Origin of the sequence: Kitasatospora sp. NPDC048715 (assembly GCF_043198905.1) — a bacterium.
Taxonomy (GTDB): domain Bacteria; phylum Actinomycetota; class Actinomycetes; order Streptomycetales; family Streptomycetaceae; genus Kitasatospora; species Kitasatospora lactacystinica.
This window is the reverse complement of record NZ_JBICVH010000026.1, coordinates 115,344-157,066: the sequence shown is the minus strand read 5'-3', so window position 1 is coordinate 157,066 and position 41,723 is coordinate 115,344. Positions and strand designations below refer to the sequence as shown.

Annotated in this window: 32 protein-coding genes and 1 pseudogene (1 of these 33 only partly in view); 24 read left to right on the top strand and 9 right to left on the bottom strand. The window is 74.6% G+C overall.

Features of this window, described 5'->3' with window-relative positions:
* A pseudogene (locus tag ACGFSC_RS38615) lies at window positions 1-785 on the top strand (hypothetical protein); the annotation flags it as partial.
* A 39-nt stretch (window positions 786-824) separates the two neighbouring features.
* Complete coding sequence (locus ACGFSC_RS38610) at window positions 825-1,781, top strand: hypothetical protein (RefSeq protein WP_392864910.1); 957 nt, start codon at window positions 825-827, stop codon at window positions 1,779-1,781.
* 103 nt (window positions 1,782-1,884) lie between these two features.
* Here the strand turns inward: ACGFSC_RS38610 and ACGFSC_RS38605 are convergent, their stop codons facing one another.
* Window positions 1,885-3,255, bottom strand: coding sequence for a DUF1015 domain-containing protein (locus ACGFSC_RS38605; protein WP_359899175.1), 1,371 nt, complete (start codon window positions 3,253-3,255; stop codon window positions 1,885-1,887).
* A gap of 92 nt (window positions 3,256-3,347) precedes the next feature.
* On the opposite strand from ACGFSC_RS38605, the gene ACGFSC_RS38600 reads away from it, so the two are divergent.
* Together ACGFSC_RS38600 and ACGFSC_RS38595 are read left to right on the top strand one after the other, a co-directional pair.
* Window positions 3,348-4,061, top strand: a complete 714-nt coding sequence (locus ACGFSC_RS38600) for a tetratricopeptide repeat protein (RefSeq protein WP_359899177.1) — start codon at window positions 3,348-3,350, stop codon at window positions 4,059-4,061.
* A gap of 203 nt (window positions 4,062-4,264) precedes the next feature.
* On the top strand, window positions 4,265-5,302 hold the full coding sequence (locus tag ACGFSC_RS38595; protein ID WP_359899179.1) for an HAD-IIA family hydrolase: 1,038 nt from the start codon (window positions 4,265-4,267) through the stop codon (window positions 5,300-5,302).
* A gap of 142 nt (window positions 5,303-5,444) precedes the next feature.
* Here the strand turns inward: ACGFSC_RS38595 and ACGFSC_RS38590 are convergent, their stop codons facing one another.
* A complete protein-coding gene (locus ACGFSC_RS38590; RefSeq protein ID WP_359899181.1) occupies window positions 5,445-5,792 on the bottom strand; it encodes an SCP2 sterol-binding domain-containing protein in 348 nt (115 codons plus the stop codon).
* A 198-nt stretch (window positions 5,793-5,990) separates the two neighbouring features.
* Here ACGFSC_RS38590 and ACGFSC_RS38585 point away from each other — a divergent pair, with 198 nt between their 5' ends.
* The 4 genes from ACGFSC_RS38585 to ACGFSC_RS38570 all read left to right on the top strand — a co-directional run bounded on the left by ACGFSC_RS38585 (window position 5,991) and on the right by ACGFSC_RS38570 (window position 8,975).
* On the top strand, window positions 5,991-6,917 hold the full coding sequence (locus tag ACGFSC_RS38585; protein WP_359899183.1) for a hypothetical protein: 927 nt from the start codon (window positions 5,991-5,993) through the stop codon (window positions 6,915-6,917).
* The gene (locus tag ACGFSC_RS38580) at window positions 6,901-7,134 is read left to right on the top strand and encodes a hypothetical protein (protein ID WP_359899185.1); all 234 of its coding nucleotides are present in this window, start codon (window positions 6,901-6,903) and stop codon (window positions 7,132-7,134) included. The genes ACGFSC_RS38585 and ACGFSC_RS38580 overlap by 17 nt, the downstream gene beginning before the upstream one ends.
* A 35-nt stretch (window positions 7,135-7,169) precedes the next feature.
* Window positions 7,170-7,976, top strand: coding sequence for a TlyA family RNA methyltransferase (locus tag ACGFSC_RS38575; RefSeq protein ID WP_359899304.1), 807 nt, complete (start codon window positions 7,170-7,172; stop codon window positions 7,974-7,976).
* Window positions 7,977-8,069: 93 nt separating this feature from the next.
* On the top strand, window positions 8,070-8,975 hold the full coding sequence (locus ACGFSC_RS38570) for an NAD kinase (protein ID WP_359899187.1): 906 nt from the start codon (window positions 8,070-8,072) through the stop codon (window positions 8,973-8,975).
* Window positions 8,976-9,120: 145 nt separating this feature from the next.
* Here the strand turns inward: ACGFSC_RS38570 and ACGFSC_RS38565 are convergent, their stop codons facing one another.
* Window positions 9,121-10,620, bottom strand: coding sequence for a PLP-dependent aminotransferase family protein (locus tag ACGFSC_RS38565; RefSeq protein ID WP_359899189.1), 1,500 nt, complete (start codon window positions 10,618-10,620; stop codon window positions 9,121-9,123).
* 210 nt (window positions 10,621-10,830) lie between these two features.
* Between ACGFSC_RS38565 and ACGFSC_RS38560 the strand changes: the two genes are divergently transcribed.
* The 3 genes from ACGFSC_RS38560 (at window position 10,831) to ACGFSC_RS38550 (ending at window position 14,619) form a co-directional block, all read left to right on the top strand.
* Entirely contained in the window at window positions 10,831-11,451 is a 621-nt protein-coding gene (locus ACGFSC_RS38560) for a hypothetical protein (protein ID WP_359899306.1), read from the top strand.
* A gap of 88 nt (window positions 11,452-11,539) precedes the next feature.
* On the top strand, window positions 11,540-13,273 hold the full coding sequence (recN, locus tag ACGFSC_RS38555; protein ID WP_359899308.1) for a DNA repair protein RecN: 1,734 nt from the start codon (window positions 11,540-11,542) through the stop codon (window positions 13,271-13,273).
* Between the two features lie 167 nt (window positions 13,274-13,440).
* Window positions 13,441-14,619: a glycosyltransferase family 4 protein gene (locus ACGFSC_RS38550; protein ID WP_359899190.1), complete on the top strand. Its 1,179-nt coding sequence runs from the start codon at window positions 13,441-13,443 to the stop codon at window positions 14,617-14,619.
* Window positions 14,620-14,656: 37 nt separating this feature from the next.
* Here ACGFSC_RS38550 and ACGFSC_RS38545 read toward each other — a convergent pair whose 3' ends face one another.
* Window positions 14,657-16,657 carry a glycoside hydrolase family 15 protein gene (locus tag ACGFSC_RS38545; protein WP_359899192.1) on the bottom strand — a complete coding sequence of 667 codons (2,001 nt, stop codon included), beginning with the start codon at window positions 16,655-16,657 and terminating at the stop codon, window positions 14,657-14,659.
* 718 nt (window positions 16,658-17,375) lie between these two features.
* Between ACGFSC_RS38545 and ACGFSC_RS38540 the strand changes: the two genes are divergently transcribed.
* From ACGFSC_RS38540 to ACGFSC_RS38495, 10 genes are all read left to right on the top strand, one after another.
* Complete coding sequence (locus ACGFSC_RS38540; RefSeq protein ID WP_359899194.1) at window positions 17,376-19,055, top strand: CTP synthase; 1,680 nt, start codon at window positions 17,376-17,378, stop codon at window positions 19,053-19,055.
* A 134-nt stretch (window positions 19,056-19,189) separates the two neighbouring features.
* Window positions 19,190-19,837: an NUDIX hydrolase gene (locus ACGFSC_RS38535; protein WP_359899196.1), complete on the top strand. Its 648-nt coding sequence runs from the start codon at window positions 19,190-19,192 to the stop codon at window positions 19,835-19,837.
* A gap of 329 nt (window positions 19,838-20,166) precedes the next feature.
* Entirely contained in the window at window positions 20,167-22,509 is a 2,343-nt protein-coding gene (locus tag ACGFSC_RS38530; RefSeq protein ID WP_359899197.1) for an AAA family ATPase, read from the top strand.
* 260 nt (window positions 22,510-22,769) lie between these two features.
* Window positions 22,770-23,885 carry an alanine dehydrogenase gene (ald, locus tag ACGFSC_RS38525; RefSeq protein ID WP_359899199.1) on the top strand — a complete coding sequence of 372 codons (1,116 nt, stop codon included), beginning with the start codon at window positions 22,770-22,772 and terminating at the stop codon, window positions 23,883-23,885.
* A 426-nt stretch (window positions 23,886-24,311) separates the two neighbouring features.
* Entirely contained in the window at window positions 24,312-25,379 is a 1,068-nt protein-coding gene (locus ACGFSC_RS38520; protein ID WP_030245868.1) for a ParA family protein, read from the top strand.
* A 41-nt stretch (window positions 25,380-25,420) separates the two neighbouring features.
* Window positions 25,421-26,005: a hypothetical protein gene (locus ACGFSC_RS38515; protein WP_359899201.1), complete on the top strand. Its 585-nt coding sequence runs from the start codon at window positions 25,421-25,423 to the stop codon at window positions 26,003-26,005.
* A 575-nt stretch (window positions 26,006-26,580) separates the two neighbouring features.
* Complete coding sequence (locus tag ACGFSC_RS38510; protein ID WP_359899203.1) at window positions 26,581-27,576, top strand: segregation/condensation protein A; 996 nt, start codon at window positions 26,581-26,583, stop codon at window positions 27,574-27,576.
* Window positions 27,577-27,944: 368 nt separating this feature from the next.
* The gene (locus ACGFSC_RS38505; protein WP_380633423.1) at window positions 27,945-28,538 is read left to right on the top strand and encodes an SMC-Scp complex subunit ScpB; all 594 of its coding nucleotides are present in this window, start codon (window positions 27,945-27,947) and stop codon (window positions 28,536-28,538) included.
* Window positions 28,539-28,600: 62 nt separating this feature from the next.
* On the top strand, window positions 28,601-29,896 hold the full coding sequence (locus tag ACGFSC_RS38500) for a pseudouridine synthase (RefSeq protein WP_359899205.1): 1,296 nt from the start codon (window positions 28,601-28,603) through the stop codon (window positions 29,894-29,896).
* 338 nt (window positions 29,897-30,234) lie between these two features.
* The gene (locus ACGFSC_RS38495) at window positions 30,235-31,242 is read left to right on the top strand and encodes a helix-turn-helix domain-containing protein (protein ID WP_359899207.1); all 1,008 of its coding nucleotides are present in this window, start codon (window positions 30,235-30,237) and stop codon (window positions 31,240-31,242) included.
* Between the two features lie 268 nt (window positions 31,243-31,510).
* Here ACGFSC_RS38495 and ACGFSC_RS38490 read toward each other — a convergent pair whose 3' ends face one another.
* From ACGFSC_RS38490 to ACGFSC_RS38480, 3 genes are all read right to left on the bottom strand, one after another.
* Window positions 31,511-31,873, bottom strand: a complete 363-nt coding sequence (locus tag ACGFSC_RS38490; protein WP_359899209.1) for a DUF952 domain-containing protein — start codon at window positions 31,871-31,873, stop codon at window positions 31,511-31,513.
* Between the two features lie 84 nt (window positions 31,874-31,957).
* Complete coding sequence (locus tag ACGFSC_RS38485; RefSeq protein WP_359899211.1) at window positions 31,958-33,505, bottom strand: mucoidy inhibitor MuiA family protein; 1,548 nt, start codon at window positions 33,503-33,505, stop codon at window positions 31,958-31,960.
* A gap of 3 nt (window positions 33,506-33,508) precedes the next feature.
* Window positions 33,509-35,794, bottom strand: a complete 2,286-nt coding sequence (locus ACGFSC_RS38480; RefSeq protein WP_359899212.1) for a DUF4139 domain-containing protein — start codon at window positions 35,792-35,794, stop codon at window positions 33,509-33,511.
* Between the two features lie 493 nt (window positions 35,795-36,287).
* Here ACGFSC_RS38480 and ACGFSC_RS38475 point away from each other — a divergent pair, with 493 nt between their 5' ends.
* The 3 genes from ACGFSC_RS38475 (at window position 36,288) to der (ending at window position 40,102) form a co-directional block, all read left to right on the top strand.
* Window positions 36,288-37,373, top strand: a complete 1,086-nt coding sequence (locus ACGFSC_RS38475; protein ID WP_359899214.1) for a prephenate dehydrogenase — start codon at window positions 36,288-36,290, stop codon at window positions 37,371-37,373.
* A gap of 380 nt (window positions 37,374-37,753) precedes the next feature.
* Window positions 37,754-38,467 (top strand): (d)CMP kinase, encoded by a 714-nt coding sequence (gene cmk / locus ACGFSC_RS38470; RefSeq protein WP_359899216.1) that lies wholly within the window; start codon window positions 37,754-37,756, stop codon window positions 38,465-38,467.
* Between the two features lie 180 nt (window positions 38,468-38,647).
* Entirely contained in the window at window positions 38,648-40,102 is a 1,455-nt protein-coding gene (gene der / locus ACGFSC_RS38465) for a ribosome biogenesis GTPase Der (protein WP_359899217.1), read from the top strand.
* Window positions 40,103-40,305: 203 nt separating this feature from the next.
* Here der and ACGFSC_RS38460 read toward each other — a convergent pair whose 3' ends face one another.
* Entirely contained in the window at window positions 40,306-41,202 is an 897-nt protein-coding gene (locus tag ACGFSC_RS38460; protein ID WP_359899219.1) for a hypothetical protein, read from the bottom strand.
* Window positions 41,203-41,460: 258 nt separating this feature from the next.
* A protein-coding gene (locus ACGFSC_RS38455) for a hypothetical protein (protein ID WP_359899221.1) crosses the window boundary here: on the bottom strand, window positions 41,461-41,723 show its end. It continues 610 nt past the right edge of the window; 263 of the gene's 873 nt are visible here — the last part of the coding sequence; its start codon lies beyond the right edge, outside the window — the gene reads right to left on this strand; it ends in the stop codon at window positions 41,461-41,463.

The following is a 41,723-nucleotide window of genomic DNA, read 5'->3' as shown; positions in this document are numbered from 1 at the left end:
GTGGCTTCCGTCGTGATGACCGTCCCTCCGGCGGCGGTTTCAACCGTGACCGTGACGACCGTGGTGGCGACCGCGGCGGCTTCCGTCGTGACGACCGCCCGTCCGGCGGTGGCTTCAACCGTGACCGCGGTGACCGCCCCTCCGGTGGTGGCTTCCGTCGTGATGACCGTCCCTCCGGTGGCGGTTTCAACCGTGACCGCGGCGACCGTCCGACCGGTGGTGGCTACGGCCGTGACCGCGACGACCGCGGCGGCTTCCGTCGTGATGACCGTCCCTCCGGCGGCGGTTTCAACCGTGACCGTGACGACCGTGGTGGCGACCGCGGCGGCTTCCGTCGTGACGACCGTCCGTCCGGCGGTGGCTTCAACCGTGACCGCGGCGACCGCCCGACCGGTGGTGGCTTCCGTCGCGACGACCGCCCGGCTGGCGGTGGCTTCCGCCGTGACGACCGCCCGAGTGGTTTCCGTCGTGACGACCGTGACGACCGTCCGCGTCGTGACGACCGCCCGTCCGGTGGTGGCTACGGCCGTGACCGTGACGACCGTGGTGGCGACCGCGGCGGCTTCCGTCGTGACGACCGTCCCTCCGGCGGTGGCTTCAACCGTGACCGCGGCGACCGCCCGACCGGTGGTGGCTTCCGCCGTGACGACCGCCCCTCCGGCGGTGACCGGGGTGGTTTCCGTCGTGACGACCGTGGTGGCGACCGCGGCGGTTTCCGTCGTGACGACCGCCAGGGCGGCGGCTACGGCCGTGACCGTGACGACCGCGGCGGCGACCGCGGTGGCTACGACGACCGCCGGGGCAACTACGAGCCCGTCAAGCGTCTGCCGATCCCGGAGGACATCACCGGCTTCGAGCTGGACGCGGACGTGCGCCAGGAGCTCAAGAGCCTGCCCAAGACCCTTGCGGACGACGTCGCCCGCAACCTGGTGATGGTGGCCCGCATGCTCGACAGCGAGCCGGAGGAGGCCTACCAGTACTCGCGCGTCGCGCTCCGTCTGGCCTCCCGCGTGGCGGCGGTCCGTGAGGCGGCCGGTTTCGCCTCGTACATGACGCAGCGTTACTCCGAGGCGCTGACCGAGTTCCGCGCCGCCCGTCGGATGACCGGCCGGGTGGACCTGTGGCCGGTGATGGCCGACTGCGAGCGCGGTCTGGGCCGCCCGGAGCGGGCGCTGGCGATGGCCGGTGAGCCCGAGGTGAAGCAGCTGGACAAGGCCGGCCAGGTCGAGATGCGTCTCGTGGCGGCCGGTGCCCGCAGCGACATGGAGCAGTTCGACGCTGCCGTGGTGACGCTGCAGAGCCCGGAGCTGGCTTCCAGCGCCGTGCACGCGTGGACCGCGCGCCTGCGGTACGCCTACGCCGAGGCCCTGATCGCGGCAGGCCGGGCCGACGAGGCCCGTGACTGGTTCGCCAAGGCCGCCGAGGCCGACACCGACGGCACCACCAACGCTTCGGAGCGGCTGGCCGAGATCGACGGCGTGGAGTTCATCGACACGCTCGACCCGGAGCTGGCCGAGGACGAGACCGAGTCGACGGATGCGCCGGCGAAGAAGCGCGGTGGCGGCGACAACGCCGACGACCGCGTGATCTTCGAGGACGAGGAGGACGTCGAGGAGTTCTACGACGAGGACGACCTCGAGATCGACGAGGACTTCGACGGCGTCGTCCCCGAGCGCGTCCAGGAGGTCCAGGACACCAAGGCCGACACCAAGGCCGACACCAAGGCCGAGGCCGAGGCCGAGGACACCAAGGCCGCCGAGGCCGCCGCCGACAAGAGCTGAGCAGCTCCCCAGGCAACGCCGTGAGGCCCTGCCGTTCCCCGGAATCCCGGGGAACGGCAGGGCCTCACGGCGTTCCGGCCCGGTGCCCGGGCCGGCGGGGTCGTCAGCCCAGCGCGAGGTTGCGCAGCACCAGCCCGGTGGCCGGCTTCGGCCCGAAGGAGGTGGACTTGCGCGGCATGGTGACGCCCTGTTCGGCCAGCCGTCTCACCACCGACTCCCGGACCGGGTGCAGCAGGACGGCGGTGCCGCCGGTGCGCGCGGCCTCCTGCTCGGCGGCCACCGCGGTGTGCAGGTAGCCGATGTCGTCCGGGCCGTCGGGGACGTGCCAGGTGTGGTCCAGCAGGGTGGCGTGCAGGACGGTGGCGTCCAGGTGGCGCCACTCCTCGGGCCGGCCCTGCGGCACGGTGGCGTCGAGCAGGGACTCCTCGGGCTCGCCGAGCAGCCAGTAGACGCCGTCGCCGCCGGTGAGGACGAAGCCGTTGCCGCCGTGCCGCTTCTGCTCGGCGAGGGCCTGGAGCGCGGCGGACAGCGGCCCGGGGACCTCCTTGACCTTCCACTGGTCGCCGAGCCGCTCCAGTGCCTCGGCCACCGGCAGCCGGTACAGCACGCGGTGGATGGCGCGAACGCGAAGCGGGTAGCGGGCGGTGTCCACCAGGAGCACCAGGCCGCGGTCCCAGGGGCTGCGCGGCAGGTGGCGGTGCTCGCGCTGGAGGCGCAGGTACATCTCCCAGCGGTGGTGGCCGTCGGCGATCAGCGCCCGGCAGGTGGCGAGGTCGCGGCTGATCCCGGCGATCTCGGCGGGGTCGGTGACCGCCCACAGCCGGTGATGGGTGCCGTCGCTGGTGGCGGTGGAGAGCAGCGGCTCGCGCTCGACCGTCCGTTCGATCACGCCGGAGGCGCCGCCGTTGCCCCGGTAGGTGAGCAGCAGCGGTTCCAGGTTGGCCCGGGTGGTGCGCATCAGGCCGACCCGGTCGGCGACGGGCCGCGGCATCACGTCCTCGTGCGGGAGCACCACGCCGCCCTCGCGGCCGCTCACCGCGAGGGCGCCGATCAGGCCGCGCTGGAGCAGTTCGGGGGAGTCGTCGGTGGCCGGCACCCGTTGCTCGTAGACGTAGAGCGCGGGCTCGGGGTCGGCGGCCAGGACGCCCTCGCGCTGCCAGGCGGCCAGGAGCCGGGCGGCGTGCCGGTAGCGGGTGTCGCGGTCGGGGCGGTCGCCGGCGTCCTCGGGCTCGGGCCTGGGAAGGATCAGCCGGACCACGTTGTGCGGGTCGGCGGTCTCCAGGTCGAGCCGGCGGCCCGGATCCACGACGTCGTACGGCGGGGACATCACCGCGGCCAGGGCGCCGACCCGGTCGGGGACGTAGCGCAGGCCGCGGAAGGGGGACAGGGACAGGCCGGCGGTGGCGACGTGCCCGGGATCACCGGGGCCGCCCTCGGGAGTCTCGACTCCGTCTTCTGCACTGGGTGTGCTCATTCTGGGCATCGTAACCGGGTACGCGTTGTTGAGAGATCGGAATGCCCGTGCCGAGTCGTGGGCCGGGTGTGCGACCGAGGGCGAGGTACGGCATGGACGACGGGCAGGAACGGGTGGACGGCGGCGGCCCGGTCGAGTCGGGCGGACCGGTCGGGCCGGTCGGTGCCACCCGCGGGGATGCTCCGGCCGGCGGCGTGCCGGGCCGTGCACCGGGCGACGAAGCACCGGGCGGTGACGCAGGGGTCGGCGGCGCCGGGGGCGGCGGCACCGGAGTCGGAGGGGTGCCGCGGCAGAGCCGTTCCGGGGAGCCCGCCGGGGACGTGTACGACTGGTTCCGCCGGGGTGCCCAGCTGCTCGCCCAGGGGCATCCGGCGGCCGCCGAGCAGCTGCTCGCCCGGGCGGTGGCGGCCGAGCCGCACTCGCGCAGCATCCGGGAGGCGTTGGCGCGCGCCCAGTTCGACGCGGGCTCGTACGCGGCGGCCCTCGGGAACTTCCGCGCCGTGGCGCTCGCCGACCCGGCGGACGACTACGCTCAGTTCGGGTGGGGCGTCGCGGCGGCCCGGCTGGGCGATTTCGAGACCTCCGCCGAGCACCTGGCGCTGGCCGTGGCGATGCGGCCGGAGAGCGACCACTACCGGCAGGCGCTGCGGCAGACCCGCGCGACCCTGGCGGCCCGGGCCGGGGCGTACGGCCCGCTGCTGCCGGGAGCACCCGGGTACGCGGCGCCCCCGGCGGGTGCCGAGGGCCCGGCCGGAGGGTCGGCGGACGACGCAGGCGCGGGCAACGGTGCCGACAGCGGCGCCTGACCGGTCGGTGCGACGACCGGCCGCACGCCGTGACGGAAGCCGTGGCGGACTCCGTGACGGACGAGTGACGGAAACCGTGGCGGACCAGTGACGGACGCCGTGACAGGCTCCGTCACGCACGAGTGACGGAAGCCGCGCCGCACGAGGACGTGCGGCGCGGACGACGCAGTGAACGACGACGCAGTGAATGAGGTAGCGCAGCCATGACCGAGACGGCCACCCCCGTGCGACGGACCGCCCCCGGCGGCAGCGAGCGGCCGCTGACCGACGCGTACGACACCGCGCTGCTGGACCTGGACGGCGTGGTCTACGCGGGCGCGCACGCGATCGAGCACGCGGTGGACGCGCTGGACGCCGCCCGCACGGCCGGGATGCGGCTCGCCTACGTGACCAACAACGCCTCCCGCCCGCCGCGGGTGGTGGCCGAGCACCTGACCGAGCTGGGCGTCCCGGCCGAGCCGGCCGACGTGATCAACTCGGCCCAGGCCGCCGCCCGGCTGGTCGCCGAGAAGGTGCCGGCCGGCTCGAAGGTGCTGGTCGTGGGTGGGCTCGGACTGGAGGAGGCGCTGGCCGAGCTGGGGCTGGTCGCGGTCCGCTCGTTGGCCGACGGCCCGCTCGCGGTGGTCCAGGGCTTCGACCCCTCGGTGGGGTGGACGGACCTGGCGGAGGCCTCGTACGCCGTGCAGAGCGGTCTGCCGTGGGTGGCGTCCAACCTGGACCTGACGGTGCCGAGGGCCCGTGGCATCGCGCCCGGCAACGGCACCCTGGTGGCGGCGGTGCGGGCGGCGACCGGGGTGGAGCCGGAGGTGGCGGGCAAGCCGCTGCCGCCGATGCACCGGGAGACCGTGCTGCGTACCGGTGCGGAGCGTCCGCTGGTGGTCGGGGACCGGCTGGACACCGACATCGAGGGCGCGTTCAACGGCGGGGTGGACAGCCTGCTGGTGTTCACCGGGGTGACCACGCCGGAGCTGCTGCTGGCGGCCCCGGTCGAGCACCGGCCGACCTACCTGGCCGCAGACCTGCGCGGACTGCTCGTCCCCCACCCCGCGGTGGCGGCCGTGGACGGCGGCTTCGGGTGCGGCGGCTGGGTCGCGGGCGTCGAGGCCGGTGTGCTGCGGCTGTCCGGGGCGGGGGACCGCTGGGACGGCCTGCGGGCGCTGTGCGCGGCGGCGTGGACGGTGCTGGACGCGGGCGGCGCGCCGGTGGACGGCCGCAAGGCGCTGGCCGATCTGGGGTTCTGAGAACAGGTCGGCGGTCGACCCGGGGCCGCCCTCGGCAGCGCCGGGTCCGACGGCCGGGTCCGAGGGCCGAATCCGGGCCGAATCCGGGCCGAATCCGGGACGGGCCCGGCGGCCGAACCCGGGACCGGTTCGGCGGCCCGGCTCAGAGCAGGGTGCGCAGTCGCAGCAGGTCGCGGAAGCCCGCCTCCAGCCTGACCCGGCCGCTCGCCCAGGCGGAGGCGAAGCCGAGCCGCCCGCCGACCAGTGCGACCAGGTCGTCGCTGGTCATGGTGAGCCGGATCTCCGCCTTCCCGGCCGGGGCGCCGGGGGAGACCACCACGTCCTGGATCCGGCCGTCGCGCAGTCGCCCGGTGAAGGTCAGGTCGAGGTCGGTGATCCGGCAGCTGAGCGAACGGTCGAGGGCCGCGGCCTTGCGGACGTCGCCGGTGGACTTCGCCATGTTCCGGCTGAGCTGCTCCAGTGCCTCCCGGCACTCCTCGGCGTTCGCCACGGGCGGCTCCCTCCCCCGGTCGCTACGGTGCTGACTGCGGGCCACGGTACCTCAGGCGGGTTTTGGCGGTAGCGTCGTCCGTGGGGTGCCCGGACGTCGTCCGTGGGGTGCCCGGAACGGCCCGGGTAGTGAGGGCGACGGAGCGACGCACGTACGCGATTGGGAGGCACCCGGATGCTGCCGAGGACGGTTCGGGGAGTGGTGGAGACCGCCGCCGGAGTGGTCGAGGAGGTCGGCAAGCTGGTCGTCGGGACGGCGACCTCGATCCTGGAGAAGGCCGGGGTGGACGTCGCCGGGGTCGAGCGCCGGCTGGGCGGCCAGTTCCCGCCGTCGGTGGAGACCTTGCAGACCCTGGCCGGGGAGGCGGTCACCGCCGGGCGCGCCGGGGTGGACCTGGCGGTCGGTGTGGCGCGCAACGAGGCGGAGAAGGTCTTCGAGAAGGTCGGCGACCAGGTGACCAAGGTCGGCGTGGTGCTGGCGTACCTGGAGACCAAGCTGCGCGAGGTCGAGGAGGAGGCCCCGGCGGCCGGGTCCGGGCCGGGGTCGTACGAGGCCGAGGAGCCGGTGCCGGCGCCGCGGGCCGGTGACCTGTTCGGGCGCGGCTGGGAGTTCGAGGAGGAGCGCTCGGCGGTCCCGGCGACGGGGGAGCCGATAGTCGCCGAGCGGGTGGAGGTGGACGAGCCGGTCGAGGTCGATCCACCGGTTCCGCCCGTGTCCCGGGCCGCCCCGGTCCCGCCGGAGGCGCCCGCGGCCGGGGTGAGTTCCGCCGGGGAGGGCCTGGCGAAGAAGGGCCCGGCGAAGAAGGGCCCGGCCGAGGAGAGCCCGGCCAGGGAGAGCGCCGCCGGGGAGAGTCCGGCGAAGAAGAGCGCCGCCAAGAAGAGCACGCCGAGGAAGAGCGCGGCCGAGAAGCCGGCGACGAAGGGGACGGCCGGGAAGGGGACGGCCGGGAAGGCCACCGCGAAGAAGAGGACGACGACCGTCAAGAAGACCGCCACCGCCAAGCAGACCGAGGCCCGGTCCGAGGCCGCCACCCGGTCCGGGACGCCCGCGAAGCGTGCCGCGACCAGGAAGACCACCGTCCGCAAGGCCACCAGCACGAAGAAGCCCGATGCCCGGGACGAGTGAACCGCCCGAGTCCGTCCGGGACGCCGGGGCGTCGGACATGATCGCCCCCGTGGAGCCGCTGGGCGTCGAGCCGGTCCTCACCGGCCACCCCGGAGTGGACGCCGGCCTGGCCCGGCTGGAGGCTCTGGACGGGGTCCCGGCCGAGGCACACGTCGCGGTGTACGAAGATGTTCACCAGCGGCTGGTCGACACACTGGCCGCGCTCGATCAGGAATGACCCGCAGGATCCGTAGGAGCTGAACACCAGTGGCAGTGGCACGACGCCGACTCGACGCGGAACTGGTCCGCCGCAAGCTGGCCCGATCGCGTGAGCACGCGTCCGAGCTGATCGCGGCCGGCCGGGTGACCGTCGGCGGCACCACCGCGACCAAGCCGGCCACCCAGGTGGAGACCTCGGCGGCGGTCGTGGTGGCCAAGGACGACAACGACCCCGACTACGTCTCGCGCGGCGGCCACAAGCTCGCCGGCGCGTTCGCGGCCTTCGTGCCGCAGGGCCTGGTGGTCGAGGGCCGCCGGGCGCTGGACGCGGGCGCCTCCACCGGCGGCTTCACCGACGTGCTGCTGCGGGCCGGGGCCGCGCGGGTGCTGGCGGTGGACGTCGGGTACGGGCAACTGGCCTGGTCGCTGCAGAGCGACGACCGGGTCACCGTGATGGACCGCACCAATGTGCGCGAGCTGACTCCGGACCTGATCGGCGGCACCCCGGTGGACCTGGTGGTGGGCGACCTGTCGTTCATCTCGCTGGGCCTGGTGCTCCCGGCCCTCGCCTCCTGCGCGGCCGGGGACGCCGACCTGGTGCTGATGGTCAAGCCCCAGTTCGAGATCGGCAAGGAGCGTCTGGGCAGCGGTGGTGTGGTGCGCAGCCCGCAGCTGCGCGCCGAGATGGTGCGCCAGGTCGCGGGGCAGGCGTGGGAGCTCGGGCTGGGCGTGCGCGCGGTCACCGCGAGCCCCCTGCCGGGGCCGTCCGGCAACGTCGAGTACTTCCTCTGGCTGCGCCGGGACGCCCCGCAGCTGGACCCCGCGGAGGCGGACCGGGCCGTGGCGGAGGGGCCCCGGTAGGGTGCCTTGCGAGCGTCCGGCCCGTCATGCCGTATGGCGCGGCCGCACCGGGGCCAAGGGCGACCCGGCAGGCGTTAGGGAGAGGGCAGCGGCATGAGCGATGAAGAACGTACGGTCTTCCTGATCGCGCACACCGGCCGGGAGGCGGCGCTGCGCAGCGTCGAGGCCCTGGTGCACGGGCTGCTGAAGGCGGGTCTTCGGATCAGACTGCTGGAGGCCGAGGCGGTCGACCTGGACCTGCCGGAGGGCGTCGAGAAGGTGGCGGAGGGCCCCGGGGCGGCGGACGGCTGCGAGCTGATCCTGGTGGCCGGCGGGGACGGGACGCTGCTGCGCGGGGCGGAGCTGGCGCGCTCGCACGGGCTGCCGATGCTCGGGATCAACCTGGGCCGGGTGGGCTTCCTCGCCGAGGCCGAGCGGGACGACCTGGCCGTGGTGGTGGAGCGGGTGGTGGACGCCGACTACGAGGTCGAGGAGCGGATGACGATCGATGTCATCGTCCGCACCAACGGCGATGTGGTCCACGAGGACTGGGCGCTGAACGAGGCCTCGATCGAGAAGGCGGCGCGGGAGCGGATGCTGGAGGTGGTGACCGAGGTGGACGGCCGTCCGGTCTCCAACTTCGGCTGTGACGGCGTGGTGTGCGCGACGCCGACCGGCTCCACCGCGTACGCGTTCTCCGGCGGCGGGCCGGTGGTGTGGCCGGAGGTGGAGGCGCTGCTGATGGTGCCGATCTCCGCGCACGCGCTGTTCGCCCGCCCGCTGGTGACCTCGCCGGAGTCGGTGCTGGCGGTCGAGGTGCAGCCCAAGACCCCGCACGGTGTGCTCTGGTGCGACGGGCGGCGTTCGGTCGAACTGCCCGCCGGGGCGCGGGTGGAGGTCCGCCGGGGCCGGACTCCGGTGCGGCTGGCGAGGCTGCACCGGGCGCCGTTCACCGACCGGCTGGTGGCCAAGTTCGCGCTGCCGGTGACGGGTTGGCGCGGCCGGGCCGACCACTGCTAGCACCTCCCGGCAGGAGGCCGGCGGACGGGCAGGCCGGCGGGCGGCCGGCCGCGGCTCGTCCGGATGTGCCGAGGCCGGTGCGCGCCAGGGGCTTTCGCCTGTCCCGGGGCCGCGCACCGGCCGATCCCAGGCCGCTGGCGGACCGTCAGACCGCCAGCGGCTGGGCCTCGTCGGCCGGTTCGAGCCGTCCGTCGGCCGCCGCCTGGGCGGCCAGGGCGGCGAGGCGTTCGACGGCGGCGGGGACGGTCGCGGCGGGCACGGTGACCGGGAGGCGGATGTGGTGCTCGAAGGCGCCGTCCGAGCCGAAGCGGTTGCCCGAGGCGATCCGGACCCCGCCGCGCTCCCCGGCCCGGGCCAGCGCGGCGCCGGACAGGCCGCCGGTGGAGACCCACAGCGAGAGACCGCCGGTCGGCACGGTGAAGCTCCAGTCGGGCAGCCGTTCGGGCAGGGCGGCGGCGAAGGCCCGCGCGGTGGCCCGCAGCCGGGTCAGCTGGTGCTCCCGGACGTCGGGCAGCAGTTCGCCCAGCAGTTCGGCGGCGATCAGCTGGTCCAGCACCGGGGTGCCGACGTCGCTGTAGACCCGCTCGGTGGCCAGGCGGCGCACCAGCGCCGGCGCGGCCCGGACCCAGCCGATCCGCAGACCGCCCCAGAGCAGCTTTCCGGCCGAGCCGACGGTGACCACCTGGGCGGAGCGGTCCAGTGCGGCCATGGGTCGCGGCAGCGGGGCGGAGGGCGGGACGCCCCAGCCGAGTTCGGCGGTGGTCTCGTCCGCCAGCACGATGCTTCCGGCGGCCCGGGCGGCGGCCAGCAGTTCGCGGCGCTGCTCCTCGTCGATCAGGGTGCCGGTCGGGTTGTGGAAGTCCGGGATCAGGTAGGCGACCTTGGGGCCGGCGCCGCGCAGCACCCGCCGCCACTCGTCGAGGTCCCAGGCGGGCCGCGGAGTCCAGGCGTACGGCACCGGGACCAGGCGCGCGCCGGCCAGCCGCAGCGCCTGCAGGGTGTTCGCGTAGCTGGGCGCCTCGACGGCGACCCGGTCGCCGCGGCCGATCAGGGCCCGCTGGAGCAGGTGCAGGGCGCCCATGGCGCCGGTGGTGATCAGGATCTGGTCGGGGGTGGTGGGCAGTCCGCGCTCGGTGAAGCGGCGGGCGACGGCCTCGCGCAGCACCGGGACGCCGGTGGGGTAGTGGCCGTGCCCGGCGGCGTAGTGCGGCAGTTGTTCGACGGCCCGGGCGGCGGCCTGGCCGACCCAGGGCTGCGGGGCGGGCGGGGCGGCGACGCCGAGGTCCAGCATGCGGCTCTGCTCGTCCGGCGGGACGGGGTGCAGGGCCTCGCTGGGTGGCGGGGCGCCCTCGGGCAGGGCGGTCCAGCTGCCCGCGCCGCGCCGGCTGCGCAGGTAGCCGTCGCCGCGCAGGGTCTCGTACGCGGTGGCGACGGTGGTGCGGCTCATCGCGAGGGCGGTGGCCAGCTCGCGTTCGGCGGGCAGCCGGGCGCCGACCGGCAGCCGGCCCTCGGTGACCAGCAGCCGGATCTGCCCGGCCAGGGTGCGGTAGGCGGGGCGGCGGGCGGCGGCCGGCTCGGGGAGCCGGGCGGTGGCGAGCAGTCGCGCCAGGGCGGGCGGGGTGACGGTGGTGTGCCAGTCGACCATGGCTGAATAAGTCCACTTGCTAGAGATTGGCCCTGGAGAAGGCCGCTTTGGACTGGCCATCATGGCAGGGCGGCCGTGCCGGCCGCCACCACCGGGTGCCCCGGTGGTGCAGCACCACCGCAGGAGCACGCCTTGGCCACCACGACCACACCGGCATCGGCCGCCACCACCACCCCCGCACCGGCCGCCGGGCGGAGCCTCGCCGTCCGGGTGTTCGGCGACACCCACGCCCTCGGCCGCCGGATACCGCAGCTGTTCGCCGGCCTCGTCCTGTACGGCGTGAGCATGGCGCTGATGCTCCGCTCCGGCCTCGGCCTCGACCCCTGGGACGTCCTGCACCAGGGCCTGCAGCGCACCGTCGGGCTGTCGGTCGGCGCCTGGGTGACGATCTGCGGGGCCCTCGTCCTGCTGCTGTGGATCCCGCTGCGCCAGCGCCCCGGCCTGGGCACCGTCGCCAACGTGCTGCTGATCGGCGCGGCCATGGACCTCACCCTGCGGGTCGTCGGCGGCCCCGGCGCCCTGCCCGTCCGGATCGCGCTGTCGGCCGGGGCGATCGTCCTCAACGGCCTGGCCACCGGCCTCTACATCGGCGCCCGGCTCGGCCCCGGCCCGCGCGACGGCCTGATGACCGGCCTGCACCGGCGCACCGGCCGTTCGCTGCGACTTCTCCGGACCGGCATCGAGGTGACGGTCCTCACCGCCGGTGTGCTGCTCGGCGGCACCGCCGGGGTCGGCACCGTCGCGTACGCGCTGGCCATCGGCCCGATGGCGCAGCTCTTCCTGCGCTGGTGCACCGTGCCGGTGGCCGCCGAGGACTCCCGGAAGGGATGAACTTCCGGGCACGGAGTTGCCGCGCGCCGTTGTCGTTCGTCGCGCGCCGGGGGCGGAACCTCGTAAGGTCGTCTCCGTGTTGGACGAGATGCGGATACGGGATCTTGGGGTCATCGACGACGCGGTGGTCGAACTCGCCCCCGGCTTCACCGCCGTGACCGGTGAGACCGGCGCCGGAAAGACCATGGTCGTGACGAGCCTGGGCCTGCTGCTCGGCGGCCGCGCCGACCCGGGCCTGGTGCGCAACGGCACCGGACGCGCCGTCGTGGAGGGCCGGCTGGAGCTGCCCGCCGACTCCCCGGCGGCGGCCCGCGCGATCGAGGCGGGGGCCGAACTGGACGACGGCGCGCTGCTGATCAGCCGGACCGTCTCCGCCGAGGGCCGCTCCCGGGCGCACGTCGGCGGCCGGTCCGTCCCGGTCGGGCTGCTCGCCGAGCTCGGCGAGGACCTGATCGCCGTGCACGGCCAGACCGACCAGCAGCGCCTGCTGCGCCCGGCCCGCCAGCGCGGCGCGCTGGACCGGTACGCGGGCGCCTCGGTGGCCGGGCCGCTGGCCCGCTACCGGGAGACCTACCGCGTCCTGCGCGAGGTCTCCGCGACCCTGGAGGAGCTGACCACCCGGGCCCGCGAGCGCGCCCAGGAGGCCGATCTGCTGCGCTTCGGCCTGGATGAGATCGCCGCCGCCGAACCGGTGGCCGGCGAGGACGCGGAGCTGGCCGCCGAGGCCGAGCGGCTCGGCCACGCCGACGCGCTGTCCTCCGCCGCGACCCTCGCCCACGCCGCCCTGGCCGGCGACCCGGTCGATCCGGAGGCGCTGGACGCGGGCACCCTGCTCGCCCAGTCCCGCCGGGCCCTGGACGCCGTGCGCCACCACGACGAGCGGCTGGCCGCCCTGGCCGACCGCCTCAACGAGGTCGGCTACCTGCTCGCCGACGTGGCCGGCGACCTGGCCGGCTACGCGGACGACCTGGACGCCGACCCGGTGCGCCTGTCCGCCGTCGAGGACCGCCGGGCCGTACTGGCCCAGCTGCTGCGCAAGTACGGCGGCGAGGAGAACTCGCTCGCCGAGGTGATCGCCTGGGCCGAGGCCGGGGCGGTGCGGCTCGCCGAACTCGACGGCGACGACGACCGGATCGACGAGCTGGGCGCCCGGGAGACCGAGCTGCGGGCCGAGCTGGCCGAGCTGGCCGCCGAGGTCTCGCGGGCCCGGCACGCCGCGGCCGGACGGTTCGCCGACGCGGTCTCCGCGGAACTCGCCGAGCTGGCCATGCCGCACGCCCGGGTGACCTTCTCGATCGGCCAGGTCGACGACCTGGCCGGGATCGAGGTCGGCGGGCGCACCGTCGCCTACGGTCCGCACGGCGTGGACGAGGTGGAGGTGCTGCTGGCCCCGCACCCGGGCGCCCAGCCGCGCCCGATCGCCAAGGGCGCCTCCGGCGGTGAGCTGTCCCGCGTGATGCTCGCCGTCGAGGTGGTCTTCGCGGGCGCCGACCCCGTCCCCACCTACCTGTTCGACGAGGTGGACGCGGGCGTCGGCGGCAAGGCCGCGGTCGAGATCGGCCGCCGGCTGGCCAAGCTGGCCGAGTCCGCCCAGGTCGTGGTGGTCACCCACCTCCCGCAGGTCGCCGCGTTCGCCGACCGGCACCTGGTGGTGGTGAAGACCAACGACGGCACCGTGACCCGCAGCGGCGTCAAGGTGCTGAACGACGAGGAGCGGGTGCGCGAACTCTCCCGGATGCTGGCCGGCCTGGAGGACTCGGAGCTGGGCCGCGCCCACGCCGAGGAGCTGTTGGCCGCCGCGCGGGCCCCGCGCCGCCGGTAGCCGGCGCCGGCGGCCCCCTCGGACACCGGCGACGCGCCCCGGTGGCGCCGACTGTCCAAGAGGGCCGCCGACCTGGCATGGTGGCGCCTGGACAACTGGCTTTCCAGCCCCGAGCGCCGCCGGGCGGGCAATCCTCGCGAGGCGGCGCGCGAACCTGATCGAGTCGGATGCGAGACGACGTGGACCATTCCGCCGCCCGGGCCACCGCGGCCGTCCCCGAACCGGGGCAGCTGCACGTGGTACTCGTCCTGGCCGCCAGCACCGGCGGCATCGGTGCGCACGTGCGCTCCCTGGCCCAGGGCCTGGTCGCGCACGGAGTGAACGTCACGGTCTGCGCGCCGGCCGGCGCGGACGCGCTGTTCGGCTTCTCCCGCACGGGTGCCCGGTTCCACACCGTCGACATCACCCCCACCGCGGGCGCCCGCAGCGACGCCACCGCGATCGGCGAGCTGCGCCGGGCCTTCACCGGCGCCGACGTGGTGCACGCCCACGGGCTGCGCGCCGGGCTGCTGTCCGACCTGGCGCTGCGCACCGCCGGCCGCTTCCCGGGCCTGCGCCCGGAGACCCCGCTGGTGGTCACCTCGCACCACGCGCTGCTGGCCACCGGGATGGAACGCCGGCTGCAGCGGCTGATGGAGCGCCGGGTGGCGCGCGCCGCCGACCTGGTTCTCGGCGCCTCCTCCGACCTGGTCGCCCGGGCCCGCGAACTGGGCGCCACCGACGCCCGGCTGGGCCCGGTGGCGGCCCCGCCGATGCCCGACGGGCAGCTCGCCCGCACCGAGGCCCGTACCGCGCTGCTCGGTGCGGACCCGGACCGCCCGCTGGTGCTGGCGGTCGGCCGGCTCGTCCCGCAGAAGGCCTTCGGAGTGCTGCTGGACGCCACCCGGGAGCTGTCCGCGCTGGACCCGGAGCCGCTGGTGCTGCTCGCCGGGGACGGCCCGGAGGCGGGCGTGCTGCGCGAGCGGACGGCCGCGGAGAAGCTGCCGGTGCGGTTGCTCGGCTACCGCACCGACGTGCCCGACCTGCTGGCCGCCGCCGACGTGGTGGTGATCTCCAGCCGCTGGGAGGCCCGCTCGCTGGTGGTGCAGGAGGCGATGCGGGCCGGCGTGCCGGTGGTCGCCACCGCCGTCGGCGGCATCCCCGAACTGGTCGGCGACGCCGCCGTACTGGTGCCCCCCGGCGACCCGGAGGCGCTCGGTCGCGCGGTGCGCGCCCTGCTGGCCGACCCGGCCCGCCGCGAGCAGCTGGTGGCGGCGGGCCGGCAGCAGGCCGAGACCTGGCCGGACGAGGCCGCCACCGTCGCCCAGGTGCTCAGCACCTACGACGAGCTGGTGCAGCGCGGCTAGACCGCTTCCGGACGGAGGCCCGCTGGACGGTGGCCCGCTAGACGGTGGCCCGCTCGACCCGGTCGGCGGCCGGGCCGTCCGGCTGGGCGGACAGGTACGCGGCGCCGCAGGCGGTCAGCCGCAGCGCGGTGTCGATCAGCGGGACGTGGCTGAAGGCCTGGGGGAAGTTGCCGACCTGGCGCTTGAGCCGGGGGTCCCACTCCTCGGCGAGCAGGCCCAGGTCGTTGCGCAGCGCCAGCAGCCGGTCGAACAGTTCGCGGGCCTCCTGCACCCGGCCGATCATGGCGAGGTCGTCGGCCAGCCAGAACGAGCAGGCCAGGAAGGCGCCCTCGTGGCCGGAGAGGCCGTCGACGTTGTTGCCGCTCTCGTCGTGGGTCGGGTAGCGCAGGACGAAGCCGTCCTCGGTGGACAGTTCGCGCTGGATCGCCTCGATGGTGCCGATGACGCGCTTGTCGTCCGGGGGCAGGAAGCCGACCTGGGGGATCAGCAGCAGCGAGGCGTCCAGCTCCTTGCCGCCGTAGTACTGGGTGAAGGTGTTGCGCTCCGGGTCGTAGCCCTTCTCGCAGACGTCCGCGTGGATCAGCGCGCGCAGCGCGCGCCAGCGCTCCAGGTGGCCAGGGGTGGGCTCGTCCTCGGGGGTCTGCTCCAGCAGCTTGATGGTCCGGTCGACGGCGACCCAGGCCATCACCTTGGAGTGGACGAAGTGCCGGCGCGGGCCGCGGACCTCCCAGATGCCCTCGTCCGGCTCCTGCCAGTGCTCCTCCAGGTAGTCGATCAGGCGCAGCTGGAGGTGGTGGGCGTGGTCGTTGCGGACCAGGCCGGTCATGTGGGCCAGGTGCAGGGCCTCGACGACCTCGCCGTAGACGTCGAGCTGGAGCTGTCCGGCGGCGCCGTTGCCGACCCGGACGGGCTGGGAGCCCTCGTAGCCGGGCAGCCAGTCCAGCGAGGACTCGGTGAGCTCGCGCTCGCCGGCGATGCCGTACATGATCTGGAGGTTCTCCGGGTCGCCGGCCACCGCGCGCAGCAGCCACTCGCGCCAGGCGCGGGCCTCCTCGCGGTAGCCGGTGCGCAGCAGGGAGGAGAGGGTGATGGCGGCGTCGCGCAGCCAGGTGTAGCGGTAGTCCCAGTTGCGTTCGCCGCCGATGTCCTCGGGCAGGGAGGTGGTGGGGGCGGCGACGATGCCGCCGGTGGGGGCGTAGGTGAGGCCCTTGAGGGTGATCAGGGAGCGGATCACGGCCTCGCGGTAGGGGCCCTGGTAGGTGCACTGGTCGGCCCACTCGTGCCAGAAGTCGGCGGTGGCGTCGAGCATCCCCTCGGCGTCCGGGGGCCTGGGCGGGTCGAGGTGGGAGGCCTGCCAGGTGAGGGCGAAGGCGATCCGCTCGCCGGCGGTGACGGTGAAGTCGGCGTAGGTGGTGAGGTCGCGGCCGTAGGTCTCGGCCTCGCCGTCCAGCCAGACCGAGTCGGGGCCGGCGACGGCGACGGTGCGGTGGCCGCCGTCGGCCTGTTCGACGCGGTGCACCCAGGGCACGATGCGGCCGTAGGAGAAGCGCATCCGCACGGCCGAGCGCATCCGCACGGTACCGGTGACGCCCTCGACGATCCGGATCACCTGGGGGACGGCGTCCTTGCCGGCCAGCGGGCGCGGCGGCATGAAGTCGATCACCCGGACGGTGCCGCCGTCGGTGTCCCACTCCTGCTCCAGGACCAGCGAGTCGCCCCGGTAGCGGCGGCGGTCGGCGGGCACGGCGGGGGCGGCGGCGGTGGGCGGGGGCACCCGCAGGTCGGTGGTGTCGGCGACGCGGGCCCGGCCCGTGTCGGCGGGGGGCGTGGCGGCGGCCGGCGCGGGGACCTCGGTCAGGACGGCCTCGGCCGGGCCGATCCGCCAGAAGCCGTGTTCATCGGTGCCGAGCAGGCCGGCGAACACGGCCGGCGAGTCGAAGCGGGGAAGGCAGAGCCAGTCCACCGCCCCGTCCCTGCTGACCAGGGCAGCGGTCTGCATGTCCCCGATGAGTGCGTAGTCCTCGATACGGCCGGCCACGTGGATCTCCAGTTCGCAATGTGGTCAGGGCATCGGCGAGCGGAGGGAGCGAGCGGTCTGCGGGGCCGGAGGTCCACCCCGGGACGTCCGGCCTGCCGGGGGTGGTGGCAGGCCTTGCTGGAGTGTCCGCGGGGCTCGGTCGAGCCCCTGGAGTGGGTGGGGATGGGCTGGAATACGGGGAGGTCCGGTCGCGCATCGGGGACCGGGAGTGTCCTGACCCTCCCACGCCCTCCGCGTGCTCGTGCTGTCGGCGATGCGTCCGAGCAGCTTACGACGGACGAAAGGGGCGAAGCACGCGGGCGCAGCCCGGTGTGGCGCCGCAATTCGGCGGAAATGCCGTGCATCGCGAGGGCGCGGCGCAGGATGGTCCGGAAGGATCACCTCCGGCTGGTCCGGCCGGATGAGCCGCGATGGTCCGGACGGATACCGCGCTCTGGCCCGGTCCGGCGGGTTGTGCGACCGGTGTGAAATCTGTGGCGCGTGATGCGCCGGTGGTGCGCCCCGCGCGCGCCCCCGGAACGGCGCGCGCGGCCCGGAACGGCGTTCGGGTCCGGTCGCTGATACCCTGGTATCCCGTGGACCGGCGGGATCAAACGCCCCGGACCAGCCGAACCGACGACCCAACGAGCGCCGCGCACCGAGCCGGCCTCCGTCGCCCGGCGAACCCCGAGCCTCCCGCCCACGTCTGCTTCGACACGCGACCCACGGGAGCCCCCTCTTGGCACAGCCCCATTCCGGCAAGGCAGCGAACGGCCGCGCCGTGACGACCAAGCACCTCTTCGTCACCGGGGGTGTCGCCTCTTCTCTCGGAAAGGGGCTCACCGCCTCCAGCCTCGGCGCGTTGCTCAAGGCCCGCGGCCTGCGCGTGACGATGCAGAAGCTCGACCCGTACCTCAACGTGGACCCGGGCACCATGAACCCGTTCCAGCACGGTGAGGTGTTCGTCACCGACGACGGCGCCGAGACCGACCTGGACATCGGCCACTACGAGCGGTTCCTGGACACGAACCTGCACGGCTCGGCGAACGTCACCACCGGCCAGGTGTACTCGACCGTCATCGCCAAGGAGCGCCGCGGCGAGTACCTGGGCGACACCGTCCAGGTCATCCCGCACATCACCAACGAGATCAAGTCCCGGATCCGCCGGATGGCGACCGAGGACGTCGACGTGGTGATCACCGAGGTCGGCGGCACCGTCGGTGACATCGAGTCGCTGCCGTTCCTGGAGGCCGTCCGCCAGGTCCGCCACGAGGTCGGCCGGGACAACGTGTTCTTCGTGCACGTCTCCCTGCTGCCGTACATCGGCCCCTCGGGCGAGCTGAAGACCAAGCCCACCCAGCACTCCGTCGCCGCGCTGCGCAACATCGGCATCCAGCCCGACGCGATCGTGCTGCGCGCCGACCGCGAGGTCCCGCAGGCGATCAAGCGCAAGATCTCGCTGATGTGCGACGTGGACGAGGAGGCCGTGGTCGCGGCCATCGACGCCAAGTCGATCTACGACATCCCCAAGGTGCTGCACGGCGAGGGCCTGGACGCCTACGTGGTGCGCCGCCTGGACCTGCCGTTCCGCGACGTGGACTGGACCACCTGGGACGACCTGCTGCGCCGCGTCCACGAGCCGCAGCACATCGTCAAGGTCGCCCTGGTCGGCAAGTACATCGACCTGCCGGACGCGTACCTGTCGGTGACCGAGGCGCTGCGCGCCGGCGGTTTCGCCAACAACGCCCGGGTCGAGATCAAGTGGGTCACCTCGGACGACTGCGAGACCCCCGAGGGCGCCCGGGCGCAGCTCGGCGACGTCGACGCGATCTGCATCCCCGGCGGCTTCGGCGACCGCGGCGTCAACGGCAAGGTCGGCGCGATCACCTTCGCCCGCGAGAACAAGGTCCCGCTGCTGGGCCTGTGCCTGGGCCTGCAGTGCGTGGTCATCGAGGCGGCCCGCAACCTGGCCGGCCTGCCGGAGGCCAACTCCACCGAGTTCGACGCCGCCGCCAAGCACCCGGTCATCTCCACGATGGCCGAGCAGCTGGCCATCGTCGACGGCAAGGGCGACCTGGGCGGCACCATGCGCCTGGGCCTGTACCCGGCCAAGCTCGCCGAGGGCTCGATCGTCCGCGAGGTCTACGACGGCGAGCAGTACGTCGAGGAGCGCCACCGCCACCGCTACGAGGTCAACAACTCCTACCGCGCGGACCTGGAGAAGACCGGCCTGGTGTTCTCCGGCCTCTCGCCCAAGGGCGACCTGGTCGAGTACGTCGAGTACCCGCGCGAGGTGCACCCCTACCTGGTGGCCACCCAGGCCCACCCGGAGCTGAAGTCCCGCCCGACCCGCCCGCACCCGCTGTTCGCGGGCCTGGTCAAGGCGGCCATCGAGATCAAGACCGCGGCCTCCGAGTAGTCCCCGGTCGTTGCGGTCGGCTGTCGTCTGCCGCAGTCGTCGACAGCGCTCGTTCACCGGACGGCGGCCCCGCGATTCCCGCGGGGCCGCCGTCCGGCGTTAGATTGTGTCGTACTGACGAAAAGGGGAGAGCGATGGACGAGCAGGGCCGCCAGGGGATCTTCGACGTGGCCGAGGAGTGGGAGGTCCGGGAGAGCGGAACGCCGTTCCAGGGCAAGGTCACCGGGGTGCGCAGCGAGGAGGTCCGGATGCCCGACGGCAGCTGGGCGCGCCGCGACTACCAGACCCACCCCGGCTCGGTCTCGGTGCTCGCCCTGGACGACGAGCAGCGGGTGCTGGTGCTGCGCCAGTACCGCCATCCGGTGCGCCAGCGGCTGTGGGAGCTGCCGGCCGGCCTGCTCGACGTGCCCGGCGAGAACCCGTGGCGCGCCGCGCAGCGCGAGCTGTACGAGGAGGCGTACTGCAAGGCCGGCACCTGGCGGATCCTCGCCGACTACTACACCTCCCCGGGCGGCACCGACGAGGCGCTGCGGATGTTCCTGGCCACCGACCTGGCGCCGGCCGAGGGCGAGCGCTACGCGGCCGAGGGCGAGGAGCAGGAGATCGAGGTCGCCTGGGTGCCGGTGCCGGAGCTGATCCAGCTGATCCAGGCCGGGAAGCTGCACAACCCGACCCTGGTCACCGGCACCCTCGCGGTGCACGCCGCGCTCACCGGCCCGGACGGGCTGGACGCGCTGCGCCCGGCGGACTCGCCCTGGCCGGCCCGTCCCTTCGAGGCCTGAGGCGGTTCCGTCGGGTTCCGGGGTGGCCGGTCGGGCCCCGGGGGGCGGGTTGGGCGGGGGGCGGACGGGGCGGGGTGGTCGGTCCGGGTCCGGGGTGGCAGACGGGGGACGAGAGGGCCGGTCGGGGGACGGCCGGCCGCCGTGCGTTGAGTCGTTGGGGTGATTTGCCGATTCGTACGACCGGATGTCACCTCGGCTGAGCCGGACGGTCGAACTACGCTTCGCAGACAGGGCGCCCGTCCCGGGCCGCCTCCGCTGAACTCCGGAGGCTGGGCACCGGATGCCGAGCGTCGGATGCCGAGCGCGTGATGACGTCGGGAGTGGCACGGGTGGCGAGGAAGACGGCGACGATGGACCCCGGCCCCGGCGCGCCCGCCGGGGCCGTCCCGGGCCTTGAGCGGCTGCCGGCCGGGCCCGCGCTGTTCGTCGGGCGGCGCGCCGAGCTGGCCGCGCTGCGGGCGGCCGCCGCCCGCCCGGCGAGCGGACGCTGCCCGGTGCTGGTGCTGGCCGGGCGTCCCGGCTCCGGCCGGACCGTGCTGGCGGCCCGCTTCGCCCGTACCGTCGCCGCCGACTACCCGGACGGCGTGCTGTTCGTACGGCTGTCCGCCCCGGACGGCGGCCGGGTGCCGCCGGCCCGGGCCGCCCGGCTGCTGCTGGAACAGCTCGACCCGCAGGCCGTCGTGCCGCTGCCCGGCGCCGGCGAGGACGGGCGGGACGAACCGGGCTGTGCGGCGCTGCGCGAGGCGCTCGCCGGGCTGCGGGTGCTGCTCGTGCTGGACGACGTCCGGGACGCCGGGCAGGTGTGGCCGCTGCTGACCGACGAGCCCGGCTGCCTGGTGCTCGCCACCACGGCCGGACCGCTCACCGGGATCGAGGACATCGACCCGGTGATCCTCGGCGGGCTGGACCGGCAGGCCTCCGGCGAGCTGCTGGCCGACCTGGTCGGCGGCACCCGGATCTCCTGCGACCCGGTCGGCGGTGCCGACCTGGCCGAGGCCTGCGCCGCCCGGCCGGCCGCGCTGCGGCTGATGGCGGGGTGGCTGCGCGGGAACCCGAAGATCGCGGTCACCGAGGCGGCGCGCGAGCTCAACCGGGTGGTGGGGGAGGAGACGACGATCACGGCGGCTTCGGTGGACCCTGCCGCGGGTGCGGGTGCGGGTGCGGGCGCGGGCGCCGGGGTCGAGGAGAAGGACAGGCAGAAGGAAAAGGAGAGGGAGAAGCAGAGGGAGAAGCAGAAGGGGCCGGGCAGGGCACCGGGGAAGAGGGAAGGGGAACGGGAGCGGGCGGCGAGGTCCTCCGGGGCCGCTCCGGCCGGGGTCGCCGGGGCTGCTGGTGCCACGGGGGTGATCGGGGCCACAGGGGCGGGCGGGGCGGCGTCGGGTCCGTCGGGCAAGCAGGGGGCCGGCAAGCCCGTCCCGGGGAAGGCGCTCCCGGGGACGGGGACGGGGGCGGCGCCGCAGGGCCGGGCCGGTGAGTCCGCTCCCGGTGCCGGTGCGGCTGTCTCTCGCGGTGCCGGTGCCGCTTCCGCTGCCGCGGCGACGGAGTCGGCCGGTGATCCGGCGGCCTGGGTGAAGCCCGGCCCGGAGCCGGCCGAGCCGGTGCCCGTCCCCGACAACGACCCGCTGCTCGGCGCGTTCACCCTGCTGTACCGCGGGCTGCCGGCCGCCCAGGCGCGGATGCTGCGCACCCTCACCCTGGCCCCGGCGCAGACCGCCGACCCGCGCACCGCCTCCGCGCTGGTCGGTTGCCCGGTACCGGACGCGGCCGTGACGCTGGCCGCGCTCGCCGAGCGGGAGCTGCTCGGCGAGGAGGCGCCGGCCGCCGACGGCACCGCGCGATACCGGGTGCCCGGGCGGCTGTACCCCCGGCTGGTCCGGCTGCGCGAGCAGGAGGACCGGCCCACCGAGACCGAGCTCGCCCGGGCCCGGCTGCTGGAGCGGATGGTCCGGCTCACCGAGTCGGCCCGCGCGCTGCTCGACCCGGCGGTCGGCCCCGTCCCGGAGCCGCTGCCCGCCCCGCTGCGGCTGCGGTCGGCCGCGCACGCCCGCGAGTGGCTGCTCGGCGAGCGGGAGCTGCTGCTCGGCGCGGTGGCCGACGCGATCGGCCAGGGCGACCTGGACGGTTCGGCCGGGCGGCTGGTCACCGCGCTGCTGCGGACGCTGCCGCTGACCGGAGCCGCCGCCCCCACCGACCTCTACCGGCTGCACGAGCTGGTGCTGACCGTCGCCGAGCGCGCAGGCCGGCCCCGCCGGGCCTCGGCCGCGCTGCTCAACCTGGGCGACCTCCAGGCCTCGGCGGGCCGCTGGGAGCCGGCCGCCGTCCACTACCGGGCCGCCCTGGAGCACGCCCGCAGGGCCGACGACGAACCGCTCTGCGCCCGGGCCCTGGAGAGCGCCGCCAACTGTCACCGGGCGCTCGGCGACGCGGTGCGGGCCGCCGACTGGTACGGGCGGGCCCTCGGCCTGCGGCAGGCCCTCGGGGACCACGCCGCCGAGGCCCGGCTGCTGGCCCGGGTGGCCGAGGCGCACACCGCGCAGCGCCGTTTCGACGAGGCCGACCGGGAGTACCGGGCCGCGCTCGCGGTGCTGCGCCGGCTGGGCGACGAGCGGGGCCGGGAGGCCGTCGGCGGGGCCCTCGCGGACCTGCGGGAACGCGTGGATGCCGGGTGGTGATAGGCATTTCGGGGGTATTGTCGAAGTTGCCCGGTTGGGACGTCTTTGGCGGGTAAGTCGCAGGGGAAGCCTACGAACCTGCCAATGTGTGCGGGAAAATTATTCACTTTGGAAGGCTGACACGCCGACTGGGCTTCATTACACTCGGACTCAGTCGCGCAGCGATCCCGCCCCGGGCTGCCCCGGAGGCTTCCCCACGTGCGCGTCGCCCACCGGTCTTCTCCGGTCGGGACCCCCATGGCAAGAGGACGTGTTCACCCGTGAAGGTCGGCATCCCCCGCGAGGTCAAGAACCACGAGTACCGCGTGGCCATCACGCCCGCCGGCGTGCATGAGCTGGTCCGTAACGGACACGAGGTCTACATCGAGGACAACGCCGGTGTCGGCTCCTCGATCCCGAACGAGGAGTACGTGGCCGCCGGCGCCACCATCCTCCCCACCGCCGACGAGGTGTGGGCCACCGCCGACCTGCTGCTGAAGGTCAAGGAGCCCATCGCCTCCGAGTACCACCGGCTGCGCAAGGGTCAGACCCTCTTCACGTACCTCCACCTGGCGGCCGACCGGGCCGGCACCGACGCGCTGGTCGCCTCGGGCACCACCGCCATCGCGTACGAGACCGTGCAGCTGTCGAACGGCGCGCTGCCGCTGCTCGCCCCGATGTCCGAGGTCGCGGGCCGCCTGGCCCCGCAGGTCGGCTCGTACCACCTGATGCGCCCGGCCGGCGGCCGCGGCACCCTGCCGGGCGGCGTGCCCGGCACCCACCCGGCCAAGGCCGTCGTCATCGGCGGTGGCGTCTCCGGCTGGCACGCGGCCACCATCGCCGTCGGCATGGGTTACGAGGTGACCCTGCTGGACCGCGACATCAACAAGCTGCGCGAGGCCGACCGCATCTTCGGCACCAAGGTCAAGACCATCGTGTCGAACGCCTTCGAGCTGGAGAAGGCCGTCGTGGAGGCCGACCTGGTCGTCGGTGCCGTGCTGATCCCGGGCGCCAAGGCCCCGAAGCTGGTCACCAACGAGCTGGTCTCCCGCATGAAGCCGGGCTCCGTGCTCGTCGACATCGCCATCGACCAGGGCGGCTGCTTCGAGGACTCGCACGCCACCACGCACGACGACCCGACCTTCACGGTCCACAACTCGGTCTTCTACTGCGTGGCCAACATGCCGGGCGCCGTCCCGAACACCTCCACCTACGCGCTGACCAACGCCACCATGCCGTACGTGCTGGAGCTGGCCAACCGCGGGTGGAAGGAGGCGCTGCGCCGCGACGAGGCGCTCGCCAAGGGCCTGAACGTGCACGAGGGCCAGATCACCTTCCCGGCCGTGGCCGAGGCCTTCGGCCTGGAGTCGGTCTCCCTGGAGAGCGTGCTCGCCTGAACCCCCTGACCGCCCGGCGGTCGTTCGCCCCCGACCCGATCCCTTCGGGCCGGGGGCTTCGCCGTGCCCGTGATCAGCGGGTGGACCGGGCAGGTCGCTCTGTCGTCAATATCTGTCGGTCACGTCACCCGCCCGCAGAAACGTTGGGGCCGGTGACCCTCTCATCCCTTGACAGCAGCCCGCTCGATACTCGACACATCCTGCCCACTACCGTGGATTGTGTTGCTGCGAACGCCTTGAACGGCCTAGAGTCGCAAACCGTCGGCATGCTGCCACGCTGACGAATCGACATAGAGTCCTGGATGACCCAAGGAGGTAAGACGACTTGTGAATGAGTCGACAATTGCTCCCGGGGGTGGTCAGCCAGGACTGGCGGAGCTCACCGCCGGCCAGCCGAGTGAGGAGTCCGGGGCCCGGCAGCCCTCCGTGGGCTCGGCCGAGGTCGGCTCGGTCGCACTCCGTACTTTCGAAGCACGCCAGAACACAGCACAGGTGACCACGGTGACCGATCACGACGCCGACTTGGCGGCCTACGGCCTGGCCTACGGCGAGTTCGCCTACGGCGCCTACGACGACCCGGACGCCGAGTACGAGCCGGACCCGGAGTACGCCGCCACGCTGGCCCCCGACGCCGCGCGGCAGCGCCGCGAGCGGGTCGGCCCCACCGGCCGTCCGCTGCCGTACTTCCCGATCCCCGCGCCGGTCGCCGAGCACGGCCCCGCCCAGATCATCGCCATGTGCAACCAGAAGGGCGGCGTCGGCAAGACCACGTCGACCATCAACCTGGGCGCGGCGCTGGCCGAGTACGGCCGCCGGGTGCTGCTCGTCGACTTCGACCCGCAGGGCGCGCTCTCGGTCGGCCTCGGCGTCAACCCGATGGAGCTCGACGTCACCGTCTACAACCTGCTCATGGAGCGGGGCCTGACGGCCGATGAAGTGCTGCTGAAGACGGCGGTCCCGGGAATGGACCTGCTGCCCTCCAACATCGACCTCTCCGCCGCCGAGGTGCAGCTGGTCAGCGAGGTGGCCCGGGAGTCCGCGCTGGCGCGCGCCCTGAAGCCGCTGCTGCCCGACTACGACTACGTCATCATCGACTGCCAGCCCTCGCTGGGCCTGCTGACGGTCAATGCGTTGACGGCCGCTCACAGCGTGATCGTCCCGCTGGAGTGCGAGTTCTTCGCGCTGCGCGGTGTCGCGCTGCTGACCGAGACCATCGAGAAGGTGTGCGAGCGGCTCAACCCCGAGCTGCGCCTGGACGGCATCCTGGCCACCATGTACGACTCGCGCACCGTGCACAGCCGCGAGGTGCTGGCGCGCGTCGTCGAGGCGTTCGGCGAGCACGTCTTCCACACCGTCATCGGGCGGACCGTGCGCTTCCCGGAGACCACCGTCGCCGGCGAGCCCATCACGACGTACGCGACCAACTCGGTCGGTGCCGCCGCCTACCGCCAGCTCGCCAGGGAGGTGCTCGACCGGTGCCGCCCCGCCGAGTGAGTCTCCCGGGTGCCGACGAGCTGTTCCGGACCACGGGAGGGATGGCGCTGTCGCCCTCCCTCGCGCCGCGTCCGGCCGCCGAGGCAGCCAGACCGGAGACCGCGCGGACCGTCAACGGCCAGCCGGACGGCGCCGAGGGCACCGAATCCGCCCAGGGCGTCCAGGACGACCGGCAGGTGACGCCGGGGCAGCAGGCGCCCGGCTCGGTGCCGGCGCCCGCGCAGCCGCCCGTCCAGCGCTCCGGCGCGACCGTCGGGCCCGTGGCCGCAGGCGCCGCCGGGGCCGGGAAGACCGTCCAGGGCGGCCGCGGAGCCGGTTCCGCCCCGGCGGCCCGGACGCACCAGGGCGCCGCCGAGGAGCAGCCCGGTGCCGCCGGACGCGCCCGGCCGCGCGGCCGCGCGCCGCGCCGGCCCAGCGGGCGCGAGCGGCACGACGAGAAGATCACGGTGTACGTGTCCGCCGAGGAGCTCATGGACCTGGAGCACACCCGGCTGGTGCTGCGCGGCGAGCACGGCCTGGCCGTGGACCGCGGGCGGATCGTCCGGGAGGCCATCGCGGTCGTCCTGGCGGACCTGGAGCAGCGCGGCGAGGCCTCGATCCTGGTTCGGCGCCTGCGCGGCCGGTAGGCGGCGCGGAAGGGCGGCCGGCCGTTGGCGCCGGGCGTCGAGGGGGGCGGTCCGTACCGCCGGCTTCGTGGGGGCGGTTCGTACCGCCGGGTGTCGAGGGGCCGCGGGCCCGGCGTGGGGAGGCCGCCGGGCGGGTGGCGTGGCGCCGCAGGGCGCGCGGGCGCGCGGGCGTCGGAGGGGGCGCGGAGCGTCGGGAAGGCGCCCAGGGGCGCGGGGTGGGGCCGGGGCGGGGTCCCGGCGCCCGAGGACCGTGTCGGGCTCCGGAGGGGCGTTCCCGGGGATCCGGGGTCGGTCCAACGGGTCGGCTGCCGCGCCGAGGACCTCGTACGGGCCCGGGGGCGCCGGGCGGAGGCCACGTGGAAGGCAGGCGGAAGGCGGGCGGAAGGCCGGCGGAGGCTGGTCCGGGGCCCGGCGGAACGGCGTGTCGGTGGCCCCGGGGCGGGGCTGGGGGCGGGACCGGGTGAAGATGGACCGTCATGCCCAGTACCGCCGAAACCGCTGAAACCGCTGAAGCCTCCGGAACCTCCGAAACACCGGGCACCACCGCCGCGAGCGCGACCGTCACTGCTTCTGCTGTGAGCGCGACCGCGACCGCCACTGCCGTGAGCGCGGCCGAGAACGAGTCGCGGGGCGGCTTCCGGGTACGGCTGGACAACTTCGAGGGCCCCTTCGACCTGCTGCTCAGCCTGATCGCCAAGCACAAGCTGGACGTCACCGAGGTGGCGCTGGCCACCGTCACGGACGAGTTCATGGCGTACATCCGGGCGATGGGCCCGGACTGGGACCTGGACGCGGCGACCGAGTTCCTGGTGGTGGCCGCCACCCTGCTCGACCTCAAGGCGGCCCGGCTGCTGCCCGTGGCGGAGGTCGAGGACGAGGCGGACCTGGCCCTGCTGGAGGCCCGGGACCTGCTGTTCGCACGGCTGCTCCAGTACCGGGCGTACAAGCGGGCGGCCGCGCTGTTCGGCGAACGCTGGGCGGCCGAGCTGCTGCGCCGGCCCCGGAGCGCCGCCCTGGAGCCCCGGCACGCGGAACTGCTGCCGGAGGTCGTCATCAGCGTCGGGCCCCAGCGGCTCGCCGAGCTGGCGGCCAAGGCGATGGCGCCCAGGCCCGCGCCGGTCGTCTACGTGGACCACATCCACACCCCGCCGGTGAGCGTGCGCGAGCAGGCCTCCCTGGTGGTGGGGCTGCTCACCGAGCTGGGCGAGGCCTCGTTCCAGCGGCTGGTCGAGGACGCGCCGGACGACCTGGTGGTGGTCGCCCGGTTCCTGGCGCTGCTGGAGCTGTACCGGGAGCGGGTGCTCGCCTTCGAGCAGCCGGAGGCGCTCGGCGAGCTGGTGGTGCGCTGGGTGGCCGAGGAGGGCCGGGTGGCGGTCGAGGTCACGGACGAGTTCGACCGGCCGGCGGGCGAGGTCGGCGAGGTCGGCGAGGTCGGTGAGGTCGGCGAGGTCGGTGAGGTCGGTGAGGGCGGCGGGGTCGGTGAGGGCGGCGGGGTCGGCGAGGTCGGTGAGGGCGGCGGGGTCGGCGGGGTCGGCGGGGTCGGCGAGGGCGAGGAGGGCGAGCGGCGATGAGCGGCGGGAACGAGGGCGGGCGGCCGGTGCGGCGCCCGCTGGGGTTGCCCGGGCGGCCGCGGGCCGAGGAGTGGCTGGAACCGGCCTTCGAGCTGCTGCCGGAGCCGGTGGACCCGGTCCGGCCGGTGGAACCCGCGGAGCGCGTGCAGCTCGCCGAGCGTGTCGAGCCGGTCGAGCCTGCGGCGCCGGTCGGGCTGGTGGAGTCGGGGGAGCGCGCCGGGCCTGCGGAGCCCGCAGTACCCGAGGGACCGGCGGGGGGTGGGGCGGTGGCGGAGGCCCGTTTCGTGCGTCAGAAGTCGGCCCGGCCGACTTCCGGTGCCGAGGGGGCCGCAGACGCCGGGCTGAGGGCCGAGCTGGAGGCCGTCCTGATGGTCGTCGACGAGCCGGTGGCCGAGGAGCGGCTGGCAGGGGTGCTGGAGCGGTCCCGGGCCGAGGTGGCGGCCGCGCTGCGGGAGCTGTCCGTCGAGTACACGGCCCAGGGCCGCGGTTTCGACCTGCGGCTGGTCGCGGGCGGCTGGCGGTTCTACAGCCGGGACACCTGTTCCGCGGCCGTCGACCGCTTCCTCCTGGACGGGCAGCAGGCCCGGCTCAGCCAGGCCGCGCTGGAGACCCTGGCGGTGGTCGCCTACCGGCAGCCGGTGTCCAGATCGCGGGTTTCCGCCGTCCGCGGTGTGAACTGTGACGGCGTGATGCGTACCCTGGTACAGCGAGGACTGGTGGAAGAGGCCGGATCCGAGCCCGAAACAGGTGCGATCCTGTATCGGACGACGAACTACTTCCTGGAACGGATGGGGCTCCGCGGCCTGGACGAGCTGCCGGAGCTTGCTCCCTTCCTGCCCGAGGTCGACGACGTGGAAGCGGAGTCCCTGGAGGGCACGATGATCGCGGAGGCGGTCGCCGCCGCTGCCGCGCAGGCCGCGGACGGCAGTGGCGAGGCCGATCGGGCCGGGCCCGATCGGTAGGGGGCGGTGAGGTCGGCCGAAACGACCGCACATCCCAGACGGAACGACGTACGGACACTTTGATGCGTAGCAGTGGCAACGGCAGGAACAGCAGCGGCGGCGGGAGCGGTCGCGGCGGGCAGGGCGGGGGCCGGGGCGGCAGCTCCTACGGCGGCGGCAGCAGCAGCGGCAGCCGCGGCGGCGGCTCGGGCGCGCGCGGGGGTTCGTACGGCGGCGGCGGTGGCCGCGGCGGCTCCGGCTCGGGGTCGGGCTCGTACGGCGGCGGCGGTGGCCGCGGCGGCTCCGCTTCGGGGTCGGGCGCGCGCGGCGGCTCGTACGGTCGTGACGACCGGCGCGAGGGCCGCCGTGACGACCGGCGTGACGACCGCCGCTACCCGGACCGCCCGCTGCGGCCCGAGGAGCGCAAGTACGACCGCCCCGAGTACGGCGGCGGCCCCAACGCCACCCCGGCCCGCGGCGGCTACACCGGCCGGCGCCCCGGCCCGGCCCCGCGCCCGCGCCGTGAGGGCCAGGGCGCCCCGGGCGACCCGCGCCGTCAGCCGCAGCGCTCGCGCGAGCTGCAGGCCAAGATCGAGGACGCCGTCCTCGCCCGGCACGACAAGCCGGCCGTCAAGCTCCCCAAGACCTTCGGCGAGCCCGAGGGCGAGCGCCTGCAGAAGGTGCTGGCCCGGGCCGGCGTCGGCAGCCGCCGCGCCTGCGAGGAGCTGATCGAGCAGGGCCGGGTCGACGTCAACGGCAAGCGCGTCACCGAGCAGGGCAAGCGGGTCGACCCCCAGAAGGACGAGATCAAGGTGGACGGCCTGACCGTCGCCACCCAGTCCTACCTGTTCTTCGCGCTGAACAAGCCGGCCGGCGTGGTCTCCACCATGGAGGACCCGGACGGCCGCCAGTGCCTGGGCGACTACGTGACCAACCGGGAGACCCGGCTGTTCCACGTCGGCCGCCTGGACACCGAGACCGAGGGCATCATCCTGCTCACCAACCACGGCGAGCTGGCCCACCGTCTCACCCACCCGCGCTACGGCGTGACCAAGACCTACCTGGCCGCGATCCAGGGCCCGATCCCGCGCGACCTGGGCAAGCAGCTGGCCCAGGGCGTGGAGCTGGAGGACGGCTACGCGCGCGCCGACAGCTTCAAGGTGATCTCCAACGTCGGCAAGAACTACCTGGTCGAGGTGACCCTGCACGAGGGCCGCAAGCACATCGTCCGCCGGATGCTGGCCGAGGCCGGCTTCCCGGTCGAGAAGCTGGTGCGCACCCACTTCGGCCCGATCGCCCTGGGCGACCAGAAGTCGGGCTGGCTGCGCCGTCTGACCAACCCGGAGGTCGGCCAGCTGATGCGCGAGGTCGGCCTGTAGGCCCGTCCCCGTCCGCTCTGCCGGAGCCCCCGGCCGCACCTGCTGCGGCCGGGGGCTCCGGCGTTCCCGGGGATGCCGGGCCGGGGCGGGCGGGTGTCGATGTGCGGGTGTTCACGTGTGGGGTGTGTGCGGGCGGGCACTGCGGGCGTCCACGTTTCGGACGAGTGGTGTGAGCCGGGACGCAACCGCTGGTCACGACCTTGTCAGCGTCATGATCCGTGGCCGAGGATGGCCACCGGAGCACCACGCCGCGGTGTGGCGGGACTGCGCCAGCACGGGGCGCGCGGTCGGGGCGGGAACGAGCCAACGGGAACGGGCGAGCAGGGGGAGAGGGCGTCGTGTCCGATGCAGCACTGGGACGGGCCGGCGGACAGGCCCTCGGCGCGCTGGGACTGGCGGAGCCGGACGGGCAGGTCTACGCGGCACTGGTGGCCAACCCGCAGTCCACGGCGGAGGAGCTGGCGGAGAGCTGCGGGCTGACGTTCCAGCAGAGCGTGCGCGCACTGGACCGGTTGGCGCAGCAGGGCATGGCCACCCGGGCGCCGGTGGACCGGCACCGCTACCTGCCGGTCCCGCCGGACGTCGCGATCGGCACGCTGATCGGGCACCGGGAGTCGGAGCTCCGCTACGCCCGGGCCGAGATGCACCGGCTGATGGACGCCTTCCGGGAGGCCTCGCGGTACACCGACCCGGCGCACTCGGTGGAGGTGCTGACGGGCGGCGAGGCGATCGCCCAGCGGCTGGAGCACATCACCGAGACCAGCCAGTACCAGGTGCGCGGCTTCGACCGTCCGCCGTACATCCAGGACCCGGTGGCGCCGATGCCCCTGCAGCGGCGGCGGCTGCGCGAGGGCGTGAAGTTCCGGACGATCTACGACCGGGAGGCGGTGGCCTGGCCGGGGCGGCTGGAGAAGAACATCCTGGCCGGGGTCGAGGACGGCGAGGAGGCGCGGGTCCGGCCGGCGCTGCCTATGAAGATGATCATCTCGGACGACCGGATGGCCATCATCCCGATCAGCGTCGGTGACAGCGTGCTGGACGCCGCGTACGTGATCCACCCCTCGGCGCTGCTCCAGGCGCTGGACACGCTGTTCGAGGCGGAGTGGGAGCGGGCCGTGCGGTTGCAGGCGGAGGCCGGATCGGACGATGGTGCGTCGGGACCGGAGGCCGACCACCGCAAGCTGCTGGGCCTGCTGGCGGCCGGGCTCACCGACGAGTCGATCGCCCGTTCGCTCGGCTGGAGCGCCCGGACCACCCAGCGCCGCCTCCAGAGCCTGATGCGCTCGCTGGGCGCCACCACCCGCTTCCAGGCCGGGATGGCGGCCAGGGAGCGGGGGTGGCTGTAGGGAATGTTGTGACAATTCTTGGTGTCGTGACGGCGCGACGGTTCGTGGAGTCGTGGCCATCCGCATTGTTATGACATTTCGCGTGTTCCGCGTGTTCCGCGTGCTCCATGTGTTCCTTGTGTTCCACGGGAACGGCGGGGAGCGGGGGAGCTGCCGGCTCCTCGGAACCGCGTGAACCCCGGGATTCGCGTGAACCCCCAGAGCGGCGTGAACCCCGAGACTCGCGTGAACCCCGAGAATTGTCATAACTTTCCCCGGTCGTGCCCCGTCAGCTCCAGGGGCTGAGCGCGGCCCAGCGGCCGTCCGGGCCGCGCTCGACCTTCTCCAGGCCGACCACGGCGGTACGGTTCAGCCGCCCGTAGATGTGCGGGAACAGCACACCGGGGGTGGCCCCTGGTGGCGGGGCGCCGTTCGGGGCCTCCCACTTCACCATCGGCTCCACCAGCGATTCCTCGATCAGCAGCACCATCAGCGGTTCGGGGGTGTCGGCGAAGAAGGCGTTGGCCACCGCGAGCGCCGTCTGCTCGTCCGCCGAGCAGTGGATGAACCCGTCGGTGAGCAGCGACGCGGTGGCGTACGGGCGGCCGGGGTCGGCCAGCCAGTCGTCCAGGGGAGCAAGGTGGAGGATCATGCTTCCTTTTCTACCCGTTGTCTCCGGTTTGGTCCTGAGCGGTCGTCATCGGCACGGCGGTGTCCGCCGTGCCGACCGCAGCGGTCAGAGTCCGGCCACCTTGGCGGACGCGGACACCTCGTACACCAGGGTGAGGGTGCGCCGGGCGCCCGGGGCGAGCGGGACGTCCCAGCGGACGATGCCCTCGGTGTCGAAGGAATCCGGCGCGGGGGCGCACTCCTCCTTGCGCAGCCGTACCTCGACCGCCGACACCTCGCTGACCGGGACCCGCTCGCGCACCGTGACGATCCGCTCGTCGCGCTCCTCCGGGCCGGAGAAGCGGGACAGGTGCAGCCGGACCGTCCGGGTGGTGGTCTGGCGGCCGGTGAGGCCGGCGGTGGCCTGGCGCTCCTCGGCCTCCCGGACCACTCGGTAGCCGTCCGAGCTGCCGAAGGACAGGTCGGCCTCGGCTCCGGCGGCGGTGAAGCGGAGCTCGCCGCGGCCGGTGAAGCCGCTGCCGCGGACCAGCTCGACCGGGCCGGACAGCAGCGGGTGCCCGGCCGTGTTGCGGAACCGGACCACCTGGGTGACCAGCGGGGACAGTTCCGGGGCGCAGGCGTACTCGCTGCTCGCCGGCCCGGTGAAGGCGCCCAGCGGCACCCGGTGGGCGCGGCCGTCGGAGGGCACGGTCGCGGGGGCGGGGGCGGGCAGCACCCGGACCTCGCCGCCGTCGTCCACGCCCGGAACCCGGGAGTCCGCGCCCAGGGTGGCGACCGCCTCCTCGCGCAGCTCGACCTCGACCGTGCGGCGCTCCTCGTCGGTGCGCTCGCGCAGCACCAGGACGTCCTCGGCGACCGCGGGCGGGGCGGTGGCGAGGGCGGAGCGGGCGGTGGAGAAGGTGAGCCGGGCGTTCGTCCAGTCCTCGCCGGTGCGCTGCCAGACCACCGCCTCCGACTCCAGGCGCAGGTCGGTGCCGTCCAGGGTCGCCCGGTAGGAGGGCCGCCACAGCGCACAGGGCACCAGGTGGGAGACGGTCAGCGCGGCGGGGCCGGGCCGTGCCGCCTCGACGGTGAGCTCCAGGTGGGCGGTCAGCTCGGCCGGGTCCTCCTCCGCCCGGTCCAGCGCGATCAGGGCCTGTGAGCGCTCCTGCTCCAGGCGGCGCAGCCGGGAGTGGGTGGCGCGCAGGTCCTCGCCGTAGCGCTCGCGTTCGGTGTCCACCCGGCCGAGCTCCCGGGCCCAGCGGTTGGGTTCGAGCTCGCCGAGGCCGGCGCCTTCGCCGATCTCGCGCAGCAGGTCGGCGGAGAGCTGGGCGAGCAGTGCCAGGCGGGCCTCCAACCGGGCCCGGGTCTGGTCGGCCAGGCGCGTCTCCGCGTCCAGCCGGTGCAGCCGGTGGCGCAGTTCGGAGTCCTCCGGGCCGGGCGGCAGCGGGGCGCGCGGGGTCCAGTCGCGCACCAGCCGGGCGTCCAGCACCCGGACGCCGTTGGTGGCGGATTCGGCGCGCAGGGTGCGGTCGACGGCGAGGGCGGTGAGCGGGCCGAGGCGCAGCCGCTGCACGCCCGCGGCGAGCCCGACCGTCGTGGTGCGCTCGACCTGGCTGCGGTCCTCCAGGCAGGTCACGGCGGTGACGGGGAGGGGAAGGTTCTCGACGGTCATCGCTCAGTTCCTCCGGTTTCCGCCGACGATGGCCTTTCCGGCCGGGATCTTGATCAGGTAGCCGCCGTCCAGCTCGGTGCGCCCGCCCGGCGGCAGGTCGACGCGCCAGAGCCGGGTGCTGGGCGGGCAGTCCGGTGCGGAGACGGTCGGGGCGTGCCAGTCGGCCCGCTCCTCGATCCGGATCTCGGCGTCGGAGGCGACTGGCACCCGCTCGCGGACCTCCACCGTGACGGCGCGTGCGAGCCGGTTCGCCAGCCGGACGTGCACCCGGTGGTCGAGGACGGTGCTGTTGCCCTTCAGCATGCCGGTGGTGGACTCGTGCAGCTCGGTGCGGCGCGCCACCTCGATGCTCTCGGCGACGCCGATGCCCAGCCGCCGGGTGCCGCCGGGCGCCAGGGTGGGCAGGGCGGCGGTGAGCAGGAACTCGTCGTCCACGGTGACCTCGGCCGGGCCGGCCAGGACGGCCTGGTCGGTGCGGTTGGCGAGCACCAGGGTCGCGTACACCTTCTCCTCGACGGCGGGGACGGTGACGTACTCGGGTCGGACGGCGAGGGGGATCTCGCCGACGGTGACGGTGTGCCAGGTGCCGTCGGACGGGATGTCGGCGGGGGCGGCGGCGTCGAAGCGGTGGTCGAAGGAGCCGGCCGACTCGCGGGGCGGGACGGCGTGCCGGGGCAGGGCGAGGGTGCGCAGCTGCGCGGTACCGCTGCCGCCGGGCGGGGGCCAGGCCTGCTCCTCGCGCTCGATCCGTTCGGGGCGGGCGTGCAGGGTGCCGCGCCGGGCGGGGGGCTCCTCCGGGCCGGCCAGGACGAGGTCGGGGTAGTCGAGCAGAGTCGCGTCCGGGGCGAGGCCGGGCGGAGGCGGCGGTGGGGCGGCGTGGCCGACGCGGCGGCGGGCCTCCCCGGGCGGGAGGCCGCCCGGAGCCTGCGGCAGCGGTGCGTAGGCGGCGACCGGGGCCGGGGACAGGAGCGGCGGCGGGGCGCCGTAGCCCGCGAAGCCACCAGGGCCGCCCGGGGGCGGGGGCATCGGCTCGTCGGCGCTCAGCAGGCCACCGCCGTACGGGCCGGCCGCGGGGGCGATCTGCTCGTCGGCCCCGAAGGCCTCGGCCCGGGGACCGCCCGGACGTGCGCCGCCGAGACGGGCCGAGCGGGCGGCAGGGGCGGCGGAGACGGGCGTCGGGGTGGAGGCGACGATCGGGCGGGATGCGGTGCCGTGGAGGCGGTGGTGCGGGGCGGGGCGGTCGGCGTCGGCCGCGTCGTAGCCGGTGAAGAGGTCGGTCAGACCGGCCGGGGGCTCGCGCCAGCCGGAGGGCGGCGGGGCGGGCTGGCTGCGCCCGATCCGCAGCGAGGCGAGCCGGGGCAGGTCGGTGCGGCGGTCGAGGTCGGCGGTGGACAGGGCGAGGCGCACGCCCGTCCAGTCCTCGCCGGTGCGCTGGGCGACGGCGGCGCGCAGGACCAGGTGGGCGGTGTCGGAGCCGGTCCGGTAGGACAACCGGTAGGCGGGCACCCAGCGGGCGGCGGGGACGCCGTACTCCAGTTCCAGTTCCACGTCGAGGTGGTCACCGTCGGGGGCGGTGTCCTCGGTGGTGCCGGGGGTGGTGAGGGCGGCGGTGCCCGCGGTGGCGCCGGGGGTGGTGCCGGGGGTGGTGTCGGGAGCGGTGAGAGTGAGCAGGACGGTGGTGCTGGTGCCGATCGGCTCGGCTCGGTCGGCGGTGGACGCCCGTTCCAGCCGGTCGGCGGCCAAGTCGAGCTCGTGATCGGCGAGTTCCAGCTCCCGGGTGAGCTGCTCGGCGCGTTCCTGGAGCCGGGCCAGCCGCTCGTCGACGAAGTCGGCGAGCTCCAGCCACGCGTCGGCGGGCGTGCGGCGCAGCGGCTCGTCGCGTCGGCGCTGCGGCGGGACGGCGCGCAGTGCGGCGGTCTCGGCGATCGAGGACAGGACCAGCCGGTGGCGCTCGGCGAGCGTGCTGCGGCGCTCTGTGGCCTCGTCCAGCGCCCGCTTCAGGTCCGGGAGTTCATCCGGCTCTCGGAGTTCGGCGAGCAGTTCCAGCCGGGCCTCGGTGACGGCGGTGCCGGCCGGTCCGGAGAGCACCCGGGCGCGCAGCGAGCGGCCGTCCAGGGCGGCGGGCAGACCGGTCAGCCGCAGCCGTCCCCCGGGCGGGACCGCGACGGTGGCCCGTCGGCGGCACACCGCGCCTTCGGCGTACACCACGACGGAGTCCAGGACCGACGGGTGGGCCGGTACGGCCGGCGGTTTCGACTGCCCGCTCCGGCCGTTGTGCTGATCGTCCATGCGCAACCCCTTCGTTCGCGTGTTCCCCGAGGTGTTCCCCCGCCGCGTGGCGTCGGCGGTGCGGTGCTCGTCGTGCGGTGCTCGTCGTGCGGTGCTTGTTGTGCGGCGTTCGTTGTGCCGTGCGGGCCTCCGGCTCGCCCGCATGCCTGCCCTGTTCGCCTCTGCTTGCTGTTCTGACTGTCCTGAACCGTTCTGCTGCCGGTCCGTTTCTTCTGCGTTGCCCAGGTTCCGTGCAGCCCGCGCCTTCCTCCGGGCGGCCAGTCTGCCCCGCTTCGGGGCGGGCGTCGCAGGATTTCCGGGTCCGACGTGCGCACTGTGTGGGACGGGGGCGGGTCCGTGGCGGTTGCCGGTGCCGGAAGCTGCCGGGGCTGCCGTTCGGGTTGCCGGGCAGTGGGTGGGGACTTCGGCGGGGTGGATGAGGGAGGATGGGGCGCGGGTGCTCCCGAACGGTCCCGGCACCTGTCGAGATTCGTGATGAGGAGAGCGACCCGCCATGCGCACTGCCGTCGTCGTCGGCACCGGACTGATCGGCACCTCCGCCGCGCTCGCGCTGACCGCTCGCGGGCTGACCGTCCATCTGGAGGACGCCGACCCGGACGCGGCCCGTACCGCCGAGTCGCTCGGCGCGGGCATCACCGACCCGGTCGACGGCCCGGTGGACCTGGCGATCATCGCCGTCCCGCCCGCGCTCGTCGGCAAGGTGCTCGCCGACTGCCAGCGCCGCAACCTGGCGCACTGGTACACCGACGTCGCCAGCGTGAAGGCCGGCCCGAGCGGCGAGATCGCCGAGCTCGGCTGCGACACCGTCCACTACATCGGTAGTCACCCGATGGCCGGCCGTGAGAGGTCCGGCCCGCTGGCCGCCCGCGCCGACATCTTCGAGGGCCGCCCCTGGGTGCTCACCCCGACCGCGGACACCGACACCGAGACGCTCAACGCCGCGCTGGAGCTGGTCGCGCTCTGCGGCGCGGTGCCGATCGTGATGGACGCCGCCGAGCACGACCGGGCGGTCGCCCTGGTCTCGCACGCCCCGCAGCTGGTCTCCTCGCTGGTCGCGGCCCGGCTGGAGAACGCCGACGAGACCGCCATAAGGCTGTCCGGTCAGGGCGTGCGCGACGTCACCAGGATCGCCGCCTCCAACCCCGGCATGTGGGTCGACATCCTCTCCGCCAACGCGGGCGCGGTCGCCGACGTCCTGGACGGGGTCGCCCGCGACCTCGCCGAGACGGTCACCGCGCTGCGCGCCATGGAAGCCGTCGAGGAGGACGAGCGCCAGGCCGGAGCGGCCGGGATCGAGGCCGTCATGCGGCGCGGCAACACCGGTCAGGCCCGGATCCCCGGCAAGCACGGGGCGCCGCCCACCCGGTACGAGACCGTGGCGGTCGTGCTGGGCGACCAGCCGGGCGAGCTGGGCCGGCTGTTCGGGGAGGTCGGCGACGCCGGGGTCAACATCGAGGACGTCGTCATCGAGCACTCGACCGGGCAGCAGGTCGGCTTCGTCCAGCTGTCGGTCGCGCCGACGGCGGTGAAGCGGCTGACCAAGGCGCTGCGGGCGAGCGGCTGGAGCGTCCGGGACTGACGTTCCCCGGCGAGCGGCCCGGCCTGTGCCCGGTGTACCGGGTGTACCGGGTGTACCTGGGGTACCTGGGGTACCAGTACACGGGGTACTGGCATACCGGCGTACCGGCATGTTGGGAGTTCGACCGGTCCGAGTCGACCGGTCGGTATCGATTAGTCTTTACCGACCAATTCGTGTCGACTGGCCGAGGTCGACCGGTTCACGCCACCCGGGCCGTCTCGACCGCCCGGTCCGTCTTGACCGGTCGGTCCGTCTCGACCGGGCGGGCCGGACAGCGGCGGAGAGTGTCACGGCGGCGGTCCATTAACCTTGAGGGAGACAATCCCCGGCCGTCCGCCTGCCCAGGCTCCGGCTCCCATGCTTCGAGAGAGGTTCGCCCCGTGGACACTGCCGACCGAGCGCACGCCCCGGTCGTCGTCGCCATCGACGGACCCTCCGGCTCCGGCAAGTCGACCGTCTCGCGGGCGGTCGCCGCCCGGCTGGGCCTGAGCTTCCTGGACACCGGCGCCATGTACCGGGCGATGACCTGGTGGATGCTGGCCAACGAGGTCGACGTCGACGACCCGGAGGCGGTGGCCGTCGCGTGCGGCAAGCCGGTGATCGTCTCGGGCACCGACGCCGACGGCCCCACCATCACGGTGGACGGCCAGGACGTGTCGGGCCCGATCCGCGGCCCCGAGGTGACCGCCAAGGTCAGCGCCGTGTCCGCGGTCCCCGCCGTACGGTCCCGGCTGGTGGAGCTGCAGCGCGGCTGCGCCGAGGTCGCCGAGCGCGGCATCGTCGCCGAGGGCCGGGACATGGGCACCGTGGTGTTCCCGGACGCCACCGTCAAGGTCTTCCTGACCGCCTCCGAGCAGGCCCGGGCCGCGCGCCGGGCGGCCGAGCTGCGCGCCAAGGGCGTGGAGGAGGCGACCATCACCGCGATGGCCGCCGACCTCGCCCGCCGCGACGCCGCCGACTCCTCCCGGAAGACGGCCCCGCTGGCCCAGGCCGCGGACGCGGTCCTGGTCGACACCAGCGACCTCACCCTGGAGCAGGTGATCGACCGGATCGCCGGGCTGGTGGAGGAGCGGGCCGGACTGTCCGCGGTCTGACCGGCGGCCGCCGGTCCGATCAGGACCGGTCCGAGCACACCCGGGCCGACCGACCAACGACCGAAGTGAACCGCGGGCCGTCGAGGTGCCGCGGAGACAACCATCGCGCTGCCCCGAGCGGGGCAGGTACGCACGGCACGCCCCTGGGAAGGGCCGGGCCGGGAAACGGAACAGACGAACATGACCGCAGAGCACGCCGCCACCGGCCACGGTGAGCTGGACGCCGCCGACTACGCCGAGTTCATGGCACTCGCCGCCGAAGAGGGCTTCGACCTCGACGGCTTCGACGCCGTGGACGGTGCCGAGCACGTCCGACTGCCGGTGCTGGCCGTCGTCGGCCGCCCGAATGTCGGCAAGTCGACCCTGGTGAACCGCATCATCGGCCGCCGCGAGGCCGTCGTCGAGGACAAGCCGGGCGTCACCCGCGACCGGGTCACCTACGAGGCCAGCTGGAACGGCCGCCGCTTCAAGGTGGTCGACACCGGCGGCTGGGAGATCGACGTCCTCGGCATCGACGCCATGGTGGCCGCCCAGGCCGAGCTGGGCATCGAGCAGGCCGACGCGGTGCTGTTCGTGGTGGACGCCACCGTCGGCGCCACCGACACCGACGAGGCCCTGATCAAGCTCATCCGCCGGGCGGGCAAGCCGACCGTCCTGTGCGCCAACAAGGTCGACGGCCCCTCCACCGAGGCCGAGGCCGCCTACCTCTGGTCGCTCGGCCTGGGCGAGCCGTTCCCGGTCTCGGCCCTGCACGGCCGCGGCTCCGGCGACCTGCTGGACGCCGTCATGGACGCGCTGCCCGAGGCCCCGCCGCAGACCTTCGGCGACGCCGCCCCCGGCGGCCCGCGCCGCATCGCGCTGATCGGCCGGCCCAACGTCGGCAAGTCCAGCCTGCTGAACAAGGTCGCCGGCGAGGAGCGCGTCGTCGTCAACGAGCTGGCCGGCACCACCCGTGACCCGGTCGACGAGATGATCGAGCTCGGCGGCAAGACCTGGAAGTTCGTGGACACCGCCGGCATCCGCCGCCGGGTCCACCTGACCGCCGGCGCCGACTTCTACGCCTCGCTGCGCACCTCCTCCGCACTGGAGAAGGCCGAGGTCGCGGTCGTCCTGATCGACGCCAGCGAGACCCTCGCCGAGCAGGACACCCGGATCATCTCGATGGCCGTCGAGGCCGGGCGCGCCGTCGTCATCGCCTACAACAAGTGGGACCAGCTGGACGAGGAGCGCCGCTACTACCTGGAGCGCGAGATCGAGCGCGACCTCGTCCAGGTGCAGTGGGCCCCGCGCGTCAACGTCTCGGCCAAGACCGGTCGGCACATGGAGAAGCTCGTCCCGGCGGTCGAGAGCGCGCTGGAGGGCTGGGAGACCCGCATCCCGACCGCGCGCCTGAACGCCTTCCTCGGCGAGCTGGTCGCCGCCCACCCGCACCCGATCCGCGGCGGCAAGCAGCCGCGCATCCTGTTCGGCACCCAGGCCGGCGTCCGTCCGCCGCGCTTCGTGCTGTTCTCCTCGGGCTTCCTGGAGGCCGGTTACCGGCGCTTCATCGAGCGCCGCCTGCGTGAGGAGTTCGGGTTCGTGGGGACGCCGATCTCGATCTCGGTGCGGGTCCGGGAGAAGCGCAAGAAGAAGTAGTAGCAGGTAGAAGGAGTGGTCGGTCCGCCGACCGACGGCCGGAGGGCCTCGCCGCAGTGGTGGCGGGGCCCTCCGGCGTTTTCGGGGGACGGGGGGAGCGGGGGCGCGTCTGGCCTGGTCAGGCCCGGCCTGGCCCGTCCCGGTCTGAGTCGATCCGGTTCGGCCTGGGGCCCCGCTCGGGTCCGCCCGGGGCCCGGCGGTCGTCAGCGGTGGTCGACCGTGGGACCAGGGGGCAGCGAGAGCATCTGGCGGTGGCGGCCGCCGGTGGACCGGGTGGGGGCGAGGCCGGAGACCGTGCCCATCACCGGGGAGGGTGCGGGCGGTGCCGGGGGCTGGGGCGCGGGGACCGGCATCGGCGTGGGGTGCGGGGACGAGCCCAGGTAGCCGGTCGCGACCCAGCCCTGGCCGTTGGTGAACTGGGCGGCGGGGAGGGCGGGTTGCTCCTGGGCCGGGGCTGCGGTGGCGTGGCCCGGGCTGTCGCCGACGGGTGTGGGGGTGGTGGCGGTGGGCTCGGGGTGGCCGCCGGGGTGGCCGCCGGGGTGGCCGTGGTGACGGCCGGTGGTGAGGCTCGCGGTGTGGGCGCCGGTGTGGCCGCCGACGTGGCTTCCGGTGGTGTGCGCGCCGTTGTGATCACCGGTGTGACTTCCGTGGTGACTGCCGGTGTGGGTGTTGGCGTGGGCGCCGGTGTGGGTGCCGCTGTGAGCGCCGCTGTGGCTGTGCTGCTGGGCACCGGCAGGGCCGTGCTGGTGGCCGCCGGTCGGCCCGGACCCGTGGTGCTGGGAGCTCGGCATGAACTGGGGGAGGCCCGGTGCCTGGCCCGCGAGGGTGTGGAAGGCCTGCTGTTGGGGCGGGTACGGGCGCTGCTCGCCGAGCACCGGGTAGCCGTCGCGGACCGCGAAGCCGGTGAACTTCAGGTCCTCCTCCCCCGAGCGGTCGCCGGGCAGGGCACGGAAGAGGCGCCGGTACTCGGAGTACAGCTCGTCGTAGATCGGCGTGGCGGAGTGCGGGTGCTCGGCGTCGTACGACGGGCGCATGCCCGGGATCGAGCGCGAGGCGGTGGCGGACCGGCCGGGGGCTGCGGAGACGTCGTAGCTGTACACGTAGGAGCCAACGAGTGAGAGGGGCGGGGGGATGCGGGGCGCCGGGGTGTGGGTGCGCCCACACGCCGGAGCGTGGAGGGGGAGGGCGCGCCGGGCGGAGTACGGGGGCGCCGGGGTACGGGCCGGGCGGTGCGCCGGGGTGTTGGGCATATCGGGGCGCTGGGCGCGCGCCCGCCCGCCGGAAGACGGCCACGGGGGAGGAGGCCGCATTCCGGCGGGTACGGGGCGGGACCGGGCGGGACTGGGCGCCGGGACGGATCAGGTCCCGGCGAGCGGGAGGGAGGCGGCGACCACCTGGCCCAGCGCCACCGCCCGCTCCAGCGCCTGGCGCAGCAGGTCCTCGCGGGGCTGGCGCCCGACCATGCCGGCCGGGACGGCGTACATCGTCACCTCGGACAGCTGGTTCGCGGCCATCCGCCAGGCGTCGGTGACCTGGAGCGGCTGGTGCGCCTGCCACCAGCCGGTGCTGCCGCCGGCCGCGGCGGGCTGGAGGACCGCGTGCAGCTTGCCCATCGCGACCA

Coding starts and splice junctions, on each gene's coding strand:
- ACGFSC_RS38500 (WP_359899205.1), top strand. CDS start 28,601: ATGCGTAGCAGTGGCAACGGCAGGAACAGCAGCGGCGGCGGGAGCGGT.
- ACGFSC_RS38600 (WP_359899177.1), top strand. CDS start 3,348: ATGGACGACGGGCAGGAACGGGTGGACGGCGGCGGCCCGGTCGAGTCG.
- ACGFSC_RS38475 (WP_359899214.1), top strand. CDS start 36,288: ATGCGCACTGCCGTCGTCGTCGGCACCGGACTGATCGGCACCTCCGCC.
- ACGFSC_RS38505 (WP_380633423.1), top strand. CDS start 27,945: ATGGTCGTCGACGAGCCGGTGGCCGAGGAGCGGCTGGCAGGGGTGCTG.
- ACGFSC_RS38515 (WP_359899201.1), top strand. CDS start 25,421: ATGGCGCTGTCGCCCTCCCTCGCGCCGCGTCCGGCCGCCGAGGCAGCC.
- ACGFSC_RS38480 (WP_359899212.1), bottom strand. CDS start 35,794: ATGGACGATCAGCACAACGGCCGGAGCGGGCAGTCGAAACCGCCGGCC.
- ACGFSC_RS38570 (WP_359899187.1), top strand. CDS start 8,070: ATGAGCGATGAAGAACGTACGGTCTTCCTGATCGCGCACACCGGCCGG.
- ACGFSC_RS38580 (WP_359899185.1), top strand. CDS start 6,901: ATGCCCGGGACGAGTGAACCGCCCGAGTCCGTCCGGGACGCCGGGGCG.
- ACGFSC_RS38535 (WP_359899196.1), top strand. CDS start 19,190: ATGGACGAGCAGGGCCGCCAGGGGATCTTCGACGTGGCCGAGGAGTGG.
- der (WP_359899217.1), top strand. CDS start 38,648: ATGACCGCAGAGCACGCCGCCACCGGCCACGGTGAGCTGGACGCCGCC.
- ACGFSC_RS38565 (WP_359899189.1), bottom strand. CDS start 10,620: ATGGTCGACTGGCACACCACCGTCACCCCGCCCGCCCTGGCGCGACTG.
- ACGFSC_RS38490 (WP_359899209.1), bottom strand. CDS start 31,873: ATGATCCTCCACCTTGCTCCCCTGGACGACTGGCTGGCCGACCCCGGC.
- recN (WP_359899308.1), top strand. CDS start 11,540: ATGCGGATACGGGATCTTGGGGTCATCGACGACGCGGTGGTCGAACTC.
- ACGFSC_RS38595 (WP_359899179.1), top strand. CDS start 4,265: ATGACCGAGACGGCCACCCCCGTGCGACGGACCGCCCCCGGCGGCAGC.
- ACGFSC_RS38485 (WP_359899211.1), bottom strand. CDS start 33,505: ATGACCGTCGAGAACCTTCCCCTCCCCGTCACCGCCGTGACCTGCCTG.
- ACGFSC_RS38605 (WP_359899175.1), bottom strand. CDS start 3,255: ATGAGCACACCCAGTGCAGAAGACGGAGTCGAGACTCCCGAGGGCGGC.
- ACGFSC_RS38550 (WP_359899190.1), top strand. CDS start 13,441: ATGCGAGACGACGTGGACCATTCCGCCGCCCGGGCCACCGCGGCCGTC.